Origin of the sequence: Haloplanus natans DSM 17983, assembly GCF_000427685.1 — an archaeon.
GTDB lineage: Archaea > Halobacteriota > Halobacteria > Halobacteriales > Haloferacaceae > Haloplanus > Haloplanus natans.
On record NZ_KE386573.1, the window covers coordinates 1,713,530 to 1,767,913 of the forward strand.

Annotated in this window: 64 protein-coding genes and 1 pseudogene (2 of these 65 only partly in view); 40 read left to right on the plus strand and 25 right to left on the minus strand. The window is 64.9% G+C overall.

Going from position 1 to position 54,384, the window contains the following annotated elements:
- From HALNA_RS10925 to HALNA_RS10940, 4 genes are all read left to right on the plus strand, one after another.
- A protein-coding gene (locus tag HALNA_RS10925; RefSeq protein WP_049936410.1) for an ATP-binding protein crosses the window boundary here: on the plus strand, positions 1-169 show its final stretch. 1,637 nt of this gene lie to the left of the window's left edge; the window shows 169 of its 1,806 coding nt (coding positions 1,638-1,806); its start codon lies beyond the left edge, outside the window; its stop codon occupies positions 167-169.
- 97 nt (positions 170-266) lie between these two features.
- Complete coding sequence (locus HALNA_RS10930) at positions 267-1,322, plus strand: zinc-binding metallopeptidase family protein (protein ID WP_157573642.1); 1,056 nt, start codon at positions 267-269, stop codon at positions 1,320-1,322.
- Between the two features lie 81 nt (positions 1,323-1,403).
- The gene (locus HALNA_RS10935; protein WP_049936412.1) at positions 1,404-1,892 is read left to right on the plus strand and encodes a 50S ribosomal protein L11; all 489 of its coding nucleotides are present in this window, start codon (positions 1,404-1,406) and stop codon (positions 1,890-1,892) included.
- A 54-nt stretch (positions 1,893-1,946) separates the two neighbouring features.
- Positions 1,947-3,278, plus strand: a complete 1,332-nt coding sequence (locus tag HALNA_RS10940; protein ID WP_049936413.1) for a lactate racemase domain-containing protein — start codon at positions 1,947-1,949, stop codon at positions 3,276-3,278.
- Here the strand turns inward: HALNA_RS10940 and HALNA_RS10945 are convergent.
- Positions 3,275-4,369 (minus strand): NADH:flavin oxidoreductase/NADH oxidase, encoded by a 1,095-nt coding sequence (locus HALNA_RS10945; RefSeq protein WP_049936414.1) that lies wholly within the window; start codon positions 4,367-4,369, stop codon positions 3,275-3,277. The genes HALNA_RS10940 and HALNA_RS10945 overlap by 4 nt on opposite strands.
- 110 nt (positions 4,370-4,479) lie before the next feature.
- Here HALNA_RS10945 and HALNA_RS10950 point away from each other — a divergent pair, with 110 nt between their 5' ends.
- Genes HALNA_RS10950 through HALNA_RS10960 form a run of 3 tightly spaced genes read left to right on the plus strand, consistent with a single transcriptional unit; the run spans position 4,480 to position 9,224 of the window.
- Positions 4,480-6,078 carry a COG1361 S-layer family protein gene (locus tag HALNA_RS10950; protein WP_084509988.1) on the plus strand — a complete coding sequence of 533 codons (1,599 nt, stop codon included), beginning with the start codon at positions 4,480-4,482 and terminating at the stop codon, positions 6,076-6,078.
- Positions 6,079-8,412 (plus strand): efflux RND transporter permease subunit, encoded by a 2,334-nt coding sequence (locus tag HALNA_RS10955; RefSeq protein WP_049936415.1) that lies wholly within the window; start codon positions 6,079-6,081, stop codon positions 8,410-8,412.
- Positions 8,413-8,414: 2 nt separating this feature from the next.
- Positions 8,415-9,224 (plus strand): universal stress protein, encoded by an 810-nt coding sequence (locus HALNA_RS10960; RefSeq protein WP_049936416.1) that lies wholly within the window; start codon positions 8,415-8,417, stop codon positions 9,222-9,224.
- Here HALNA_RS10960 and HALNA_RS10965 read toward each other — a convergent pair.
- Complete coding sequence (locus HALNA_RS10965; RefSeq protein WP_049936417.1) at positions 9,221-9,913, minus strand: TOBE domain-containing protein; 693 nt, start codon at positions 9,911-9,913, stop codon at positions 9,221-9,223. The two genes, HALNA_RS10960 and HALNA_RS10965, sit on opposite strands and share 4 nt — an antisense overlap.
- A 102-nt stretch (positions 9,914-10,015) precedes the next feature.
- Between HALNA_RS10965 and HALNA_RS10970 the strand changes: the two genes are divergently transcribed.
- From HALNA_RS10970 to HALNA_RS11020, 11 genes are all read left to right on the plus strand, one after another.
- Positions 10,016-11,170: an extracellular solute-binding protein gene (locus HALNA_RS10970; protein WP_084509990.1), complete on the plus strand. Its 1,155-nt coding sequence runs from the start codon at positions 10,016-10,018 to the stop codon at positions 11,168-11,170.
- Positions 11,171-11,223: 53 nt separating this feature from the next.
- Positions 11,224-12,204, plus strand: a complete 981-nt coding sequence (locus tag HALNA_RS10975) for an ABC transporter permease (protein WP_049936418.1) — start codon at positions 11,224-11,226, stop codon at positions 12,202-12,204.
- Entirely contained in the window at positions 12,204-13,187 is a 984-nt protein-coding gene (locus tag HALNA_RS10980; RefSeq protein WP_049936419.1) for an ABC transporter ATP-binding protein, read from the plus strand. Before HALNA_RS10975 ends, HALNA_RS10980 begins: the two co-directional genes overlap by 1 nt.
- A gap of 117 nt (positions 13,188-13,304) precedes the next feature.
- A complete protein-coding gene (locus HALNA_RS10985) occupies positions 13,305-13,943 on the plus strand; it encodes a 50S ribosomal protein L1 (RefSeq protein WP_049936420.1) in 639 nt (212 codons plus the stop codon).
- Positions 13,940-14,986 carry a 50S ribosomal protein L10 gene (locus HALNA_RS10990; RefSeq protein WP_049936421.1) on the plus strand — a complete coding sequence of 349 codons (1,047 nt, stop codon included), beginning with the start codon at positions 13,940-13,942 and terminating at the stop codon, positions 14,984-14,986. The genes HALNA_RS10985 and HALNA_RS10990 overlap by 4 nt, the downstream gene beginning before the upstream one ends.
- Positions 14,987-15,001: 15 nt before the next feature.
- The gene (gene rpl12p / locus HALNA_RS10995) at positions 15,002-15,340 is read left to right on the plus strand and encodes a 50S ribosomal protein P1 (protein WP_049936422.1); all 339 of its coding nucleotides are present in this window, start codon (positions 15,002-15,004) and stop codon (positions 15,338-15,340) included.
- Between the two features lie 100 nt (positions 15,341-15,440).
- The gene (locus HALNA_RS11000) at positions 15,441-16,670 is read left to right on the plus strand and encodes a tripartite tricarboxylate transporter permease (protein ID WP_049936423.1); all 1,230 of its coding nucleotides are present in this window, start codon (positions 15,441-15,443) and stop codon (positions 16,668-16,670) included.
- A gap of 116 nt (positions 16,671-16,786) precedes the next feature.
- A complete protein-coding gene (locus tag HALNA_RS11005; RefSeq protein ID WP_049936424.1) occupies positions 16,787-16,966 on the plus strand; it encodes an HVO_2753 family zinc finger protein in 180 nt (59 codons plus the stop codon).
- A gap of 2 nt (positions 16,967-16,968) precedes the next feature.
- Positions 16,969-17,235, plus strand: a complete 267-nt coding sequence (locus HALNA_RS11010) for an elongation factor 1-beta (protein ID WP_049936425.1) — start codon at positions 16,969-16,971, stop codon at positions 17,233-17,235.
- Between the two features lie 43 nt (positions 17,236-17,278).
- A complete protein-coding gene (locus HALNA_RS11015; RefSeq protein ID WP_049936426.1) occupies positions 17,279-17,569 on the plus strand; it encodes a 50S ribosomal protein L21e in 291 nt (96 codons plus the stop codon).
- Between the two features lie 6 nt (positions 17,570-17,575).
- Positions 17,576-17,932, plus strand: a complete 357-nt coding sequence (locus tag HALNA_RS11020) for an RNA polymerase Rpb4 family protein (protein ID WP_049936427.1) — start codon at positions 17,576-17,578, stop codon at positions 17,930-17,932.
- 27 nt (positions 17,933-17,959) lie between these two features.
- On the opposite strand, the gene HALNA_RS19980 is transcribed toward HALNA_RS11020, so the two are convergent.
- The 3 genes from HALNA_RS19980 to HALNA_RS11030 form a co-directional block, all read right to left on the minus strand.
- Entirely contained in the window at positions 17,960-18,115 is a 156-nt protein-coding gene (locus HALNA_RS19980; protein ID WP_157573510.1) for a hypothetical protein, read from the minus strand.
- 368 nt (positions 18,116-18,483) lie between these two features.
- Positions 18,484-19,056: a response regulator gene (locus HALNA_RS11025; RefSeq protein ID WP_049936428.1), complete on the minus strand. Its 573-nt coding sequence runs from the start codon at positions 19,054-19,056 to the stop codon at positions 18,484-18,486.
- Positions 19,057-19,276: 220 nt separating this feature from the next.
- Positions 19,277-19,666, minus strand: coding sequence for a winged helix-turn-helix domain-containing protein (locus tag HALNA_RS11030; RefSeq protein ID WP_049936429.1), 390 nt, complete (start codon positions 19,664-19,666; stop codon positions 19,277-19,279).
- Positions 19,667-19,779: 113 nt separating this feature from the next.
- Here HALNA_RS11030 and HALNA_RS11035 point away from each other — a divergent pair, with 113 nt between their 5' ends.
- Positions 19,780-20,433, plus strand: coding sequence for a helix-turn-helix domain-containing protein (locus HALNA_RS11035; RefSeq protein WP_049936430.1), 654 nt, complete (start codon positions 19,780-19,782; stop codon positions 20,431-20,433).
- Here HALNA_RS11035 and HALNA_RS11040 read toward each other — a convergent pair.
- From HALNA_RS11040 to HALNA_RS11055, 5 genes are all read right to left on the minus strand, one after another.
- The gene (locus tag HALNA_RS11040; protein ID WP_049936431.1) at positions 20,430-20,873 is read right to left on the minus strand and encodes a pyridoxamine 5'-phosphate oxidase family protein; all 444 of its coding nucleotides are present in this window, start codon (positions 20,871-20,873) and stop codon (positions 20,430-20,432) included. The genes HALNA_RS11035 and HALNA_RS11040 overlap by 4 nt on opposite strands.
- 124 nt (positions 20,874-20,997) lie before the next feature.
- Entirely contained in the window at positions 20,998-21,150 is a 153-nt protein-coding gene (locus HALNA_RS20600) for a DUF7560 family zinc ribbon protein (protein WP_169719036.1), read from the minus strand.
- A gap of 73 nt (positions 21,151-21,223) precedes the next feature.
- Positions 21,224-22,051, minus strand: a complete 828-nt coding sequence (locus HALNA_RS11045) for a ZIP family metal transporter (protein WP_049938038.1) — start codon at positions 22,049-22,051, stop codon at positions 21,224-21,226.
- Between the two features lie 123 nt (positions 22,052-22,174).
- On the minus strand, positions 22,175-23,698 hold the full coding sequence (locus HALNA_RS11050; RefSeq protein WP_049936432.1) for a globin-coupled sensor protein: 1,524 nt from the start codon (positions 23,696-23,698) through the stop codon (positions 22,175-22,177).
- 72 nt (positions 23,699-23,770) lie between these two features.
- Positions 23,771-24,646 (minus strand): universal stress protein, encoded by an 876-nt coding sequence (locus tag HALNA_RS11055; RefSeq protein WP_049936433.1) that lies wholly within the window; start codon positions 24,644-24,646, stop codon positions 23,771-23,773.
- A gap of 130 nt (positions 24,647-24,776) precedes the next feature.
- Between HALNA_RS11055 and HALNA_RS19985 the strand changes: the two genes are divergently transcribed.
- The 8 genes from HALNA_RS19985 (at position 24,777) to HALNA_RS11090 (ending at position 32,520) form a co-directional block, all read left to right on the plus strand.
- Positions 24,777-24,932: a rubrerythrin-like domain-containing protein gene (locus tag HALNA_RS19985; RefSeq protein WP_157573511.1), complete on the plus strand. Its 156-nt coding sequence runs from the start codon at positions 24,777-24,779 to the stop codon at positions 24,930-24,932.
- A gap of 90 nt (positions 24,933-25,022) precedes the next feature.
- On the plus strand, positions 25,023-26,171 hold the full coding sequence (locus tag HALNA_RS11060) for an enolase C-terminal domain-like protein (RefSeq protein ID WP_049936434.1): 1,149 nt from the start codon (positions 25,023-25,025) through the stop codon (positions 26,169-26,171).
- 478 nt (positions 26,172-26,649) lie between these two features.
- The gene (locus HALNA_RS11065; RefSeq protein WP_049936435.1) at positions 26,650-27,354 is read left to right on the plus strand and encodes a bacterio-opsin activator domain-containing protein; all 705 of its coding nucleotides are present in this window, start codon (positions 26,650-26,652) and stop codon (positions 27,352-27,354) included.
- A 109-nt stretch (positions 27,355-27,463) separates the two neighbouring features.
- The gene (locus HALNA_RS11070; protein ID WP_049936436.1) at positions 27,464-28,300 is read left to right on the plus strand and encodes an alpha/beta fold hydrolase; all 837 of its coding nucleotides are present in this window, start codon (positions 27,464-27,466) and stop codon (positions 28,298-28,300) included.
- Positions 28,301-28,667: 367 nt separating this feature from the next.
- Complete coding sequence (locus HALNA_RS11075; protein ID WP_084509992.1) at positions 28,668-29,036, plus strand: winged helix-turn-helix transcriptional regulator; 369 nt, start codon at positions 28,668-28,670, stop codon at positions 29,034-29,036.
- 247 nt (positions 29,037-29,283) lie between these two features.
- On the plus strand, positions 29,284-29,676 hold the full coding sequence (locus HALNA_RS11080) for a winged helix-turn-helix transcriptional regulator (RefSeq protein WP_049936437.1): 393 nt from the start codon (positions 29,284-29,286) through the stop codon (positions 29,674-29,676).
- Between the two features lie 190 nt (positions 29,677-29,866).
- Positions 29,867-32,008 (plus strand): cupredoxin domain-containing protein, encoded by a 2,142-nt coding sequence (locus HALNA_RS11085; RefSeq protein ID WP_049936438.1) that lies wholly within the window; start codon positions 29,867-29,869, stop codon positions 32,006-32,008.
- Positions 32,009-32,013: 5 nt separating this feature from the next.
- The gene (locus HALNA_RS11090) at positions 32,014-32,520 is read left to right on the plus strand and encodes a redoxin domain-containing protein (RefSeq protein WP_049936439.1); all 507 of its coding nucleotides are present in this window, start codon (positions 32,014-32,016) and stop codon (positions 32,518-32,520) included.
- A 46-nt stretch (positions 32,521-32,566) separates the two neighbouring features.
- Here HALNA_RS11090 and HALNA_RS11095 read toward each other — a convergent pair whose 3' ends face one another.
- Complete coding sequence (locus HALNA_RS11095; protein ID WP_049936440.1) at positions 32,567-33,292, minus strand: NAD(P)H-hydrate epimerase; 726 nt, start codon at positions 33,290-33,292, stop codon at positions 32,567-32,569.
- A 118-nt stretch (positions 33,293-33,410) separates the two neighbouring features.
- Between HALNA_RS11095 and HALNA_RS11100 the strand changes: the two genes are divergently transcribed.
- From HALNA_RS11100 to HALNA_RS11120, 5 genes are all read left to right on the plus strand, one after another.
- On the plus strand, positions 33,411-34,622 hold the full coding sequence (locus tag HALNA_RS11100) for an MFS transporter (protein WP_049936441.1): 1,212 nt from the start codon (positions 33,411-33,413) through the stop codon (positions 34,620-34,622).
- Between the two features lie 418 nt (positions 34,623-35,040).
- On the plus strand, positions 35,041-35,307 hold the full coding sequence (locus HALNA_RS11105; protein WP_157573512.1) for a hypothetical protein: 267 nt from the start codon (positions 35,041-35,043) through the stop codon (positions 35,305-35,307).
- A 69-nt stretch (positions 35,308-35,376) separates the two neighbouring features.
- On the plus strand, positions 35,377-35,973 hold the full coding sequence (locus HALNA_RS11110) for a helix-turn-helix domain-containing protein (RefSeq protein WP_049936443.1): 597 nt from the start codon (positions 35,377-35,379) through the stop codon (positions 35,971-35,973).
- Positions 35,974-36,060: 87 nt separating this feature from the next.
- A complete protein-coding gene (locus HALNA_RS11115) occupies positions 36,061-37,416 on the plus strand; it encodes a dihydrolipoyl dehydrogenase family protein (protein WP_049936444.1) in 1,356 nt (451 codons plus the stop codon).
- A gap of 70 nt (positions 37,417-37,486) precedes the next feature.
- On the plus strand, positions 37,487-38,362 hold the full coding sequence (locus HALNA_RS11120; protein ID WP_049936445.1) for a cupredoxin domain-containing protein: 876 nt from the start codon (positions 37,487-37,489) through the stop codon (positions 38,360-38,362).
- A gap of 11 nt (positions 38,363-38,373) precedes the next feature.
- On the opposite strand, the gene HALNA_RS11125 is transcribed toward HALNA_RS11120, so the two are convergent.
- From HALNA_RS11125 to HALNA_RS11150, 6 genes are all read right to left on the minus strand, one after another.
- Positions 38,374-38,838, minus strand: coding sequence for a L,D-transpeptidase (locus HALNA_RS11125; RefSeq protein WP_049936446.1), 465 nt, complete (start codon positions 38,836-38,838; stop codon positions 38,374-38,376).
- A gap of 6 nt (positions 38,839-38,844) precedes the next feature.
- Positions 38,845-39,804 (minus strand): patatin-like phospholipase family protein, encoded by a 960-nt coding sequence (locus HALNA_RS11130; protein ID WP_049936447.1) that lies wholly within the window; start codon positions 39,802-39,804, stop codon positions 38,845-38,847.
- Positions 39,797-40,660 carry an SDR family oxidoreductase gene (locus tag HALNA_RS11135; RefSeq protein WP_049936448.1) on the minus strand — a complete coding sequence of 288 codons (864 nt, stop codon included), beginning with the start codon at positions 40,658-40,660 and terminating at the stop codon, positions 39,797-39,799. Before HALNA_RS11135 ends, HALNA_RS11130 begins: the two co-directional genes overlap by 8 nt.
- A gap of 107 nt (positions 40,661-40,767) precedes the next feature.
- Entirely contained in the window at positions 40,768-42,000 is a 1,233-nt protein-coding gene (locus HALNA_RS11140; RefSeq protein ID WP_049936449.1) for a methyl-accepting chemotaxis protein, read from the minus strand.
- Position 42,001: 1 nt separating this feature from the next.
- The gene (locus HALNA_RS11145; RefSeq protein ID WP_049936450.1) at positions 42,002-42,247 is read right to left on the minus strand and encodes a glutaredoxin family protein; all 246 of its coding nucleotides are present in this window, start codon (positions 42,245-42,247) and stop codon (positions 42,002-42,004) included.
- Between the two features lie 141 nt (positions 42,248-42,388).
- Positions 42,389-42,778, minus strand: coding sequence for a cupin domain-containing protein (locus tag HALNA_RS11150; RefSeq protein WP_049936451.1), 390 nt, complete (start codon positions 42,776-42,778; stop codon positions 42,389-42,391).
- Between the two features lie 251 nt (positions 42,779-43,029).
- On the opposite strand from HALNA_RS11150, the gene HALNA_RS19990 reads away from it, so the two are divergent.
- Together HALNA_RS19990 and HALNA_RS11155 are read left to right on the plus strand one after the other, a co-directional pair.
- Complete coding sequence (locus tag HALNA_RS19990; RefSeq protein WP_394324589.1) at positions 43,030-43,176, plus strand: DUF2080 family transposase-associated protein; 147 nt, start codon at positions 43,030-43,032, stop codon at positions 43,174-43,176.
- Positions 43,177-43,179: 3 nt separating this feature from the next.
- Positions 43,180-44,465, plus strand: a pseudogene (locus HALNA_RS11155) (RNA-guided endonuclease InsQ/TnpB family protein).
- 76 nt (positions 44,466-44,541) lie between these two features.
- Here the strand turns inward: HALNA_RS11155 and HALNA_RS11160 are convergent.
- The 3 genes from HALNA_RS11160 to HALNA_RS11170 form a co-directional block, all read right to left on the minus strand.
- Positions 44,542-45,438, minus strand: a complete 897-nt coding sequence (locus tag HALNA_RS11160; protein WP_049938040.1) for a sulfite exporter TauE/SafE family protein — start codon at positions 45,436-45,438, stop codon at positions 44,542-44,544.
- 120 nt (positions 45,439-45,558) lie between these two features.
- Positions 45,559-46,122: a carboxymuconolactone decarboxylase family protein gene (locus HALNA_RS11165; protein ID WP_049936453.1), complete on the minus strand. Its 564-nt coding sequence runs from the start codon at positions 46,120-46,122 to the stop codon at positions 45,559-45,561.
- Positions 46,123-46,170: 48 nt separating this feature from the next.
- On the minus strand, positions 46,171-46,596 hold the full coding sequence (locus HALNA_RS11170) for a hypothetical protein (RefSeq protein ID WP_049936454.1): 426 nt from the start codon (positions 46,594-46,596) through the stop codon (positions 46,171-46,173).
- A gap of 107 nt (positions 46,597-46,703) precedes the next feature.
- Here HALNA_RS11170 and HALNA_RS11175 point away from each other — a divergent pair, with 107 nt between their 5' ends.
- The 5 genes from HALNA_RS11175 to HALNA_RS11190 all read left to right on the plus strand — a co-directional run bounded on the left by HALNA_RS11175 (position 46,704) and on the right by HALNA_RS11190 (position 50,319).
- The gene (locus tag HALNA_RS11175; protein WP_049936455.1) at positions 46,704-47,720 is read left to right on the plus strand and encodes an NAD(P)/FAD-dependent oxidoreductase; all 1,017 of its coding nucleotides are present in this window, start codon (positions 46,704-46,706) and stop codon (positions 47,718-47,720) included.
- A gap of 254 nt (positions 47,721-47,974) precedes the next feature.
- On the plus strand, positions 47,975-48,151 hold the full coding sequence (locus HALNA_RS21770) for a DUF7837 family putative zinc-binding protein (protein ID WP_449404867.1): 177 nt from the start codon (positions 47,975-47,977) through the stop codon (positions 48,149-48,151).
- Between the two features lie 148 nt (positions 48,152-48,299).
- On the plus strand, positions 48,300-48,605 hold the full coding sequence (locus HALNA_RS11180; RefSeq protein ID WP_049936456.1) for a putative quinol monooxygenase: 306 nt from the start codon (positions 48,300-48,302) through the stop codon (positions 48,603-48,605).
- 198 nt (positions 48,606-48,803) lie between these two features.
- The gene (locus tag HALNA_RS11185) at positions 48,804-49,160 is read left to right on the plus strand and encodes a DsrE family protein (RefSeq protein WP_049936457.1); all 357 of its coding nucleotides are present in this window, start codon (positions 48,804-48,806) and stop codon (positions 49,158-49,160) included.
- Between the two features lie 379 nt (positions 49,161-49,539).
- Positions 49,540-50,319, plus strand: coding sequence for a class I SAM-dependent methyltransferase (locus HALNA_RS11190; protein WP_049936458.1), 780 nt, complete (start codon positions 49,540-49,542; stop codon positions 50,317-50,319).
- A gap of 84 nt (positions 50,320-50,403) precedes the next feature.
- On the opposite strand, the gene HALNA_RS11195 is transcribed toward HALNA_RS11190, so the two are convergent.
- From HALNA_RS11195 to HALNA_RS11210, 4 genes are all read right to left on the minus strand, one after another.
- Positions 50,404-50,679 carry a hypothetical protein gene (locus HALNA_RS11195; protein ID WP_049936459.1) on the minus strand — a complete coding sequence of 92 codons (276 nt, stop codon included), beginning with the start codon at positions 50,677-50,679 and terminating at the stop codon, positions 50,404-50,406.
- Entirely contained in the window at positions 50,676-51,050 is a 375-nt protein-coding gene (locus HALNA_RS11200) for a hypothetical protein (RefSeq protein ID WP_049936460.1), read from the minus strand. Before HALNA_RS11200 ends, HALNA_RS11195 begins: the two co-directional genes overlap by 4 nt.
- 61 nt (positions 51,051-51,111) lie before the next feature.
- The gene (locus HALNA_RS11205; protein ID WP_049936461.1) at positions 51,112-52,092 is read right to left on the minus strand and encodes an alpha/beta fold hydrolase; all 981 of its coding nucleotides are present in this window, start codon (positions 52,090-52,092) and stop codon (positions 51,112-51,114) included.
- A gap of 86 nt (positions 52,093-52,178) precedes the next feature.
- Positions 52,179-52,631: a hypothetical protein gene (locus tag HALNA_RS11210; RefSeq protein ID WP_342665024.1), complete on the minus strand. Its 453-nt coding sequence runs from the start codon at positions 52,629-52,631 to the stop codon at positions 52,179-52,181.
- 169 nt (positions 52,632-52,800) lie between these two features.
- Here HALNA_RS11210 and HALNA_RS11215 point away from each other — a divergent pair, with 169 nt between their 5' ends.
- On the plus strand, positions 52,801-54,225 hold the full coding sequence (locus HALNA_RS11215) for a dihydrolipoyl dehydrogenase (protein ID WP_049936463.1): 1,425 nt from the start codon (positions 52,801-52,803) through the stop codon (positions 54,223-54,225).
- 40 nt (positions 54,226-54,265) lie between these two features.
- On the opposite strand, the gene HALNA_RS11220 is transcribed toward HALNA_RS11215, so the two are convergent.
- On the minus strand, positions 54,266-54,384 hold the 3' end of the coding sequence (locus tag HALNA_RS11220) for a winged helix-turn-helix domain-containing protein (protein ID WP_049936464.1). The gene runs 142 nt beyond the window's last position; only the last 119 of its 261 coding nucleotides appear in the window; its start codon lies beyond the right edge, outside the window; it ends in the stop codon at positions 54,266-54,268.

The following is a 54,384-nucleotide window of genomic DNA, read 5'->3' on the forward strand; positions in this document are numbered from 1 at the left end:
CCTCAATCTTGGCGACGAGGATGCCATCAGCAGCGTCAACATCCCGCCGAAACTGGAGGACAAGGTGCCGTACATGTCGAAAGGGCAGATGGTAGTCTACTCGCCCGATAACTCCGAGCCGGTGGAAGTGACGGGGCTGTCGACGTGTGTGACGCGGCACGGCGACTGATCACGTTTATCGTGACTGTCGCCACGACGGTCCGGCGGCCCGCTACCGTCGCGACCGCTGGCTTCTTGCCCGCGCTCGCGTACGCCAGAGTATGGTACTGAAACCGGAGCGCCGAGCGTTTCTGGACCGTCTGCTGGGGACGCCGAGTCCGTCGGGGTTCGAGACGCGCGGTCAACGCGTCTGGCTCGACTACGTGAGCGAGTTCGCCGACGACGTATGGACCGACGACTACGGCAACGCCGTCGCGGTCCACGAGGGCAACGGGATGGAACTCGCCCTCGCCGGCCACGCCGACGAGGTGGGCTACATCGTCCGCCGCATCGACGACGACGGCTTCGTCCGCATCGGGTCCATCGGCGGCGCAGACCGCACCGTCTCGAAAGGACAGCACGTGACGATTCACGCCGACGACCCCGTCCCCGGCGTCGTCGGACAGACCGCGATCCACCTGCGCGAGAGCGGCGAAGAGACCTACGACGACATCGGGGAGCAGTACGTCGACGTGGGGGCCACGGACGGCGAGGCGGCCGAGTCGCTGGTGTCGGTCGGTGACCCGGTGACCGTCTCGGCGACGGTCCAGGACCTCCACGGATCGCGAATCGCGGCCCGCGGCATGGACAACCGGATCGGCGTCTGGGCGGCCGCGGAGGGCCTCCGCCGTGCGGTCGAGGCCGACGCCGACGCGACGGTGTACGCCGTCTCGACGATCCAAGAGGAGGTTGGCCTGCAGGGCGCGCGGATGATCGGGGCCGACCTCGCCCCCGACGCCGTCGTCGCGGTGGACGTGACCCACGCGACGGATTCGCCGGGGGTGCCCGACAAGAAGCGCGGTCCGGTCGAACTCGGGGCCGGGCCGGTGCTCACACGGGGCAGCGCCAACCACCCGGTGCTGGTCGAGATGGCGCGTGCGGCCGCCGGGGACGCGGGGGTCGACGTGCAGTTGCAGGCGGCCGGGAGCCGAACGGGGACGGACGCGGACGCCTTCTTCGTCGCCGCGGGCGGGATTCCGGCGCTGAACGTCAGCCTGCCGAACCGCTATATGCACACGCCGGTCGAGGTGATCGATGCGACCGACCTGGACCGCCTGGCGACGCTGCTCGGCGCGATAGCGGTGCGGGCAGGATCGGTCGATTCGTTCGCAGTCGATATCTGATCAGCAGCGCCCCTGTGACCGGGGGACACACCCGTGAACCGAAAGAAAACCGTTAAAAGTCGGCCCCGGGTTTGATTCGGTATGGCTGGAACTATCGAAGTGCTCGTTCCCGGCGGCGAGGCCACCCCTGGCCCGCCGCTCGGGCCTGAACTCGGCCCGACGCCGGTCGACGTGCAGGCCGTCGTACAGCAGATCAACGACGAGACGGCGGCGTTCGACGGCATGGAAGTCCCGATCACCGTCGAGTACGAGGACGACGGCTCCTTTACCATCGAGGTGGGCGTCCCGCCGACGGCCGAGTTGATCAAGGACGAAGCCGGCTTCGAGACGGGCAGCGGCGAACCCCAGGAGACCTTCGTCGCCGACCTCACCGTCGAACAGGTCACGAAAATCGCCGAGCAAAAGCAGTCCGACCTGCTCGCGTACGACCTGAAAAACGCCGCGAAGGAAGTCGTCGGCACCTGTGTCACGCTGGGTGTCACCATCGAGGGCAACGACCCCCGGCAGTTCAAAGAGCGCATCGACGACGGCGAGTACGACGACCGGTTCGCGGACGAAGCGGCGGCGTAGAGCGGGCCGGCCGATCCGCGGGTTTCTTTTCTACGTCCGCGCTATCGCCTCGGTATGACCGACTCGCTCGTCGTTCCCGAGGACACCATCCGGACGACTGTCGGCGACCTCGAACTCCCCCGCATGGGCGTCGTCGAACAGGTCTGGGAGACCGACTCGATTCCGATCGACGCGATCGAATCCCGGGCCGCAGACGCGGTCGGGGCTCTCGATTTCGCGTCCGTTCCGGACGGGGGCGAGGTTGCCATCGGCGCCGGTAGTCGCGGCATCGCCAACCTCCCCGCCATCGTCCGCGGCGTCGTCGCGGGCGTCCGCGACCGGGGGTACGACCCGTTCGTCTTCCCGGCGATGGGGAGTCACGGCGGCGCGACCGCCGAGGGCCAGCGGGAGAAACTGAACACGCTCGGCGTCAGCGAGGCGTCCGTCGGCTGTGAGATTCGTGCGACGATGGCGGTGGAGACGGTGGGCGAGACGCCCGAACGCGGCGTGCCGGTGTACGCCGACGAAAACGCCGTCGCCGCCGACGGCATCGTGATGGTCAATCGGATCAAACCCCACACCGACTTCGGGGGCGAGGTGGAGAGTGGCCTCTCGAAGATGCTCGTCATCGGGATGGGGAAACAGAAGGGGGCGAAGATGGCCCACGACTGGGCGGTCGACTGGAGCCTGCGGAACATGCTGCCCGAAATCACCAGCCAGTTGCTCGACGCCCTGCCCGTCGCCGGCGGCGTCGCCGTCGTCGAGGACGAACACGACGACACGACGCTGATCGAGGGCGTCCCCGCCTCGGGCTTTCTGGAGCGCGAACGGGAGTTGCTGGAAGTCGCCTACGAACGTATGCCCATGCTCCCGTTCGACGAGGTGGACGTACTCGTCGTGGACCGGATCGGCAAGGACGTGAGCGGGCAGGGGATGGACACCAACGTCACCGGGCGCCGACACTTCACGATCAACGAACCCGAACCCGAGTCGCCCGAGGTGAAACGCATCTACCTCCGCGGCTTCACCGCGAAGACGAAGGGGAACGCGATGGGGATGGGGCAGGCGGACTTCGCCCACCGGGACGTAAAGGAGAACCTCGACTGGCCGAAGGCGCTGATCAACGCCATCACCGCGAGCACCGTCCGGAGCGTTCGCCTGCCGCCGGTCGTCGAGAACGACCGTGCCGGCCTGCTCGGCGCCCTGGGCACCATCGGACCCGTCGCCGGCGACGAGGCGCGCGTCCTGCGTGTGACGGATACGATGCGACTGGAGCGGTGTTACGCCTCCGCACCCCTGATCGAGGCGGCGCGGAAGCGCGACGACCTGCGGGTCGTCGCCGAACCGGGCGATATCGCGTTCGACGACCGCGGGGACTTCGTCGCGCCGTCGCCCGGTGAGGATTAGAACGCGCGGCGGTACTGCACCGGCACCTCGACGGCGTCGAGGCGGTCGAGTCGCTGGGCCGCGTGCAGCGCGAAGTACGGGTCACGGAGGTGTTCGCGGCCGACGATGGCGAGGTCCCCCCGATCGTTTCTGACCAGCGCGTCGGCCTGCTCCGGGGTCGTGATACCGCCGACGGCGCCGACGGCGACCGATCCCTCGGACTCCTCTTTGACGCGCCGTGCGTACCGTTCCTGATACCCCGCACCGGTCGAGGGAATCCGCTGGTCCGGGTGGATGCCGCCCGCACTCACGTCGATCAGGTCGACGCCGAGAGGAGCGAGGTCGCCGGCGAGGTGGACGGAGTCCTCGACCGTCCAGGACTCGCGGTCGGGGAGCCAGTCGGTCGCCGAGATGCGGACGAACAGCGGCCGGTCGTCGGGCCACACCTCGCGGACGGCGCTCGAAATCTCGCGGAGGAGTCGGGTCCGACCCTCGAAGTCGCCGCCGTAGTCGTCGTCGCGGGTGTTGGTGACCGGCGACAGGAACTCGTGGAGGAGGTAGCCGTGGGCAGCATGAATCTCGGCCACCTCGAAGCCGGCGTCGTGGGCGCGTTCGGCCGCCGCGACGAACGCGTCGATCACGTCGTCGATATCGGTCGCGGTCATCGCCCGCGTCGGCACCTCGCTTCCCTCGTCGGGCCACGGCGCGTCGATGGGGGCGACAGTCTCCCAGCCGTCCGATCCCGTGAGGGGTTCGCTCCCCTCCCACGGCCGGGTCTTGGAGGCCTTGCGGCCGGCGTGGGCGAGTTGGATGCCGGGGACGCTCCCCCGATCCCTGATCGCGGCCGTGACCTCCGCGAGGGCGTCGGCGTGGTCGTCGCTCCAGATGCCGAGGTCGTGGGGCGTGATCCGACCCCGAGCCTCGACGGCCGTCGCCTCGGTCATGACGAGGCCGGCGCCGCCGACGGCCCGACTGACGAGGTGGGTGTGATGCCAGTCGGTCGGGAGGCCGTCTCGCCCCTCACAGGAGTACTGGCACATCGGCGACACCATCACGCGGTTCGGAATCTCGGTGCCACGCAGTTCGAGCGGCGTGAATAGATCGGCAGACACGGACCACGATTACGGTCCGTCTGGCATACGACTGTCGAAGCCGGCACGACGTGTGCCACCGCCTCTCCCGACGGCTTTTTAAGATAGTATTGCATAGATTGTCCACAAGTATGAACGACAACGGCGGAAACGGAGCGGTTCGGATCGGCGTCGCCGCGTTGCTGGCGGTCGCACTGGTGGGTTCGGCCGTGGCGATGCCCGTCAGCGCCGAAGCACGATACAGCGAGTACCAAGAGCCCAAACTGACGACATCGGTACAGGGGTCGAACGTCGTCGTTCCGGGCGAAACGACGACACTACGGATCGGCATCCAGAACCGCGGAACCGCCGTGACCAACTCCGAGGGGGAGGTGTCGGAGCTCGCCTCGGCGTTCCGGACGGCCGGAGTGACCCCGGGGGCGGCGATGTCGACGACGGCATCGTTCGGGTCGGGCGACACGCCCGTCACCCTCCGGAGCGGTGAGCAGCCTATCGGAACTATCTCTCCGGACGGCCAGCAGACGACGACGCTCTCGCTGGAGGTCGCCGAGAACGCCACGCCTGGCATCTACCGGCTTCCGGTCACCCTCGACTACCAGTACGTCAGGGCTCTCAGTGTCGACGACCAGGAGACGTTCGTCACCCGCCGGACCGTCTCCACGCGAACGTACGTGACCGTCAGGATCGAACCGACGGTTCGGCTGAGCATCGAGTCCATCGACGGTGAGAACCTCCGTGCCAAGGAGGACGGCCGTATCGTCGTGACCGCCCGCAACGACGGCACGGAGACGGCCACCGACGCGGAACTGCTGATGCGGGGAAGCGACCAGTTAACCCCGCGAACCAACGGCCTGTCTCTCGGGACGCTCGACCCCGGCGAGACGGCGACGGCCGCCTTCCGCGTCGGCGTGGCCGAGACGGAGTCGACGGACACCTACGCCGTTCCCTTCCGGCTGCGCTACGAGGACAGTAACGGCGTCGTTCGTGAATCAGCGGTTCGAACCGGACGGGTAACGATTCGGGACGCACCCACGTTCGACCTCTCGACCACGACGACCGACCTGTACGTCGACTCGACGGGCGCTGTCACCCTCTCGGTGACGAACACGGGCGATCAGCCCGTCCGCAACGCCCGCGCTGTGTTGCACCCGATGGAGCCGTTCTCGCCACTTTCGACGAGCGCGAACCTCGGCACGCTCGACCCTGGTGAGACGGCGACCGCGAAGTTCAAACTCGAGGTTGCGGACCGCGCCATCGCGCAGGACTACCCGCTCGAGTTCACCGTCGTCTACGAGGACGCGTACCGCGAGACGGTCGAGAGCGACCGGCTGACCGTCCCCGTCACGGTCGGCCCCGAGATGACCGTCGACACCTCGGGAACGCCGACGGTGGCCGCCGGCTCGACCGAGACCATCGAAGTGACCGTCACCAACACCGGCGAGGGGCGGATGCGTGACGCCGTCGCCCGGATCAACGTCAACACTCCCTTCGAGACGGACGACGACACGGCCTACGTCGGCGACTTGGGTCCCGGCGAGTCGGCGACGGTGTCTTTCACCGTGAGCGTCGACGGCGCGGCCACGCCGAAGGCATACTCCGTCGATACGACCGTCAAGTACGACAACGCGTTCGGGCGCACGGTCGTCACCGACGTGGAACCGACCGCCGTCGAGGTGACCGAACCGCGTGGAGGACTGATCGCTTCCATCCTGCAGTTCCTGGGCCTGTAAATGTCTCCCATCGGCACTCGCGTCAGGGACGGCCTCGAACGGGCGGGCAGGAAGAGCGCCCGCGACCCCAAGCCGGTCGTCGCCGTCGTCCTCCTCCTGGTGCTCGTCTCGGGTGGCATCGCCGCCACCTCGCTCCAGATGAGCATGGGGATGACCCTCTACATCGACGACGACTCCGAGACGGCCGAGGAGTGGGCCGCCCTGAAAGACGACTTCGAGACCGGTAACAACGTGTTCATCGTCGTCAAATCCGACCAGCTCTACGATCCCGAGACGATCCGGGCGATCGACCGGCTGGACCGGGGATACACCGGACTCGACGAGACGACGCGCGTGATCAGCCTCGCGGACATCGTGCGCGCCGGAGCGGACGGCGAGATTCCGGCGACCGAGACGGGCGTGCGCCGGGCGCTCGACCGCGCGACGGCCCGGAACCCCGAGATGGCGACGCTCCGCTCGCAGGTCGTCCCCGAATCGGGGACGACGATCATCCTCGCCGACTACGGCGAGGTGGGGACCTTCGACCGCGGGCGGCTCCTCCCACAGCGCGGCGCCGACATCGTCTACGGGCAGATTCGGGAGGAGACCGACCAGGCCGCCCTCCCGCCGGGGCTGTCGGTCACCGTCACCGGTCAGCCCGTCTTCGAGAACGCCGCCTTCGGGCTCATGTTACCGGAGATGATCACGCTGTTCGCGGGCGCGTTCGCGCTCATCTTCGGCGTCGTCTACCTCGTCATGCGCTCGAAAGTGGAGCGGGGCTGGCACGTCTTTCTGCCGCTCGGGACGGCCATGACCGCCCTGATCTACATGATGGGGGCGATGGGCGTCTTGGGCTACAACTTCAACGCGATCATGCTGGGCGTGATGCCCATCGCACTGGGGCTGGGCATCGACTACGGCCTCCAGACCCAGACGCGCTACCTCGAAGAGCGGTCGAACGGGCGATCACCCGTCGACGCCGCGGGGTTGGCGACCCGGACCACGGGCCGGGCGCTCCTCATCGCGATGGGGACGACCGTCGTGGGCCTCGGCTCCTTGCTCGTCTCCGAAGTCCCGCCGGTTCAGCAGTTCGGCGTCACGAGCGCCGTGAGCGTCTTCGCTAGCATGGTGCTCGCTGTGACGCTGCTGCCCGCGCTCCTGGTCCGGTTCGACGCCGGCACCGCCGACGTTGGTGACGACGACGACGATTACGACCGCCTCGAAGCCGCGATGGGGGCGCTGACCCGGCGGCTGACCGCCGGGAAGCCGCTGCTCACGATCTTTCTGGCCGTCCTGCTGGTCTCCGGGGGTGCCTACGCCTACCCGCAGGTCGAGCCCCGCCAGCAGATGATGGACTTCTGGCCCCAGAATCTCGACGCCAAGGAGGATCTGGAGCGCCTAGAAGACACCGTCGAGGGGTCGAAAGTGATCTACGTCGTCGTCGAGACGGACCGGGCGTACACCCCCGAGACGTTCCGGGAGGTGTCGACGTACCAGCGGCTCATGCTGGAACATTCGAACGTGAACGCGGTGGTGAGCCCGGTGTCGACGGTGCGGGCGGCGAACGGGGGACGACTCCCCGAGACGCAGTCACAACTCGACGCCGCGCTTCGGGCGGCGAGCGAGGACGGGCCGATAGCGGTCCGTGATCCGTCGGCCACTCCGAACAAACTCCTCCTGACGTTCTACGTCGACGACGTGGAAGGCGAACCGGTGCGGACGCTGATCGACGAGTTCGAGGGCAACGCCGACTACACCCTGACGACCGCCGAGGACGTGCAGGTGACGGGCAAGCCCGTGCTCAACCGGAACGTCATCGAGAACGTCACCGCCGGGTTGACGCCGATGACTCTACTGAGCTTCGCGCTTGGCTTCGCCTTCCTGGCTCTTGCCTTCCGCTCGGTGAAGATTTCGGCGGTACTGATCGCCGCCGTCGCCGGAAGTGCGGCACTGTTGGTCACGGGGGCGATGTATCTGGTCGGCATCCCGTGGAACCCCCTGACGATCACGATGTCGTCTCTGACGCTCGGCATCGGTATCGACTACGGGGTCCACGTCTTCGAGCGGTTCGAGTACGAGGTGGCCGAGCGCGGCCGGACTCGGATCGACGCCGCGACGACGGCGGTGGCGAAGCTCTCCCGGCCGGTGATCGGGTCGAGTTTCACCACCATCTTCGGATTCGGCGTCCTCACCGTCTCGCAGTTCCCGGTGCTCGCGAACTTCGGGCTGACCACCGTCTTCGCCATCGCGCTGTCGCTGATCGCCGCCTTCGGCATCCTGCCGGCGGCGCTGGTGACGGTGCGGCTGATCGAACGCCACGATTCGACCCCGGCCGCCGAGCCGGCGGGGAGCTAATCATGTACGACACCATCCTGATCCCGACCGACGGCAGCGACGCCGCGACGACCGCCGCCCGCTACGGGCTGACCCTGGCCGAGCGCTTCGACGCGACGGTGCACGTCCTCTCGGTCGTCGATCCGGACCGCTTCGTGACCGACAGCGTGGGCGACGTGGACGACCTGATTCGTCGCCAGCACGAGCGCTTCGAACGACGGGCACGGGACGCGGTCGACCGGGTCGCCGGGGCGAGTGCCGTCCCCGTCGAGACCCACGTCGTCGAGGGGCGGCCGGTGACGGTCCTCGCGGCCGCCATCGACGACTACGACGCCGACCTCGTGGCGATGGGGACCCACGGTCGCTCCGGCGTCGACCGCTACCTGCTTGGGAGCCTCGCCGAGCGAACCCTCCGCACCGCACACGTCCCCGTCCTCGCCGTGCGCGAGGACGACGCTCACGGGGCGGCGCCGACTATCGCGACCGTCCTGCTCGCCACCGACGGGAGCGAAGGGACGGAGCGCGCGGCCGACCACGCCGTCACCGTCGCGGCGGCGACCGGGGCACACCTCCACGCTCTGACCGTCGGTGACGACGACGGGCCGGCGGAACGCGTCGTGGCCCGCGCCCGCGAGGCCGGCGTCGACGCCACCGCCGCGGTCCGTTCCGGCCGCCCCCACGAAACCATCCTGGGGTACGCCAGGAATCACGGCGCCGACCTCGTGGTCGTCGGGACTCACGGCCGCTCCGGCGTCGAACGGGTCCTCCTCGGGAGCGTCGCCGAACGCGTCCTCCGGACGGCGACGCGGCCGGTCCTCGTGGTCGGGCCTTAATTCGGGACGCCGCGGGTGGCGGTGGCCTTGAACGAGGCGACCACGGGCGTCCCACGGTGGAGGTTCAGTTTCTCGACGCTCGCCGTGGTGACGAGCGCCGACAGTTCCACGTCCCCACCCACGTCGACGGTGACGAGGGCGACGGACTCGCCTGCGTCGATGCCGAGGACCGTCCCTTCGAGTCGGTTGCGGGCGCTGGTTCGATCCGGGTCGGGCGACCGTGACGGGTTCTGTAACGTCACCGCGTCGGCCCGGAGGGTGAGGCGAACGTCCGCGTCCGCGTCGCCGCTCGGAACCAGCGCCCGGACGGCGCCCGCCGCGGTGTCGACGGTCGCCAGTTCACCGTCGCGGTCGACGACTCGGCCGGCGAGGACCGTCTCGTCCGCCTCGGCGACGCCGCTGAACTCGGCGCGGAGCCGTTCGTACCGACCCAGCAGGTCGTCGGCGCGGTCGGTGAGTTGGCTCCCCCCACCGCCCGACCCGCCGCGCGTGCGCACGACGAGTTCGCCGAAGGCGTCTTCGAGTTCGACGATCCGCTGTTGAGACCGCGAGTAGGACCGGCCGAGCGCCGTCGCGGCGGCGTTGATCGAGCCGTGGTCCTCGATCGCCCGCAGGAGCGCCACGTCCCGCGCCTCGAGTGTCACGTCGCCCTGGCCGATGCGGGCGTCGAACTCCGTCGAGAATTCCATGCGTCCTGTACGGCCGCCGTTCAAAAAGGCGTTGTCGTCGAAGCACGCGGAACGGGACCAAAGACGTTATGTCCCATAAATAATAACGCCGTTATGCTATCTATGACACAACGGAAGGAGGCCCCAGACTGGCTGCAGGAACAGAAAGAACACTGGACGCGGGTCGCTCGGGGACGGTCCCGGCGTGACGTGCTGAAGGGTCTCGGCGCGGCCGGGATGGCGGGGCTCGCCGGCTGTTCCGGCGGCAGCGGTGGCGGGGCCACGGCAACCGCGACGGCGACGGAGGGGTCGATGGACTCCGGCGGCGAGGCGACGACAACGGATACGGCGACCAGCACGCCCGCCGAGGTCAGTGGGTCCATGACCATCTTCCACGCTGGCAGTCTCGCCCCGCCGTTCAGCGAGGCCGAACCCCAGTTCGAAGACGAGTACGGGGTCGATGTGAACCGAGAGCCGAAGGGGTCGGTCGCGTCGACCCAGAAGATCACCCAGCAGGGGCGTCGGGCGTCCGTGCTGGGCGTCTCCGACTTTCGGCTCATCCGCAATCGGATCGTCCCCGACTACGGCGACTGGTACGCCATCTTCACGACGAACTCGATGTCGCTCCAGTACCGCGAGGACTCGCCGGGTGCCGACGAAATCTCGAAGGACAACTGGTGGGAAATCCTCTCGCGGGACGACGTGACCATCGGTCACGCCGATCCGGCGGTCGACCCCGGTGGTTACCGGGCCGTGATGACTCAGCAACTCGGCAAGGAGGAGTTCGAGGGAAGCGCCCTCTACGACGATTCGACGTTCCAGACGATCCGCGAGAACTCGACGGTGCCGACGGGGACGGAGACGAAGCTCGAGGGCCAACTCCAGTCCGGGGCCTTGGACTACGCCTTCTACTACCAGTCCATCGCCAGCACGTCGGGTCTGCCCTACATCGACCTCCAGCCCCAGGTCGACCTCTCGCGGGCGACGAGTAAGTACGCGGAACATTACGCGAAGGCGGAAGTCGAGACCAGCAGCGGGACGTTCACCGGTGCACCCATCGCGTACGGGATGACGGTCCCGAATGTCGCGCCCAATCCCGCGGCGGGCGCGGCTTGGGTCGAGTACTTCGCCACCGACGCCGGGCGGTCGATCCTCGAAAACCAGGGGCTCGTTCCGGTCGACCCCATCGTCGTCCCACAGAGCAGTCGGGACGCCGTTCCGGACCGCGTCATGAACGTCGCAACCGCGAAGTCCAGCCTCGGCCCGCTCGAACTGTAACGAGGCTCACGCCTCCGATACAGCTATGTTCCTCAATCGGAATAACGATAGCAATGGCAACAAGTACTGAGACACGGTTTTCACTCGATGGATTCGGACGGGGGTCGCTAGCGGTGGCGTTCGTCGCGATACAGGCGCTGGCGTTCGTAGGCGCGTACACGGCCGGTCGGCCGACACTGTACGCGTTCTTCATGATCGCAAGTACGGCAGTCGCCGCCTACGTACTCCACGGCGACACATTCGTCGTCGCTGCGGCGACGTTGGGGAGCATTCTGATGGTTGCGCTCGGGCTCCCGCTATTTTTGTTCGTCGCTCGACAGCAACCGTCGATAATCGTCGAGAAAGCACTCAGTCCCGACGTCCATCGAATGCTCTATCTGGGAATCTACGGTCCACTGCTGGCGGCAATCGTTAGCTTGCTGTTCGGCGTTCCCCTTGCACACCTGTTCGCCGAGGGCTTTGCCGGCCAGCAGTTGGTCGAGAGCCTGGTCGATCTGCCGCTGGTCGTCCCGCACAGCGTTGCGGGGATTATCATCCTCTTCGGCTTCGGTGCGGGCGGCGCGTTCCCGAACGTCTCCGTTCTTGGGAGCATGATCGGGATGGTGCTCGCGATGACGTTCGTGAGCGCGCCCTATGCGGTCAACGCCACGCGCGAGGCGTTCGAGTCTATCGACGACCGCCTCGCGTATGCCTCGCGCATCCACGGTGCGAGTCGCTGGGACACGTTCCGCCGGGTGACTGCTCCACTCGCGGTTCGGGGGATGGTCACCGGGGGCGTCCTCGCGTGGGCGCGGGCCGTCTCGGAGTTCGGCGCCGTCGCCGTCGTCGCCTACTCCGTCTCCTTTTTTTACCCACCGGCCGGCGGCGAGGTGACCGCCCAGCACGCACCCGTGTTCGTCTACGGGACGTACCTGCAGGGTGGACTCGCACAGAGCGGGGCGGTGGCGTTCATCCTGCTTGCCGTGTCGGCGCTCATCTTTCTGGTGGTCCGTTATCTCACCAGCGGCAGCACGCGGACCGGAGGTGTAGTCTGATGAGTCTACAGGCGGATGTTTCGGCGACGTTTACCGCCGACGGCGCGGAGTCGTTCCACGTCGACGCCGCCTTTGAGGTCGAACGCGGCGAGAGCCTGGTCATCCTCGGACCGAGCGGGAGCGGCAAGACGCTCCTGCTCGAAACGGTGGCGGGCTTTCACCCCCACGACGGCCCTGTCACCCTCGACGGCCGGCAGGTGAGCGGGACACCCCCCGAGAAGCGGGACTTCGGCTTCGTCTTCCAAGACTACGCGTTGTTTCCGCATATGACCGTTACCGAGAACGTCGACTTCGGAAGTCGGTACCACGACGACACGCGCGACTCCGCCGACTTGCTCGCGGAACTCGGCGTGGGCGACCTAGCGGAGCGCCACCCGCCAACACTCTCGGGCGGCGAGCAACAGCGGGTCGCGCTGGCCCGTGCGCTGGCGATACGACCCGAAGTAATGCTGCTGGACGAGCCGCTGGCGGCACTCGACGTGCCGACCCGGCAGTCGCTCCGCGACGACTTAGCCGACGTGCTCGCCGATGTGACCGCCGTCTACGTCACACACAACCGGACGACCGCGCGGGCGCTCGCCGACCGGATCGTCATCATGAACGACGGGCAGGTGGTCCAGAGCGGTACGCCCGAGGAGATATTCGAGCGGCCGTCGTCGGCGATGGTCGCGGACTTCACCGGGTCGAACAGCATCGACCTCGCTGACGCGCCGTCGATCAGGGCTGCGCTCGACCTGGCGAGCGATGGGGTGGCTGCGATCCGTCCAGAGGCCATAACGGTCGGCAACGACGGCGACGTGGACGGCACCGTCGAACGCGTCGTCCGCGAGGACGCGACCAACCGCGTCACTCTGGCCATCGACGACGTGACCGTCGAGGTGTTTACCGACCGGACGCCCGACGTAGGGGACGACCTGTGGCTCACACTCCCGTCCGACCGTGTCCACCTCTGTAGCGGCCGGGCCGAGTCGATCCCCGCCTGACCGCCCCTGTCGACGCTTCGACGGGTTTAAGTCCGACTTCCTCCACCATCCGATGAGACAGGCCACCGCCTGTTTCACTGACCCGTAGGAGCGTTTAGCGTACTACGGAGGTGAAAGATGGCAGATACAATAGAGGAAGCAGTCACTCGCGCACTCGACGAGGCCCCGCCGCGGAACTTCCGCGAGACGGTCGACCTCGCCGTGAATCTGCGCGATCTAGATCTCAACGACCCGTCGAATCGCGTCGACGAGAGCGTCGTCCTGCCGGCCGGTACCGGCCAGGAGACGCAGATCGTCGTCTTTGCAACCGGTGAGACCGCACTCCGTGCCGAGGAGGTGGCGGACGACGTCCTCAGCCCCGACCAACTCGAAGATCTCGGGGACGACGACGACGCCGCCAAGGACCTCGCCGACGAGACCGACTTCTTCGTCGCCGAGGCGTCGATGATGCAGGACATCGGCCGTTACTTGGGGACCGTCCTCGGGCCGCGCGGCAAGATGCCGACGCCGCTCCAGCCCGACGACGACGTCGTCGAGACGGTCAACCGAATGAAAAACACGGTCCAGCTTCGGAGCCGCGACCGACGCACGTTCCACACGCGCGTCGGCGCACAGGACATGTCCGCCGAGGACATCGCGGACAACATCGACGTGATCGTCCGCCGTCTCGAGGCCGCTCTGGAGAAGGGCCCGCTCAACATCGACTCCATCTACGTCAAGACGACGATGGGGCCGTCCGTGGAGGTAGAGGCATGAGCGAAAGCGAGAGCGTCCGCAAGACCGAGACGATTCCGCAGTGGAAACAGGAGGAGGTCGACGAACTCGTCGACTTCATCGAGTCCTACGCGAGCGTCGGCATCGTCGGCGTCACCGGCATTCCGAGCCGACAGCTCCAGAACATGCGCCGTGATCTCCACGGCAGCGCCGAGGTGCGGATGAGCCGCAACACGCTCCTCCGCCGGGCGCTGGAGGAGGTCGACGAGGGTTACGAGGACCTCGCCGGCTTCGTCTCGGGACAGGTCGCGCTCATCGGGACCAACGACAACCCGTTCGGCCTGTATCAGCAACTCGAAGCGTCGAAGACGCCCGCCCCGATCAACGCGGGCGAGATCGCCCCCAACGACATCGTGATCCCGGAGGGCGACACCGGCATCGACCCCGGCCCGTTCGTGGGTGAACTCCAGCAGGTGGGGGCGGAAGCCCGCATCATGGAGGGATCGATCAGAGTGACCGCCGATTCGACGGTGCTCGAAACCGGCGAGGAGGTTAGCGACGAACTCGCGAACGTCCTCGGCGAACTCGGCATCGAGCCGAAGGAAGTCGGCCTGGACCTGCGCTCGGTCTACTCCGAGGGCATCCTGTTCGAACCCGACGAACTCGCCATCGACATCGAGGAGTACCGCGCCGACGTGCAGTCGGCCGCGGCGGCCGCGCGCAACCTCTCGGTCAACGCGGCCTACCCGACGGCTCGCACCGCAGGGACGCTGCTGGCCACGGCGGCCGGCGAGGCAAAATCGGTCGGCCTCTTTGCCGCCATCGAGGACCCAGAGCTCGTGCCGGATCTCGTGGCCAAGGCCGACGGCCAGGTCCGCGCGCTCGCGGCCCTGATCGACGACGACGAAGCGCTTCCGGAGGAACTGCGCGGCGTGGAAGCGCCCGCGGCGACCGAGGAAGCGGCGGACGAATCGAGCGACGAAGACGACGAGGCGGACACCGCCGACGAGGACGCGGACGCCGACACCGACGACGACGACGACGGTGGCGACGGCGCCGAGGGCCTCGGAGCGATGTTCGGCTAACTACGGAGCATACCAATGGAATACGTTTACGCAGCACTCATCCTGAACGAGACCGGCGAAGAGATCAACGAAGACAACGTAACCGCGGTCCTCGAAGCCGCCGGCGTCGACGTGGAGCAGTCCCGCGTCAAAGCGCTGGTCGCCGCCCTCGAGGACGTCGACATCGAGGAGGCCATCGACACGGCCGCCGCCGCGCCCGCCGCGGGCGGCGCCGCTGGCGGTGCCGCCGGTAGCGACGACGACGACGAGGGTGACGAGGCCGCCGACGAGGCCGATGAAGAGGAAGCCGCCGACGAGGAAGAAGACGAGGACGAGGAGGCCAGCGGCGAGGGCCTCGGCGAACTCTTCGGCTAACTGCGGCGACCCCTCTGTGCGATCCACGTTTTTTGCGACGCCGAGCGCGTAGCGGCGCGTGGGCGTAGCTTCAAACCCGATCCCGCGCCACCTCCGCGGGATGCTCCCCGTGCCGGCCGCGCCACAGCCCATTGGCCTGACGACGCTCGGCTACGCCCTCGTCGGCGTCGGCCTCGGCACCTGCAGCGGGTTGACGCCCGGTCTCCACGCCAACAACTTCGCGCTCCTCCTGGCGTCGGTCGTCCCGTCGTTGCCGGGGCCGACCGTCGCCCTCGGCGCCGCGATGCTCGCCGCGGGCGTCGTCCACACCTTCCTCGACGTGGTTCCGGCGCTCGCGCTCGGGGTCCCCGATCCGGCGACGGCCGCGGTCACCCTACCTGGACATCGACTCGTCCTCGACGGGCGTGGTCGGGAGGCCCTCCGACTGTCGGCGCTCGGGAGCGGCCTCGCCGTCGTCGTCGCCCTCGTCGCCGCGGTGCCGCTCACCCGCGCCGTCGAGGCCGTCTATCCGACGCTTCGGCGCCACCTCCCGCTCCTTTTAGCCGCCGTAGCAGTCGTCCTCGTCGCCACCGAACCGACGTGGCGACGGCGGGTGGGCGCCGTGACGACTCTCGGTGTCGCCGCAGGCGTCGGATGGCTCGTCCTCGACCTCGATCCGACGGGACCGATCGCCGCGGGGGGCGTCCTCGCGCCGCTCTTTGCCGGCCTGTTCGGCGCGCCGGTGTTGATCGAGGCGCTGTCGGGCGAGGGCGTCCCCCCGCAGGCCGCACCGACGGTGACGCTCGACCGTCGGACGATTCTGGGGACGGCCGGTGCCGGCGCGGGAGCGGGCGCGCTCGTCGGCTATCTCCCGGGTGTCTCCGCGGCCGTCGGCACCGTGCTCGTACTGCCCGCGGTCCCCGGGGAGTCGGGCGCCCGTGGGTTCCTCGTCGCCTCCAGCGGTGCCAACACGGCGAACACGATTTTCGCGCTCTTTGCCCTCCTCGCGCTCGGCACGCCCCGGACCGGCGTCATGGTCGCGATGGACCGCGTGGGCGCCGTCGCGTCCGCGGGCGTCCTGCTCGGAACGGCCTGTCTCGCGGCGGCGGTGGGGTTCGCGCTCGTCGTCTCCGTGGGAGACGCGTATCTCCGGACGGTCGGCCGCCTCAACTATACGCGCGTCTCGCTGGCGACGGGCGGACTCCTCGTCGTCGTCGCGTACCTGTTTGCCGGCGGGGTCGGACTGGCAATCTTCGCCCTCGCGGCCGTCGTGGGCCTCCTGCCGCCCGCTCTCGGCGTCCGCCGCGTCCACCTCATGGCGGTGCTCGCGCCGGCAATCGTCCTGTCGTAGCCGTCGGAGCCGTCGTCACCCGCGCGTATCGATGGGGAGACGCGCTACGACACCGTGAGCACCCGTCGGAAACCCGAAAGACAACGATTAAAACCCGCCGGCGGGTTCGTACGGGTATGAGCCAGACGGAAGGAAAACAGGAGCGCCAGTGTGTCTCCTGTGGGATCAACATCTCCGGGATGAGCGCCGCCGCGTTCAAATGTCCGGACTGCGGGCAGCAGATTTACCGCTGTGCGAAGTGCCGCAAGCAGAGCAACCTCTACGAGTGTCCCGACTGCGGGTTCCGGGGGCCGTAACGATGGGGAAAGTCGCCGCCAAGATGAAGGTCATGCCGGGGAGCCCCGAAGTCGACCTCGACGACCTGCAGGACCGACTGGAGGCGTCGCTCCCCGAGGGCGCGAAGATCAACGGCTTCGAACGCGACGAAGTGGCGTTCGGCCTGGTCGCACTCCTGCCGACGGTGATCGTCCCCGACGACGCGGGCGGCACCGAAGCGGTCGAGGAGTCCTTTGCCGGCGTCGACGGCGTCGAGAGCGTCGCCGTCGAGAACGTCGGCCGCATCTAACAACGCACCATTTATAATCACCACCGGAGTAATCACGCACATAATGCCGAGTTCCAACGGACCGCTGAAGGGGACGCGCGGTAAGCTCTCGAATGACCCCCGAGAGCGCGGCGCCTCCCCGCCCCAGCGCGCGATTCAGGAGTACGACATCGGTCAGAAAGTCCACCTCACGCTCGACCCGAGCGTCTCCGAAGGTCGGTTCCACCCCCGATTCAACGGGCACACCGGCACCGTCGTCGGGACGCAGGGCCGCGCGTTCAAAATCGAGATCAACGACGGCGGCAAGGACAAGACGCTCATCGCGCGCCCGGCACACCTCAAGGCCCAGCAGTAACGCGCGATGACGATATTCAAAGAAAAGCTCGACGAGGAGTTCGTCACCATCTCCGAGGTCAAGGAGCTCCTCGCCGAGGTCGAAGCCGAGCGGGCCGCCGACGTGGACCGCGAGATGCGTTACGAACTCGCCCGCGCCATCGAACACGCCAACACGTTCGCGGTGCTCGACGCCGAGGAGTCGCGCGAACTCGCCGAGGAACTGCTCGAACTCGAGCAGGTTGACGAGGCGGCGGCGTTCAAAATCGCCGACCTGCTCCCGCAGGATCGGGACGAACTCCGTTCGGTGTTCGCTCACGGCCGCTACTCGCTCGACGGCGACGAACTCGACGAAGTTCTGAACGTCGTCGCGAAGTACGCCTGATCGTCGCGAGACAACACAGTCGAGTCGTCACGACTGCTCGTCGTCCGGATGCTTCGACCGATCCACGAGGAAGACGCCGAGCGCGAGCACAGCACCGCCGGCGACGGGGCTGATCCCGGTTCGCTCCCCCAGAACCACGGCACCGAGTGTGATGCCCACGACGGGCCGGGCGAAGAAGTACACCGTTGGTCACAACTCGGTGGCAACCTTCGACGGGTCACGCGAAAGCGTACTTGAACCCCGCAACCTGAATATCCCCTTCGTGGAATCCTCGCCCTGTAGGGCGGGGAGGATGTCAAGTCGTGATCGGCGGACGCACGAGCGAGCGGACAGCCGTCCTGCCAGAGGTCGAGCGTAACACGATGCATACTCGACCGTGGCGCGACTGGCACAAACGTTTTCGTAAGGATCATGCCAAATCGCTATCCACGCTCGCCGTGACGGTTCGGCGGGAATCTATCGAAGGCAGTCGCTCGGGGTCGGCGGACGGCGAGGGAGTCCCGAACCGGCGTCCACCGATCTCGTGACCGGGCAACCGGACGGGGACCGATCTACGGGTCGTCTTCGATATCGGACAACACCTTCTCGAACGTCTCGGTCGCCATCGTCCCGAACGTCTCCGCGGACTGCGCGTCCAGTTCCGCCGCCTGCTCCTGTAACGTCGCGTACTCCTCGCTCTCGGCGAGTTCACGCTCGGTTTTCTCGGCTTCGAGCACCGCGAGTTTCTCCGCAATCGCGAACCGTTCGCGCACCTGTTCGTCGTACTCCGCGAGGGCGAGCAGTTCGTCGACGGTGTCGCGGAGTTCCTCGTCGCTCACCGGCTTGGTCAGGTAGGTGTCGAACGCCATCTGGGCGATGTCGAAATCGGGATCGACGGCCGTCACCATCGCTACCCGCACGTCGAGTCCACGACCCCTGATTTCGTCGAGAACGTCCTGTCCGGACAGTCCCGGCATCCGACGGTCGAGCAGGACGACATCGGCACCGGCGACTTGTTCCAGTGCCTCCTCGCCGCTGTACGCCTTCCGCACGGAGTACTCGTCGCCGGTGAACGCGAGCGCGTAGACGTCGACGACGTCCCGTTCGTCGTCGACGAGAAGGACGGTCGGCTGCGGTGTTGCCATCGTCACGTCGTCGGGCGCGTGCGATGTTAAACCGTGCGGCTCCGGTACTGCATCGGAGGGCGAGGCGAGTCCCCGCCGTATCGCGCCGAAGCGGTTGCCGTGGCTGGACGGGGCGTATCGAGCGGCGCTACAGTAGCCGTCGTAAGTCGTTGCACACCCACAGCACGCGATCGGATGTGTCGACAGTGACGGACGCCACGACAGCGATTCGTGGCCGGTCCTACCGCGAATCGTCGTCCAGTCGCGTGGCGCGTTCGGGTGGCTCACGCCGGGTGACGGTGAGTTCGAAGCCGGCGGTGGCGTCGACGAGTATCTCGTCGACCACGCAGACGTACTCGCTGGTGTGTTTCCCGTCGGGGCAGAGACGGGTCCGCTCGGCGAGCAGTCCCACGTCGGTAAGCGTGTCGAGTTTGCGGTACGTCGTCGAGAGCGGGAGATCACAGGTCTCGGCGAGTTCGCTGGCGGACAGTGACGTCTCACCGGTCGCGTCCAGCACTGCACGGCAGCCGTCGTCCTGGAGCGCGTGGAGTATGGTCTGCACTTCGTCGTCGTCGTCGACGGTCGTTTCCGCTGGCGAGCGTTCGACGCGCGGGGGAGTAGCGATGGCCATCGTTCGACCGTACAGACGAACCGGCCCCCAACCAATCTACACCCACGATACTGCGGGGGGTTTATAAGAAAGCCAGGTATACTTAGAAGTCCCGACCACGTACGGGGCATACCATGAGCTCTGGGATTCGGGCCGAACTACGGGTCGACGCGGCCGGGACGTGTCCCGTCGTCGAGGCTGCGTCGGCGGCCGGGTCGCCGACGTTCTCCGTCTCCAGGGCGGTCGATCCGGGGGGGCCGGGACGGGTGACCGAGGAGTTCATGTTGGACGGCGTGGCCGACGGGGAGTTGGCCGACGACGAGGACGTGGATACGGTGTTTTCGTACGGGTCGAAAACCGTCTATCGGCTCACCCGCAGCCGCGACGCGGGCTGTCCATGTGAGTGTATCGAACGATTCGACTGTCCCGTGGTCGACGTCCACACCCGTGACGGACTGTTGTATCTGGTCTTTCACGCGGCGGACATGGAGCAGCTACAGAACATCATCACGACCCTCCGAACGGAGTATCCACAGGTCGACATCTGTCGGCTCCTCCGGTCGGAGGGTGAAGATGGGGGGGACGACCTCGTCTTCGTCGACCGCGGCCGACTCACCGCGCGACAGCGCGAGGTGCTCGAAACCGCGCATCGCTTGGGGTATTTCGAGCGACCAAAAGGAGCGAACGCGGGCGAAGTCGCCGACGCCCTCGACATCTCGCGGTCGACGTTTACCGAACATCTCGCGGCGGCACAGACGAAGCTCCTCGACGCGATCTTGGACGGCTAATCGACGTCGATCCGTCGACCGCTCAGTTCGTCGGGGTCGAGTTCGTACAGTTGAACGTCGAGTTCGTCCCTCCCTCGATCCCACATCTCGAACAGCGGGCGCTTCGCCGCCCCGAACCGTGCCACGTGGTCGGGTGTGAGCGCCGACCGCGGGACGAGTTCGAGTCGGCCGTTCGCCACCGCACTCCGGTACGTGGAGCCGCGTTCCTCGTAGACGACGAAGCGAACCCGTTGGGAGTCGTCGAGAAAGCGGGCCTTCTCGCCGCCCGGCGTCGACACCAGTCGCATACAGAATCGCCGATCCGAGGCGTCGTAGCCGTAGGAGATCGGGACCGCGTACGGTTCGTCGCCACGAGCAAGCGCCAGGACGCCGGTTTCGTTCCGGCCGAGGAGCGCGTCAGTTTCGTCGGCCGTCATCGCGGTCTGTTGCTCGACGGTCATGCGTCTCGTTGGCTGGGAATAGCCGGGTGGCGATTTATACTTGTTCACATCGCCGGCGACCCAGCAGTCGCTACTGTCGGAATGACGGCCGGCGCAGGACGACCGCGACCCGGTGTGAGGTGGACTAACGGTCGTCGTGGGAGAAGGCACTCGACGAGAGCGTCGTTCCACAGACGACACAGCCGTGATCGAGTAAGGCGTCCCGCATCGGCTCGTTCACTGTCATGGCCTCGCCACAGTCCGGACAGTGAAAGGTGAGGTTGGCGCCGGCACCCATCGTACGCCGGTATAGGCGGACCGGAAATATATCAACCCCCCTTCTTCCAACCAGCTGAGAACACGAACACGGATCAGCCAAGCGAGATATCCAGATAGAGCATCACGATCACGCCCAGCATCGTCCCCAGCGTCGCGACGCGTTCGTGGCCCCCGGTGTGTGTCTCCGGGACGATCTCGTCGCTGATGACGAACAGCATCGCGCCCGCGGCGAAGCCCATGGCGTAGGGGAGAAGCGTCGAGACGACGCCGACGGCGTACGCCCCGAGCACCGCGAGCGGAATCTCGACGACGCCGGATCGGACGCCGGCGAACACGGCGTAGGTACGGCGATCCAGCCCGGCGTTGATCGCCGCCACGGAGACGGCAAACCCCTCCGGAACGTTCTGGATGCCGATAGCGAGCATCAGCGGGATGGCCGTCCCGAGGTCACCGCTCCCGAAGCCCACCCCGACGGCGAGGCCCTCCGGCATGTTGTGCAAGGTAATCGCGAGGACGAAGAGGAGAACGCCCGCGAGTCGCTCGTCGTCGATTGGCAGGCTCTCGCTCGACGCCGCGGCGTCGGACCGCCGTCGCCCGGTGACGAGGTAGTGTGCGTGGGGGATCAGGATGTCGGAGCGATCCAGAAAGAGGGCGCCGAGCGCCACGCCAAACAGGACGGGGATCGGATTGCCGTTCGAGTACGTCTCGATACCGGGGATAATAAGACTAGTGAAGGCGGCGGCGAGCATGACGCCGGCGGCGAAGCCGAGCGCCCCGTCGAGCGCGCGTTCCGAGGGGTCCCGCCAGACGAAGACGAGGGATGCCCCCAACAGGTTGAGCGTCGCGATGACGACGCCGCCGACGAGGCCGTGGACCACGGGATCGCTGCCGAACAACCCCGTGAAGCCGTCGACTACCACGTCGCCTCCGCCCGTTCGGTCATGGACACGGTTCCGATTCAGGGCCACCGGTATTGAACTTTGATACGTTCCGGTGGCCGGCCTGTCGGCGACGGGCGGAAGACGCCGTGTCGGTAGCCGTCGCTAGTCGGTTCCGAGCCGTTGTACCGTCTCGTCGATGTCGCGGATCTTGGCCGTCTGTGTCTCGTTGATCGACGCGACCCGCTCGACCTCGTCCGAGACGCGTTCGGCCTGGTCGACGAGGCCGTCGATCATGCTCGCGACCTCCTCGGTCGACGCCGCCTGGTCGTCCGTCGCCTCCGAGACCTCCCGAATGCCGCGGGAGGCGTCCTGCACCGCGTCGACGATCTCCTCCAGTTTCGCCATCGCCGACTCGATCCGTGCCATCCCGCGGTCGATCTCCTCGGTCGTCGCTTCCAGACTCTCGACCGTCTTTGCCGTCTCGTCTTTGATCGCTCCGACCATCTCCTCGATGTCGCTCGCGTGACGCTGTGACTCGCCGGCTAGCCCCTTTACTTCGTCGGCGACGACGGCGAATCCGTCGCCGGCCTCGCCCGCCCGCGCCGCCTCGATGGAGGCGTTCAGCGCCAGCAAGTTGGTCTGGTCCGCGATGTCGTTGATCACCTCGACGATCTCGTCGATCTCGTCGATCCGACGCTCCAGGTCGTCCACGTCGCCCGCCACGTCGCGCGAGGCCTCGCTCACCCGCTCCATCACCTCGATCGACTCGGCCGCCGCGTCCTGTCCCTCCGTCGCTAGGGCCGCCGCGCGCTCGCTCGTCGCCGCCACCTCGTCCGCCGTCGACGCGATCTCCTCGACCGTGGCGCTCATGTTCGACACCTCACCCGCCACGTCGGCCATCGCGTCCACCTGCTCGTCGGTGCGGTCGTCGATGGACGTGGTGCGTTCGGCCACCTGCTCGGCCGAGTCGCGCAACTCGCCCATCGGCTCGGCCAGATCCGCCTCGACATCGCTCATCAGGCGCTCCCGATCGTCGATGACATCCTCCAGTTTCTGGCTGTAGGAGTGGATGTAGGTGTCCGCGACCACCTGCATATCGAGGTTGATGATCCGAAGGATCGCGAGCAGTTCTTCCTGAGTCACGTCGCGCGCGCCGCCGACGGCCGCCTCGACCGCCGCCGCGTCCGTCGCGTCCGTCTCGTCGAGCACCCGGTCGACCAGCCGATCCTCCATCCGGTCGAACAGGAGGGGGACGAGGAGGTCGTAGTAGACGCCGTACTGGCCGATGTACTGTTTCATCGGCATCTCCAGCAAGTCGTGGAGTTTCCCGATCCGAGCGCGGTTCCCGAAGTAGTTGAGTCCGTAGTCGCCGTCGGCCAGCGAGATCAAATAAGCCGACTGCGTCCGTTTCAACTGCTCGATATCCTTCTCGGAGCGCCCGATGACGTCGACCGTCTGCTCGTAGCTCGTGAGGTTGTCGTAGAAGTCGTCGGCGACATCGTCGGCGTGGGCTCGGAACACGTCCTCGAGGTCCGCGAGGCGGCGGGCGTCCGTCTCGTCGAACCCGACGAACTCCTTTCGCCACTCGATTTCCGCCGCGTCCAGACCGCACTCTTCCATGAGGTCGCTGACCGATACGTGGTCGTTCAAGCCGCCGCGACCGAACGCCGCCTCGAAATCTTGCATGCGCGCCCTCGTCCGTTCGGTGAAATAAATTTACGCACCAATCTCCAGTGGGTGATAATCGGAGCCGACGCGTTAGGAGGTGGTCGGTCCCCGGACCGTCAGCACCGGCACCGGCGCCGTTCGGACGAGGGCCTCGGCGACACTGCCGAGGACGTAGCGGTCGAACCCTGTCCGACCGTGGGTGCCGACGACCACGAGGTCGACATCGTTGTCCGTAATGTACGACCGGACGACGGCCGGGACCGAACCGCCGAACTCGACGGCGGTCGTGGAGTCGATCCCGGCCGCGTTCGCCCGCTCCGCGGCGGCGTCGACCACGTCGTGGGCGCCGTCTTCGAGTGCGGCCGCCTGGATGTCGGCGCGAACGTCGACGCCGAGACTCGTCACGTCGACGACCGAGAGGAGGTGGACGGCGGCGGCGGCGGCCGTCGCCACATCGATGCCCACGTCGAGGGCGGTAGCCGCCGTGTCACTCCCGTCGGTCGGGACCAGGACCGTCCGGTACGGATACCGGACGGACACGTCGTCATCCGGGCGGATCGTCAGTACGGGAGTCTCGGCGCGCCTGACGACGCGTTCGGTCGTGCTCCCGAGGAGGAAGCGTTCGAGGCCGCGCCGCCCGTGTGTGGGCATGACCACGAGGTCGATGTCGTAGGTGTCGGCGTAGTCGACGATGGTGCGGTACGGCTCACCCTGTAACACCTCGGTGACGGTGGGAACACCCCGCTCGCTCGCCCGCGTCGCCGCCCGCTGGACCGTCTCGGCGCCGGCCCGTTCGAGGGCGTCGACGACCCGTCCCCGGATCGTCGTGACGCTCTCGCGTGTCGTATCCGCTACGTTGACGACGTGGACGGTCGCGTCGTGGGCGTTCGCCAGGGCGAGGACGTGGTCGAAGACGGCGGCCGCCCCGTCGCTCCCGTCGGTCGGAAAGAGCAGCTTGTCGAACATACGACAGCTTTCGCGGGCACGGGACAAAAAACGGGGCGGCGGTCCGGTCGTGTGCTGGACTCCACGAACGTCGAGTTAGAGCCGAATACTGACAAGAGTTAACACGAATCGCCTACAAAGTTGTGACGATATGCCGACCGCCCCCGATCCCGCCCCGTGTAATCAGGACGAACAGCTCTACGAGTGTCCGGAGTGTGGGAAACGGCTCTGTAGCGCGGAGACGATCACTGCCTGTCCCGGCTGTGACGGTCCCGTGCAGAATCTGAGTCGGCCGCGGCCGGAGTAGCGCCGTCGGACGTTGGGGGCGCCCCCGGAGCGTGACCGGCGGCTTGCGGTGGGCCAAACTGTTTTGCGTCTCGCCCACGACGCCTCTCGAATGCGTATCACCGAGGTCGAGATTCACGAGTTCGACTACGAGGTAGCGCGGACGGGCACCGTCGGCGGCAACTGGGTGTACGATCCCGACTCGACGCTCGAACCGCCCGGGTTCGTGCTCACGATTCGGACCGCCGACGGGACCGAAGGCCACTACCGCGGCTTCGCGTTCACGCCGCCCATGATCGCACAGGTGACGATGGTCGCCGAGGAGCACCTGCTGGGTCGCGACCCACTGGAGCGACGTGGCATCTGGCAGGACTGCTGGCGGGCACTCAGACACACCGACCACTTCGGCCTCGGCGCCATCGACGTGGCGCTCTGGGACCTCGCCGGGCGCCACTACGGTGAGAGCGTCTCCGGCCTCCTCGGCGGCTATCGCGATACCCTCCCGACCTACGCGTCGACGATGTTCGTGGACGATTCGGGGGGCCTCGACGGTCCCGACGCGTTCGCCGACTACGCCGAAACGTGTCTGGACCGCGGCTACGACGGCTTCAAGTTCCACGGACATCCCGACGTGCGCCCCGACGTCGACATCGCCATCTGCGAGGCGCTCGCCGAGCGCGTCGGCGACGAGATGGCGCTCATGATTGACAGTTCCAGCCTCTATCGCACCTACGCCGACGCCCTCCGGGTCGGCCGCGCGCTCGACGACCTCGAGTTCTTCTGGTACGAGGACCCCATGCACGACGGGGGCGTGAGCGAGCGAACGACGAAGCAACTCGCCACCACGCTCGACACGCCGATGCTCGGACTGGAACACGTCCGCACCGGCCCGTACGGCACCGTCGATAGCCTCGCGGGCGAGTCGACCGACCTCGTCCGGGCCAGCGCCCACATGGACGGCGGGATCACCGGCGCACTCAAGACCGCCGACGCCGCCGAGGCGTTCGGCACCGACGTGGAACTCCTGCTCGGCGGCCCGGCACATATGCATCTGATGAGCGCGCTCCGCAACTCCAGTTTCTTCGAACACGGCCTGCTCAACCCCGAGAGTACGTGGATCCTGAATCAGGGGTTCGAAGGCGAACCGGAGTCCATCGACGACGACGGCCGGATGGCCGTCCCTGACGGGGCGGGCTTGGGCGTCGAGATCGACTGGGCGTTCGTCGAGCGTCGCCGCACCGGCCACACGCTGATCGACTAACCGGTCCTCGTTGTCGTCGTCTACGGCGCGAATTGCCTCGCAAATCGCGACCCACCGACTCCCCAAGACGCCAGTCTGCCACCTGAAGCCGGATCAACGAGCGTGGACGCGAGTGCGTCGACGAGGAATCGGCGTAGACACGACGAATGAAACTGGTCGTCGACGTCAACGTCGTCATCTCCGCACTCATTGTCGATTCGAAGACGGGGGAGAGCACTCATCCGCGGACCGACTTTCGAGCCAATCCCAGCAGGTTCCGCGTTAGAACAGTCCCCGTTCGACGAGGAGAACACCGTCACCGAAGTGACGATATACGTGTATCGGTCTCATTTTCACCACGTCGTTCGGTAGTGCAGTGAGCAAGGGGACCCACGACGGTTCCATCCGTTCCTGTCGGGTCCGTATGGACGGCGAGTGAGTGTTCGAAACGGACACACGACGGACGAATGCCTATGAACGCGGTCATTGAAGCCCGAGTATGACCGTTCGGGACCCCATCGAGACTTCAACAACGGAGATCGAATTGAAGGTGCGGGACAGAAACTGCTTTTTCGTTCGTCTCTCGGCCGAAACGGACTGTCTCATTCGCCTCGAAGAGTTGATCCACCGAGCTGACGGGAACCTGCTTCAGTACTTCAGTATCCGTGAAACGTCTCCGAAGGACATCATCGAACTGGCCGCGAGCGAATCTGCAATCGCAGAGGCGCGTCTCGTCAGGAACGGGTCCGACGCAAATCTCTTCCAGTTCGTCGTCTCAGGACCGTGTGTCACTGCGACGCTCGCCGATACCGGTGCGATTACTCGTGACGTTTCGGCCGCGGGCGGCGTCGGCCGTGTCGTCGCAACTGTTCCATCTCACGTCGCCGTCCGGACCGTCGTCGAAACGTTTCGGACACGCCATCCGGACTCGGAATTTCTCGCCAGGAGAGAACGCGATCAGTCTCCACCCGTTCGAACGAAATCGGGCGTCCACACCATCCTCACCGACCGACTTACCGAGAAACAGTACGAGGTGCTTCGGACGGCGTATCTTAGCGGCTACTTCACGTGGCCGCGTGACAGTACGGCCGAAGAGTGTGCCGACGCGTTGGGGATCGCTCAGCCGACGTTTAGCCAGCACCTTCGGACGGGCCAGTGCAAGGTGTTTACCGCTCTCTTCGACTCCGCGGTCGACAGCGGGTGATCGAGACGTCGAGACCGATCACGACAGAACGGATCGGTCTGTCATACCTATTCCTATAGGCAAGAAGCGTTTGCCGGGGGGACTGGAATGTACCGATGGGTGATTCAGGATGCCAAGCTACGCGGAGTGGACTGCAGCGCAAGAGACGACGGCCGTCACGGTCGATGGACACGAACTCGATGTCGCCTACTACGACGAGGGATCGGGCGATCCCGTCGTTTTTCTCCACGGGATTCCGACGAACTCCTACCTGTGGCGGGACGTGATCGGACCGATCGCAGCGGAACGCCGCGTCATCGTGCCGGACATGATCGGATACGGCAACTCGTCGATTTTCGACGGATTCGATAGATCGATCCGCGCACAGGAGGAGATGGTAACGGAACTGCTGTCGGCGCTTGATGTCGAAAACCCCTCGCTGGTCGGTCACGACCTCGGTGGCGGCGTGTTCCTCCGCTACGCGGCCCATCATCCGGATGCTGTCGACGAGCTCGTGCTATCGAATTCCATCGCGTACGACTCCTGGCCGATCCAGTTGATCACCGACTTGGGACTTCCCGAGACGGCCCGAGAAACCGGCGTCGAGGAGTTACAAGCGATGCTCGACGACCTCTTTCGAGACACGCTCCACGGGTCGGAGCACAGCGACGCGTTCCTCGACGGGATGACCACGCCGTGGAACTCCGAAGCGGGTGTAACCTCTCTCGTTCGAAACGCGACCTCGACGAACACGAATCACACGACTGAGGTCGATCCGGAAACGATCGAAGCCCGGACGCTCCTCCTGTGGGGGGCGGACGATCAGTTCCAGTCCATCGAGTGGGCCGAGCGCCTGCAAGCGGATATCGAGACGGCCGAACTGATCGGGCTGGACGACGCAAACCACTGGGTGATGGAAGATCGGCCGGACACCTATCGCGACGAACTGGCCGACTTCCTGCGCTAATCAGGTCGAACGTTCGGGCTGATACTGCCGGCTGTAAGTCGATCAAAATATTCGCCACCCCGAGGTGGCGAATATCGTGAAACAGTTACAGTCGGTAGTATGAGTCGCGGGCGACAGTCACGACTCGAAACGTCCGACCGCAGAGGCACCCCCTAACGCCGGGTCGTCCGTCGTGCCTTCCCCCGATTTCTCCCGACGCACGCTACCAAGATAAATAGGTTACTCGTATTGGAAGTCCCTTTTCACACTCACAGAATAGTAAGGAGTTCCCGGTCGAGTTGTACAAGCGTGTCCGACAGTTCGTGTATAAGTCGGCAGATTCACCCACAGAACCCAGATCCCCGATAACGGGTCCTCACAGATACTCATGAGTACACACTCAGAATCGAGTGATACGAAATCGACGTCGGTCGTCACACCGAGCCAGTCACAGGAGACGCTCATCTCCATGGCAAACCTCCTCGGACGCAAGTGGCACTTGGTCATCCTCCACCAGTTGCTGACGGAGGGCGCGATGGGATTCGGCGAACTGAAAGGAGAGATCGAACACATATCGTCGAAGGTCCTGTCGGACAGCCTCGACCGACTCGAGACGGAACACGAACTTGTCGAACGCCGCATCGTGAGCGAGAAGCCGGTGCGCGTCGAGTACGCGGTGACGGACCGCGGTCGTGACTTCGCCCCTGTCGTCGACCGCATCCACGAGTGGGGCGTCGAACACGTCCTGAGGGAGTAGATGCGGTGAGGTCGGGGTGAAGGGCAGGTTCGCAGGGCCACCGGTACGTCGGACGGTAGTATTCGCAACGTACTCACGTTCCCCCCGTCGCTGTAGTCGGGTGCCGGACTCATTTTTTGAAGAGTATCGCTGGATCGGCTGGCAACGGTTCTTGCGTACCGCTTCGATCGTCCCGATACTGAATCACATCAAGTTACTTGATTTCTACAGGTAACTATTATAGCGTCCCCGTCCGTATGGGACGGACATGAGCGACGACGATACTGAAGCGGACGCTGCCACCCAACTCGAAGTGTGGTGCGCCGGCGAGGACTGGTGCCCGGTCACGACGACGGCGTCACTCATCGGCAAGAAGTGGCATCCCGTGATCATTCATCGACTCCTCGAACACGGACCGAGCGGATTCAACGAACTCAAAGCCGATGTCGACGGCATTTCGAGCAAAGTCCTCTCGAGTAGTCTCGATGACCTCGAGGAGAAGCAGATCGTCGACCGCGAAATCATCAGCGAAAAACCGGTGCGGGTGCAGTACTCGCTCACGAAACACGGTCGGTCGCTCGAGCCGGTGATCTTTTCGATGCGTGACTGGGGGCTCGAACATCTCACGGAACCCGACGAAGACGAGTCGTCGGTCGCGTAGGGATCTCCGGAATTACGCAAGCAGGCATGGTCGAGTCGTGCCCGACACGGTCGGTTGTTTTCCTGCCGCATTCTCACCACGAGTCGGCCACTCACGGTGATCGGCGACTCACTGGGTTACACGTGCGTTACTTGTTGAGCCCGCGGTTGTCCGAGATTCATTACGGGTAGAAACTAAGTTTCGGGTAGATATGGCAATCGATGACATTGACAGGCGCACGCTCCTCCGTCTCGGTGGGGTCGCAGCCATCGGCGCACTAGCGGGTTGTAACAGTCAGCAAGGCTCCGAGGCAACCTCGACGGCGACGACGACTCCCACGTCGACCGCAACGGCGACGGAAGCATCTGGAACCAACCCCCCCGGTGCGGATCAACTCGGAGGACCCGACGACCTCCAGTCGTCGGCGACGGTGGAAGCGACGATGCTTTCGTCCGACCAGGGCGCCGGCCAGCACGTGAACACGCCGGCCGTCGTCTGGGTCGAACAGGGCGCGACCGTGACGTGGAACATCGCCGAGGGCTCGCACTCGATTACGGCGTACCATCCGGACTTCGACCGGTCACTCCGGATTCCAGAGGGGGCGACGGCCTTCGATTCCGGGATTCTTTCCGCAGGAGAATCCTTCGAACACACCTTCGACACGCCGGGCGTCTACAATTACTTCTGTCGCCCGCACGAAGGACTCGGAATGGTCGGTCTCGTCGTCGTCGGGCAACCGCAGGAAGGCCCGGGAACGACGACCACTGCCGACATCGAACTGAGCGCTGCCGCCCAGTCGCTCACCCGCCTCCTCGACGTGGCGGGCATCGTCGCTAGTGAGGGTGGAACGACGAACGCCTACGCGTGGCAGGACGCCACGTGGGACTCATACTGGTACTCGCTGTACAACATGAGTACCAACATCGCCATGAGCGGCAACGGCGTCCAGTTCCCGCACAACGACGCCCAGCGGCAACAGTTCGAACAGCGAGTGCCGGCGATGCTCCAGCATGCGGATGTCGACAAACCCCCGATCAAGAATCCCAACCTGAACATGGCTGCGTTCACGGAGGGTGATCCCCACTTCACTCAAAAGCCTGTCTTCGACTCGGGCGACGGCCGCCCCGACGCGTCGACCCTGCAGTGGGACATGTCGAAGTCCTCGAAGGTCGTGAGCCCCTCCTCGGTCGCGTGGACGCATCTCAAAGGTGTGACGTGGGCGAAGAACTTCCAGAAACACTTCGAGACGCTTCCACCGGGAATTGCGGCGAAGTTCCGCGCGCAGATGCTCACCACCCTCGCCCAGATCGGGACGAACGCGACGCTCATCGCCGGCGGTCCGGACGGCAATGGAGCGCTCACGAAAGGCGACTCGCTCGAACTCGTCTCCGAGTTCCGACCGAGTGACGGCACGGTCGTCGACGACACGGCCCGGCCCAACCACCACTCGGCGATGCTCTGGTTCCTGTCGGATCTCACGAGTCTCGCCCAAAACGGGTGGTTCGGCTACGTGAACCCGGAACCGCTGATTCCGAACGGAAAGATCCAGCAACTGGCCGACGGGATGGCGCAGACGACGATGAACCTCTTCGATCCCTCGGATGTCGCCGACATGGGGTCGACCCGGGACCTCGGCCAGATGCTCGGTGCCGTCGGCTGGTACGGAACGCACGCCGGAAGCGACGAGCTGCGTGCTGCCGCCGCGAGCTACGCCGACGATCTGGCGGCTGAGGTCGACGCCCACCTCGAGGGCAACGGACACGTGGCCGACGGCGTGGCCAATGGGGCGGCGACGCAGGGCGCGGTCGGACAGGGGCTCCTCTGGGCCTCCCAGATCGACGGCGTCGATCACCGCGACACCGCGGAGGCCGTCCTCGGCTACCTGCTCGACGAACTCTGGGACGAGGACGCAGGCACCTTCGCCACCGGAACCGACGCGTCCACCTACCGAATCACGTCGCGTGACGCGGGCGACGTGACTGGCGGCCTCAACGCCGCCGACGCACTTCTCGATCTCGACGTGCAGGAGGTGTACGCCCGCTACTTCAACGGGACGTTCAACCGCGGGCGACTGCAACGGGCCGAACGTCCGAACAGCCGCGACGAGGGTGCCGAGTTCACGCTCCCCCTCCCGCCGGCTGCCGGCGGCGAGTACGGACAGGCCGCCGTGTACAACGACGCCGTCGAGTACGATACCGGCGCCGACGAGTGGTCGGTCGTCGACGACACGTTCACTACGTCGTGGGCACTGTACACCGCGAATCAGGACATCTGGATCGGCAACTGGGCAGGCGACTTCTTCCAGGGTCGCGGCGTGCCCGGCCGGAGCGACCAGCCGCCCGAGGGGGCCTGATCGCGATGCTCCCCGAAGGCACCGCCGCACCGGAGTTCACGTTGCCCGGAACCGCGATGGACCGAGACGCGATCGAGATGTCGACGTACTCGCTTGCCGACGCGCTCCAGCGAGGGCCGGTGATCATCAACTTCTATCTCTTCGATTTCCACCCGGAGTGCACCGAACACATGTGCTCGCTCCACGATCTGCTGTGGTTCGACCTCGACGACCGAGTGACGGTGTTCGGTATCTCCACGGATCGGTCGTTCAGCCATCGAGCGTTCGCGGAGACGGAGGAACTGGCCTTCGCCCTCCTCTCGGATAGCGACGGGAGCGTCGCCGAATCCTACGACGTGTTCTACGAGGAGTTCGACGGCCACAAACGGATCGCGAAGCGTTCGGTCTTCGTCGTCGACACCGACGGGACGATTCGGTACGCGTGGAGCACCGACGATCCCACCGCGCAACCGGACTTCTCGGCGGTCAAGGACACACTCGAAAGATTGCAGATCGCCCGCGCCGACGACTGATCAGGGGTCGGTGTTGACCCTTTCGAACCTGTAACTCAGCGAATAATCAGTCCCCAGTCGCCAGTTCGATCCACCACTCTCGGCCGAACGGGTCGTCGTATGCGATGTCGAGGCGGTCGTACACGACCCGCGGAATGCCGATGTCGGCGAGAACGAGCTGTCCCGGACAGGTTCGTAGTCCCGTCTTCGGTACGGCGAGCGTGACCGTCGTCTCCGGGTGGACGGCTGCCCCGAGTGTCTCGCCGGTCGTGGCGTCGATACCGGAGGGCACGTCGAGGGAGACGACTCTCGATCCGCGTCGGTTCGTTTCCTCGACGAGGCCCCGTGCCGGATCGCGGATCGGGCCGTCGAGGCCGTAACCGATGAGCGCGTCGACGACCACGCCGATTCGATCGAACGCAGCCAGTTCTTCGACGCCGCTCGTGACCGACACGTCCGTCGCGTCGAGAATCCCATACTGCTGTGCCGCGGCCCCGGACAACGCGTCGGGGTCGCGGTCGATGACGACAGCCACTCGAACGTCGTGGTTATGGAGATGTCGAGCACACGCCAACCCGCCACCGCCGTTGCCGCCGTTTCCGGCCACGACCACTACCGGTTCCTCACCTGTCGCAGCGACCCGATGGGCCAACGTTCGGCCCGCGTTCTCCATCATCTGGAGCAACTGTAGTCCCACGTCCTCGACGGCAACCCGGTCGACATCGCGCATCGTCTCCGCCGTCACGGCCGGCACATGCGTCCCCGACGCCGTCACGAACGCGTCGGTAGTCATATCGATTCTTGGACTCTCAACCACCATTACTGTGTGCCGTTGCGATCGCCGACTAGGGGTTACCTACGGGTTAGCTGACGCTTTTGGTAGCTCAGGTAGTTACCATTCGATACCTACGATGGTATCCCGAAAACATCGAGTGCTGTTGGTGATCGCGCTGGCCGAACTCCTCGCCATGTCGCTGTGGTTCAGCGCGACCGCCGCGGCGCCGGAGTTGGCGGCCGAATGGGGGCTCACCGACGGCGAGACGGCGTGGTTGACCATCGCGGTGCAGTTGGGCTTCGTCGCCGGTGCGCTCCTCTCCTCGGCGCTCACGCTCGCGGACGTAATTCGGCCCCGGTATCTGTTCGCCGGTTCGGCCGTCGCTGGCGCAGTGTTCACGGCCGCCATTGCTGGATTCGTCACGTCGGCCGCGCCAGCCATCGCGCTCCGATTTTTGACCGGCATCGCCTTGGCCGGGGTGTATCCCACCGGGATGAAGATTCTCGCCGGCTGGTTCGAGGAGGGCCGCGGATTCGCAATCGGCATGTTGGTCGGCGCACTGACCGTCGGATCGGCGCTTCCGCACCTGCTCCGAGCCGTCGGCGGCGTCGGACAACCTCGGGTCGTGCTGTACGGGGCCGCAGGCCTGTCGGTTCTCGGTGGGCTGTTGGTCCTCCTCGTCGAACCGGGGCCCCATCAGGCACCGGCGGCACCGTTCGATCCGAGCGCGATCGGTCGCATCCTCCGGGACCGGGGAACGATGCTGGCCAACGGTGGCTACTTCGGGCACATGTGGGAGCTCTACGCCGTCTGGACGTGGATCCCTGCCTACCTGATCGCGAGCATCGCGGCGAACGGCGGGAGCGGCGAGTCGTCGAGTCTCGCCTCGCTCCTGGCGTTCGGCACTATCGCCGTCGGTGGCGTCGGCGCCGTCGTCGCCGGCTCCGCGGCCGACCGGTTCGGTCGGACGCAGACCACGAGCGCGAGCATGGCCATCAGCGGCGTCGCCTGTATCGCCGCGGGATTCGTCTTCGGGTCGTCGTTGCTCGTTCTCGTACCCTTCGTTCTCGTGTGGGGACTCGTCATCGTCGCCGATTCGGCCCAGTTTTCCGCGGCCGTCTCCGAACTCGCCGAAGGGTCCTACGTCGGGACGGCGCTGACGCTCCAGACGGCCATCGGATTCCTCCTGACGACCGTATCGATCCAGCTGATCCCGATGGTCGTGGATCTGGTCGGCTGGCGCTGGGCGTTCGCACCGCTGGCTCTCGGCCCGATTCTCGGGACCTTGTCGATGCAGCGACTTCGGAACCTCCCCGAGGCGACGAAGCTCGCCGGTGGTCGCGGATAGAACGTTCGCCTTCGCGATATCCGTCGGAGTGCTCGTTCACCAGCCGTTCACGAACCTTCGAGCCTGGCTGCCAGAATACTAACTGGCGATGGCTGCCACGCCACGGAGCAGTTGTAATCCGATTGCACGGTCGCCGAAGTCGTATGTGACGACAGCACCGACATCGTTCGGAAGCCACCCGTGACACACTCCCCTCGACGAGCAGCGTTCGAACGCGAGCCGACCGGACGGTACCGACCGTGGCCAGAGGCGGATGCGCCTCAATGTGGATGACCACCCCTGCGTGATGTCGAGAGGAGCGCCATGACGCCGAACGACACCCTCACTAACGACGAAATTATAGCTCGCTTCCGATGAGAACGAGACGCGACCCACGCGCGACGCCACGTCGTCAAGCGCCGAACGAGCAGAACGAAAAATGTCAGTAACTCGTAGAGACGTGTTGGAGGAACTCGATGGACAGAGCGACGCCAGCGCCGGGGAGCGAACGTCGGTCGAGTCGCTCACGGACGCGCTCGCCGTCGACGAACGAACGGTCCGCGAACAACTCGGCGGACTGGAATCGTGCGAGCTAGCTGATATCGACGCTGACGGGCAGGTCAGAATAACCGTAACCGGCGAAGAACTCCTCGCGCTCGATCTCGACGAGATAATCGTCGTCGATCCGGAGAGCGGCCGATCGTGAGCGAGCGCACGGGGCAGACTTATTGATTCCGCCGTCGTCTATGGGTACGAATGCTGGGAGTGGCCACCGATGTCTGAACACGACACGAACCGATCCGCCGAGGACGGCGAGGCAGTTCAGTACGATCCGGCGTCCAGCAGGTACGACGTCTTCGAGTGTCCCGACTGTGACAACGTCGTCCTGGCGCTCGGCCGCGACGACCCACCGATGTCCTGTCACGGGGAGTCGATGCAACGCGTTACCGACTGCGATATCACCGTCAAACCGCCCGACGTCAGACAGGTCCTCCTCGACGCGTTCGGCCTCCCCAAAGCCGGCCTCGACATCTGTCTCTGTGTCATCGGTGAAGGGCCACTCTCGGCGAACGAAGTCGCCGAATCGCTGGGCTACGACCGGAGTACCGTGACGCGGTATCTGAACAAACTCGTCGACATCGGTCTGCTTCGCCGATCCGAACTGAACCGCGAGGCGGGGGGCGTCGTCAACGTCTATCATTCGGTCGACCTGGAGCGGATGCGCCGCGAGACGCTGATCGGCTTTTACATCTGGGCCGGTGAAGCGGCCGCACTCATCGAGGAAGCTAACGTGACGAAACAGGATTACATGGCCGAGAATCCGGACCGCGAACTCCCGGACGTGTTCTGGGAATCGTTCCCCGACAACTGAACGAGACACGTCACCTTCGGTGGCCGTGCAACACCGTTGCGGAGTCGCTACCCCTTATTTGATTCTGCCCGGCGTATCCCGAATCACATGAGCGATTTCGACGTACTCGTCATCGGCGGAGGAACCGGAAACAACGTCGCCTCGGCAGCGGCGGACGCCGGACTCGACACGGCGCTCGTCGAACCGGGACCGCTGGGCGGCACCTGTCTCAACCGTGGATGCAACCCCTCCAAAATGTTGATTCAGGCCGCGAACGCCGTCAACCACGTCCACGATGCCGAGCGCTTCCACGTCGAAGCCACGCTCGACGGCGTGGATCACGCGGCCGTCGTCGACGAGATGGACGACCTGCTGGGGGGCATCGCTACAGACATGGAGACGCGGTACCGCGAGCGGCCCAACCTGACGCTGTTCGACGAGTACACCGAGTTCGTCGACGAACGGACGGTAACGCTCGGCGGCGAATCCGTCACCGCCGACAAGGTCGTCGTCGCGACGGGGAGTCGCCCGGTCGTCCCACCCATCGACGGCCTCAACGAGATCGACTACCTCACGAGCCAAGACGCGCTCTACCGGCGCGAACTCCCGGACAGTCTCGTCATCATGGGAGGTGGCTACATCGCCGTCGAATTAGGGTACGTGTTCGAGACGATGGGCACCGACGTGACCATCGTCGAAATGAACGACCGGCTGGTCCACCGGGAGGATAGCGACGTGGCGGAACTGTTCACGGAACTCGCAGCCGCTCGTCACGACGTGTACACCGGGCACCGCGTCACGGCCGTCGAGGAGACGGCCGACGGCTACGCCGTCCACGCCGAAACCGAGGCCGGTGACGAACTGACCGTCGACGGGAGCGAGGTGCTGGTCGCACTCGGCCGCCGCCCGAACTCCGACTCCCTGAACCTCGACGCTGCTGGCATCGAGGTCGACGACCGCGGATTCGTCGAGACGAACGAATACCTCGAGACGAGTGCGGACAACGTCTGGGCACAGGGCGACGTGGCGGGGAACGCGCTGTTCAAACACTCCGGTGATTACGAAACCCGACACACGGTGGCGAACGTCGTCCACGAGGAACGGCGGACGCTCGACCTCTCCGCGATGCCACACACCATCTTTACCGAGCCACAGATCGCCGGCGTCGGGAAGACCGAGGCGGAACTCGACGACCGTGAGTACGTCGTCGGACGAGCGGACTACGCCGACTCGGCGATGGGTCGCGCGAAGAAACTCGAAGACGGCTTCGTGAAAGTGCTCGCGGCGACCGACGGGACCATTCTGGGCGCGCACGCCATCGGTTACGAGGCGTCGACCCTGCTGCACGAGGCCGTCGTCGCGATGCGGCACGGCCTCACCGTCAAGGACGTTGGCGAGACCATCCACGCCCACCCGACGCTGAGCAAGGTCGTCGAAGCGGCGTTCAGAGACGCGACGAAGTGATCGTCGCCTCTCGACCCGAATCGATGCGCGGTTCCGCATCCGGTGGTGGGCGAAGGAGGTCCATCTCGCTGTGATCCGCGAACGGCTCGGATCGACGATCAGTCACGGGACGAACATCCGAGGGGCGCTCGGAGAGTTGTTCACTCAGGAGTTCTCCTACTCGACGGGCTATCTCGCGACGATACTGAACGGGTGTCTGTTCGCCCCGTCGCTGCTCACGTTCTGGTTCGTCAACGGTGTGATCGACTTCTCTACCGCTATCGCTATCGGGGCCGTCACCACACCCGCCGGCCTGCAACTCCGGCTACTCGCGTACGTCCTCCTCGTTCCGACATTCCTCCTCGTTCGAATGAGTCTCCACCTCCTCCATCCGGACCACCGAACCCAAGTCCTCAACGGATCGTGCCCGAGTTTCCAGCCGCTGAGTCTGGACTGGTTCAGTCTGGGCGTCCTCGCGACGGGACTCCCGCTCGCCCTCCAGAACCTCGGGCCGTGGATCGGGATGAACACCGTCTTTCTCGTGGGCATCTTCGTCGTCCCGCGTTCGCTTCCAGATCACCGAGCGAAGGATGCGAAACTTCTCGCACTCGTCCTCGGCAGTGCGTTGTTTCTCTACGCGAATTATGGGGCTGTGGCCGCACCTCCGTTGCCGTCGCCGGCGACGATACTCGGTCCGGTCGCGACGTTCGCGCTCGACGCGGAGACCACGGAGCGGCTGTTTCGGCTGGTAAACAGCCTTTCGTTCGGCCCCTTCGCCGTGGCCGTCTTCGGCGTGAGTGCGAATCATGTGTTAACCCGCCCCGAATTCACCGACATCCCGATCGTCAGTCACGCGCTTCCACGCCGTGACCCCGACGTCGTCATCGCGACGAGTGCGGCGCTCGGAACCGCGTTCTACCTGGCCGTCGTCGGTCTCATAACGGGTCGCGTTATCCTCGTGCCCTAGACCCGGCTCGATCAGTCCACATCCTGAGCGTCGACCACGTCTCCCGCTTCGAGACGTCCGACACAATCCGCCACCGTTTCCGTCCCGTTCCCCGTCGAACACGGGAACACGCCGACGAGTCGGTCGCCGGCGTAAACCGCCAGACACTGGAGCGGGAGGCGGATCACCTCGCGTCGGTCCGTCGAGACCATCGTCGACCGTTCACACCGCCCGAAGGCCGGTTCGAGGGAGTGATCTTCGCGGTCGGCCCACGCCTCGAACTCGGCAATTCGCGTCTGGATCGACCCCTCTTCGCCTGCAGGAGCGTCGGAAGGCGGATCGACGTACTGCCCCCACACGCGAACCGACACGTCGTCGACGGCGCCGTCGGCTTCCAGTTCACGAAGCCGGTCGAGAACCCTCGAACGGGGATCCTCCGGCGGCGGTGGCGCATCTCGCATCCAGACCACGACGCGGACGGGGTCGGACCGTTCCATCGTCGCTCACCGCCGCCCCCTGAGCTCGGCCGCCCGCTGTTCACCCAGTTCCATCAGTTCCCGGATGAACGACGGCCGTCGGTCGACTTTGGTCGAACAGTGGTACGCCTCACCCATCTCGATCCGACGAACGGTCGTCTTCGAGAACTCGCTCTCGGGCAGGTATCCCTGATCGATCCAGTCGTTCACGCGCTCGATCACCCGAAGCTCCTGGTTCAGCGAGATGTTGCCCGAGAGTTCGTTGCGGCGGTCGGCGATCTCCTCGAGCGAGGACGGTTCGCCCTCGCGCACCTGTGGGTTGATCTGGATCACCCACAACTCGTCCGGCTTCCGGGATGCCTCGACGGTCATCAGGTCGTCGATCGGTGGGTTCTGCGAGAACAGTCCGTCCCAGTGGTAGTGGCCGTTGATTTTCACGGCCTCGAACAGGTTCGGCACGGCCGCGGAGGCGAGGACGGCCTCCGGCGTCACGTCCTCGTTGGTGAACGTCTCGAAGGTACCGGCGTTGACGTTGACCGTCCCGACGACGAGTTCGGGAACGTCACGCCGACAGAGGACGGGAATGTCGTCGAAATCGATGTGTGCCCGAAGGACGCGCTCGATCCGTCGTTTCCCGAGATTCGAGCCCGGGTTCTGGTAGGGACTGATCTGCGGGAAGGGGAGGCCGCTACTCTCGATCCGCGAGAGGCCGACCACCCACTCGTTCGTGACCCGGTCCGACGGGGAGTTCGCCGCGAGGTCCTCCCAGATCTCGTCGAGGAGTTCGATCGACCGCTCGGCGTCGGCGGTGACGAGTCCGTACCACGTCGCTAGAGCGTTGAACGCGCCACCGGAGGTGCCGCTGATCCCGACCAGTTCGTACTCGTCGTCCCACTCGCGGAGCAGTTCCTTCAGCACGCCGGCGGTGAAGGCCGTGTGACTCCCGCCGCCCTGACAGGCGATGGCGACCTTCGTGGAGTCACTCATAGGTGGTAGTGTAGCCGCCATCGTGGAGCATGTCGCCGCCGTTGAGGTGTTTGCCGTGTTTGGAGAAGCCGAAGACGAAGAGATTCGCCACCTCGGCGGGCGTCATCATCTCCTTCGTCCGTGCCTGGCCGAGCATCACGTCCTCGACGACTTCCTGCTCGGAGATGCCACGTTCCTCGGCCGTGTCCTCGATCTGGTTCACCATCAGTGGCGTCAACACGTAGCCGACGCTGACCGAGAAGCCCCGCAAGGTGCCCTCACCCTCGGCGGCGATAGCGCGTGTCAGACCGGTCAGCCCGTGTTTCGCCGTGATGTATGCGGGTTTGTCCTGCGTCGCGTAGTGACCGTGGACGGAGGACATGTTGCCGATGGCGCCCACGCCATCCTCGGTCGCCCGGATGTGCGGCATCGCGAGCTTCGCAGTGAGGAAGGGCGCGCGAAGCATGATGTCGAGCAGGAGGTCGTACTTCTCCATCGGGAAGTCGGGGATGGAGGCGATGTGTTGCATCCCGGCCACGTTGGCGACGTACCGGAGGTCGCCCGCTTCGGCTGCGGCGTCGACCATCGCCTCCACCGCATCGTCGTCGGTGAGGTCGGTCGGGACGGGATGGACGGTTCCGGAGGCATCCAAGTCAGCGGCAAGGTCGACGGTACCGTCGAGGCCGTCCTCGTCGATGTCGGCCCCGACGACCGTGAGACCGTTCGCCGCGAGCGCGACCGCCGTTGCACGACCGATTCCCGACGCCGCACCCGTGACGATGGCGACCGTCTCGGGGGCGAAATGCTCGTCGTCTAAGACGAGCAGGTCAGCAGCCGTTAACTCCGGTTCACTGAGGTCGAATTCGTCGGTGGACATGTATTCACCCGTACCGACTCAACGAAGCCGTATAACCACACCTCGCCTGTGCAACGAACGGACAACGAAGGACGCTCGTTCGAGACTGAGTTACGATATCGGCAGTGTCAGTCGTCGGCCGGTCCGTCGGCCGATGATTCGAGCAGGTCCAGTAGCTCGCGATTGCTGTCGTCGATCCCCTCGACCTCGTCGAGTATCATCTTCGTCTTCCGATTGGCCTCGTCGGCCATCATGGCGAGTTCCTCGGTGCTTCTGGCCTGCTGATCCGTCGCCGTCGCCACGTCCGCCATACTCTCCGACAGTTGGCCGTTGATCTCGTCGATCGCCTCGAACGTCTCGACGGCTCGGGCCGCCTCCTCGCGCCCGGCTTCGGTCTGTTCGTGGACGCTCTCGATGTCGTCGACGACCTGCTCGACGGCATCGTCGATCGTCTCGACCAACGATCGGATGCGTGCAGCTTCATCCTGACTCTCCTCGGCGAGTGACTTCACCTCGTCAGCGACGACAGCGAATCCCTCACCCTCGTCGACGCGTGCCGCTTCGATCGAGGCGTTGAGCGCCAGCAGATTCGTCTGATCCGCAATCTCGTCGATCGTCTCCACGAACTCGCCGATGTCCTCGGTGTGATCGGCGAGCGTCCCGACGGCCTGGCGAACGCCCGTCGCCCGCGTATGAATCTCTTCGATCCGTTCGCTGAGTTCGCTCGCTCTGGCACAGCCCTCCTCGGCGAGGGTGGCCGCGTCGTCGCTCTGGGTGTCGATTTCGTCCACGGAGGCGGCGATCTCCTCGACGGCCGCGCTGATGTCTCCGACCTCTCCACTCAGGTCGTCCACGTTCGACGCCTGCTGTTCCGTGAGGGACGCGATTTCCGCGGAGCGGTCGGTTACGTCCGCCACCTGCGAGTGAACCTCGTCGATCACTGCGGCCCCTCCGCGATCCGACCCGGCTTTGCTCGCCTCGGCACACGCCGCACTGATCGAAGCGATGTCGCGGCTCGTTAGTCGCCGGAGCTCGACCGTGTCGACCGACGGGAGTCGTTCCGCGCGTTCGATCAGCTGAGACTGTATCGCTATCAGTAGCTTCGTGAGCGTCTCGGATCGGACGTCGTGTTCGACACAGTACTGGGCGAACTCCCGTCGTGTTCGGTCGGTCTCGTCGGCAAGCACCGACGTGAGATACTGGGTCACGGCGGAGTCGAGGAGAGCTTCGGATACGCGATTCTCGTCCTGTAGTTCCCCGGACAGTACTTCGGTGACGAACGCCTGCCGTTGCTCCGGATCGTCAGGGACGAGCGTCGACAGGCCCGAGCGATCGAGTTCGGAACGAGTCGTGGAACTCATGTCAGCCGTAGGTACGTTCGAGGTGAGTCACGATGGCATCGCTATCGGCGAGCCAGCCGTCGTCGAGGGACGGATCGAACAGTACCGGAACGCCCCGCTGTCCGGTGCGTTCGTGAACCTCGTCGCGGTCGGTGTGCTTGTCCGGCACTACCGTCTCGTCGTAGTCGACGCCCAGTTCCTCGAGTTTGTCCCGCACCTTCTGCGAATACGGACAGTCCTGCCTGTCGTACAGTTCCAGACGGCTCATCACGGCTCGAACTGTGCTGGGAGTTTCATTAACGATACCGTGGGTGTGTGAATTAATTACACGAGCCGTCGCTCAAACTGATCCGCAATAAATTGTTCACCCTTGGTTCGCTAGGACGGCCCGGCGAGAGGGATGTCCGTATCAGTCGTCGTCGGGGTGGTAGCGGTGGTGATCCTCGACCGACGGGGCACCGATAGCGAGAACCTGGACGGGAGCGTCGGCGTCCGAAGGGTTGAACGCGCGGTGGGGATTCCCCGGCTCGACGAGAAAGACCTGCTCTTCCGGAACAGTGAACTCTCCCTCCGGCGTCTCGACGTGGAGCGTCCCGTCGACGACGAAAAACGCCTCGACCTGCTCGTCGTGGTAGTGGTACATCGCCGGGAGTTGCTCACCCGGAGCGGCGGTGTACGTCCGGAGACCGAGTTTGGCATCGCGTTTTGGCAGACCAGCCGCTTGGCTGATCGATCGGGGTTCGGCCTCACGGTCGGGAAACGGTTCGATCGCCGACGGGTCGACGACGTGATAGCCCATAGCTGACGTGGTTTCGGCGCCCAATTAACTGGAATTAGGCGCTAAGTCCCCTTCCTCAAGGAGCAACGCAGGGAGCGAAGCGACCAAGTAGCGCAGTAGGGAGGGGATACAGCGTTCACGAGAGCTTTGCTCTCGTGCGCGAGCGAGACGCGAAGCGTCTCGTCAACGCCGCACGATTCTCATACACGTTCACCGCTCGGCCCACAGGCCCACCGCCACCTTTATGTCTATCCATAGTCTATACTCGGGTGATGGATAGGTTTGAAATCGAAGGCGAAGAAGTCCTCGACGGAACCGCAAAACCGTCGGGGAATAGCGCCCACGTTATCGTTCCCAAACGCTGGCGCGGAGCCGACGTGAAAGTCGTCCGCGTCTCCGAACCAAGTTCAGACGAGTAGACTATGCAGTACAACTACAAGTATCGACTCGACCCGCCAGACACCCTCACCGAGACGCTTCTGCACCACGTCGATATTTGTAGGCAACTGTACAATCACGTCCTCTACCTGCTCAACGAGACAGACGACATTCCCGCCCGCTACGAGGTCAGGGGCGACTTCCCGACCTCAAATCGTGGTGGGACGACCTCGGAAATGTTCACTCGAAAGTTCTCCAGATGGTCGTCAAGCGCGTCTACGACAACCTCTCCACGCTCAAAGCGCAGAAGGAGAACGGACGCGCCGTGGGAAGCCTCAAGTGGAAACCGCCTCGGGAGTATCGGTCGCTCACCTACAACCAGTCCGGCTTCGAACTCAAGAATACGAGTGGTCGGCCTGTCTTGTGGTTGAGCAAAATCGGTGAGATTCCGATTCACCTCCATCGAGATATTCCCGAGAACGCGATCATCAAACAGGTCACGGTCAAACGAGAACCTACGGGCGAGTGGTATGCCACGTTCGGCATCGACATGGACGAAACCACACCTGAAAAACCGGGGAACCCCGAGAATGTCGTTGGTATCGACGTGGGAATTCTCAAGTACGCCCACGACACCGACGGATACGCCATCGAAAGCCCCGACTTCTCCGAGGAACGCGAACGATTCGAACGCGCACAACGCCACCTCTCGCGGAAGGAACACGGTTCTGCAAATTGGGAGAAACAGCGGCAAGTAGTGGCCGAACGCCACGCCGACCTGAAGCGGAAGCGACGAGACTTCCTCCACAAGTTATCGAACTACTACGCCACCGAGTACGACTTGGTGGCCGTTGAGGATTTGGATGCGAAGGAACTGGTCGAACTCCCCGGTAACTCACGCAACCGGGCAGGGGCGGCGTGGGGGACGTTCCTCCGAATGCTCCAATACAAGTGCGAGCGCGAAGGAACGCACTTCGTCGCAGTTGACCCGAAAGATACGACGAAGGAGTGTGCGTCTTGCGGTGTCAAGACGGACAAACCTCTGTGGGTTCGTGAACACTCGTGTCCGGCATGTGGGTTCGAAGCGGACAGGGACGCGAATGCGGCGTGGAATATTCTTTCTCGCGGCCTTGAAAAAGTAGGAGTGGGATACTCCGAATCAACGTCACCAGAAATCAAAGATTTCTGGTTGGCGAACGAATCGCAGAGCGATTCGTCAACGCCTGTGGAGACTGCGCTCCCTGCGGATACACCCGTATCTGCAAAGCGCGTCGTTGAAACAGGAAGCCCCACCCTCAAGGAGCGAACCGCGCAAGCGGTGAGCGAGTAGGGTGGGGTAGTTCACCCGTTTGGGACCGAGAGCGGACCGTTCTCACACGCAAGAATCGACGACGGGCGACCGTCGATCAGACCAACAATTCGCTCCCGAGGACGATCAGGCCGACGCCGACGAACACGACCCCGAGCGCCCGCTCCATGAGGTCACTGGGGAGGTACTTGCCGATTCGGGTCCCGATGGTGCCACCGACGAGGACGCCGGGGATCGACCACGCCACGACGTACCAGACGGGTGTCGCCGCGAGTGCGTGGACGATGGCGCCGGCCAACGCAGCGATAGCGAGGACGAACACGCTCGTCGCGATTGCCACGCGAGGTGGGAGGCGACATCTAACGATGAGTTGCGTCGTCGTGATTTCGGGGAGGCCGGCGCTGATGAGTCCCGTGACGAACCCGCCGACTGTGGCCAACCCGACGCCGGGCACTCGCCAGCACGTATCGTAGCTGAACCGTTCACCGTCAGTCGTCTCGATGACCGTCTTCCCCCGTCCCGTGTTCTTTCGTTCGAGGAACTCGTTTTCTTCCTCGCCGGGAACGCACTCCTCCGGCGGCTTATAGTAGACGAGGAAGGCGCCGAGTCCGAGGAGACCGACGCCGAAAGCGAGCGTCAGGAGCGTCGTCGGGACGTAGTGCGCCGCGAGCGCACCCGCGACGACGGAGGGGACGGCCCCGAGGAGCAGCCACTTCGCCGTCGCGTAGTCGACGACGTTCTGACGGACGTAGTTCAGGAGGCCGTTCCCCATGCCGAACACCTCGGTCATGAGCCCGGCCCCGATGGCCTGTGCGGGCGACAGGCCGACGACGAGAATGAAGAAGGGGCTGAAAAAGAGGGCACCCGAGACGCCCGAGGAGAGCGCAATCATCGAAAAGAGGATCGAGACGGGGAACACCCACCAGTGCGCGAGGAACTGCTCGACGGGAAACCCGCCGGGAACCGGGAGACTCGTGAGTAGCGAATCAGCCATCCCGACATCGAGTGTTCCAAGCGCGACGAGCGGAATCCCCGCTCCGAGTACGGCGACGCGGTGCAAAGCACCGACGGCGCGATCATCCATCATGTATGTCACCGGCGGTTCATCGAGCAGTCACGCGTCATCGAATAACTCCGCCACGGTGTCAGGATCGGGATGCCAGCCGACGAACTCGCCGCCTTCGAAGGGCAGATCGACGGACGCGATGTAGTTGCACAGGCCGACGTAGAAGTCGATGAGGAGGCCGATCGCGACGATCTCCGCCGACGAGTAGTGCCGTTCCAGCGCGTCGTGGATGGGGTCGGTCACGGTCCCCGATTCGACTGCGCGGGCGTACTGGAGCAGGACGAACTCCGCGTCCTCGAACGGCGAGAGGTCGTCGCCACCGATGGCCTGCATCTCCTCGATAGTAACGCCCTTGTCGCGGGCGATGTCGACGTGCTGGTGCCACTCGTATCGGGCGCCGCGTGCTCGCGCCACGGTGAGGATGACCAGTTCCTTGCGGCGCTGGCCGATCTGTTCGTACAGCGTGTTCAGATACTCGAGCGTCGCCTCGAGAACCTCCGGATTGTGTGCCCAGGCCCGGAAGATGTGGCGGTCGCCGAGGTAGTCGTCCGTGAACAGGTAGTGGAACTCCTCCGGGATTTCGTCCAGTTCGAGTAGTGGTAATCGTGTCATGTGATTCGTGGATCTGTGGTGTGGTCGATGACGATACTCTCCAGTGATTCACGCGAGGATGCCGGCTCCAGGGAGCCCCCCCAGGACGACGCCGTAGACGACGTGGACGGTCCCGAAGGTCATCATCATGTCACGGTCGGGTTCCATGCCGATGATCAACCGCATCCAGAACACCATCCCGCCGATCATCAGGACGATGCCGTAGACAAGTCCGAGGTCGGCCGCGATGGCCACGGAGTCGAGACTGAGCCCGAGAAGCGGGACGCCAAGCGCGAAGACGGCGCCCGCGACGACGCCGTAGACCGTATGAAGGATCATCCCAGGCATGGCGTGGTCGTCCGGCTCGCCACCGGCGAATTTCGCGACGAGAGCCGCCGTCGGCGGTGGGCCGCCATCGCCCAGCAGCATCATCACGGCGGTCATGACGATCGTCGCGAGCAGTCCTCCGGCCAAGCCGGCGGTGATAGAGGCCATCGTACAGGTTTCGATACGACAGACGTGTATTAAACCGAAGCGCGAGCGTTTAACGCCGGCACACACTCGGGATAATTGGTTTACATACCCCTGCCGACAGTCGTCGTATGGCTGTAGACCAGCAAGCGTACGAAGTCGTCGTCGTCGGTGGCGGACCAGCAGGGCTCTCGACGGCGCTGTACAGCGTGCGACTCGGGCACGAGACGGCGCTCGTCGACCGTGGCGGCGGCCGGGCGGCGATGATGAAAGACGTCCACAACCTCGTCGGAACGACCGAAGAGACGAGCGGAATGGAGCTCCTGGGGATCGGGAAGGAGCAACTGAAGGAGTACGGCTGTACGGTACTCTCGGATCGAATCGGATCGGCCGGCCGGACCGACGACGACCGGTTCCGTCTGTGTGGGACCGACGTGGACTACGTTGCCGACGCGGTCACGCTGGCAATGGGCATGAACGACGTGCGACCGGACCCGCCGCTCCCTCGGACCGGTCGCGGGCTCCACTACTGCCTCCACTGTGACGCACACATGTTCGCGGACGAGTCCGTGTACGTGATGGGGTACGGCGAGAGCGCGGCGCACGTCGCCGCCATTCTGCTCAACTTCACCGACGAGGTCGACCTGCTGACTCGAGGTGACGAGCCAGAGTGGAGCGACGAGACCGACGAGATGCTCGAAACACATCCGATCGACGTTGTTCACGAGGACGTGACCGGCGTCCAGAACGGGAGCGACGGCTGGTTAAAAACGCTGGAATTCGAAGATGGAGCCGTCCGCGAGTACAAGGGCGGCTTCGCGCTGTACGGCGCCGACTACAACAGCGGGCTCGCGACCGACCTCGGCTGTGAATTGAACGACGACGGGACCGTGGAGGTGGACGACCACGGGCGGACGAGCGTCGACGGCGTCTACGCGGTCGGCGACCTCACTCCCGGCCACAACCAGGTGCCGATCGCGCTGGGAGACGGCGCGAAAGCGGGGATTTCGATCCACTGGACGTTGCGGGATTTCCCGCGCGACCCCGACCTCGTCGAGGAACAGGGGCCCGTTCGAAGCGACGAGGTTCCCGGAATGCCCGATGAACTCCTCGAACAGGCTACCGAGTTCCACACGTACGACTCATAGTAGCCTTTGTAAGTCAGAGCGCGCCTGATCGCACGCAGTCCTGCAATCAGGTGTGCAAACCGTTCCAAAGGCTACTATAGGCGTCTCAACGCGCACGTCTCGTCGCCGACTGCCGGGAGCCACGTACGTATCGAACCGTGTAGTCCGTACACCACTGTGGAGCAGCGACAGACACCCGCCGAGTGTTTATTTTTACGCTCGACGCATATGTCGTCGGGAGAGACCCGTCACACGCTCTCCCCCACTACGCGACGATGGCAGGAGACCATCCATCCGGCTGCTGTCCGAACTGCGGACACGACATCCGACCCGTGGACCATCCGATTTCGTACGAACGCTCGGATCGGTCGGTCGGCGTGTTCGCTGAATGCCCCTCGTGTGGCGCCGTCGTCGAACCTGAAGAAAACTCATCACGGGGCACGGAATCGTGAGGCGGACTACTGTTGAATCCGCGGTCGATGTCCGCAACGGTCGCCACACCGCAGAATCTCGGCAGGGTCACGAACGACCCAGCCTCGTGCAACGACGCCGCACGCCTGCCGGGCCTATATACACCCTCGCCGTTCGGGTAGGAATGCAATGCTTGTCGTCCATGCGACGTTTCCGATCGATCCGAACCACCGCGACCGAGCGGTCGAACTGATGCGAGAGCTGGCCGAACACTCCCGGGCGGAGGACGGAATCATCGACTACCGGGTCAACACGGATATCGACGACCCGAACCTGTTCAGATTCGTCGAACAGTACGAGAGCGAAGCGGCGTTCGGCGCACACGTCGAGACGGATCATTTCGGCGAGTTCGAGGCGGCACTCCCCGAGTTGCTCGACGGAGAGCCGGACGTAACCCGATTCGATGTCGAGAGCGTCAGCGAGGTCGAACTCTAGCTTCCCGGCCGTATGCCGACCGAGAGAGTGCAACTCTCGAAAACCACGTTCCGTGGAGCCCAATCCCTAACCGACGGGCCTCGAAGGCACCGTCTCGATCCGGTCCCGGCAGGGACTATTTAAATCGACGGGGACAGCGTACGCGGGTTGCACAGCCACGCGTCCCCTATATTCGACGCCCACGTACCGACAACCGGAATGACGAAAGCAGCAGTTATCATCCTCGCAGGCACCGACTCGCACGCCGACCAAGGCCGTCTCGCAAACGGCCTCGAAACGGCCAAGGAGTTCGCCGAGACCGAGGGCGACGATGTCGAACTCATCTTCGACGGTGCTGGGACGCAGTGGATTCCCGAACTCGAAGACGAAGACAGCGACTACCACGAACTCTATCGGACAGTTCGCAACGACACGTCCGTCTGTGACTACTGTGCCGGTGCGTTCGGCGTCGACGACGTCGTCAACGATGCCGGACTGGTAACACTCGACGACCACGACGGGCACCCGAGCATTCGGTCGCTCGTCGCCGACGGGTACGAAGTTATTACGTTCTGAGACGGATCGGCGTAACTGTCTGTCGGTAGTTCGCCAGACCCTCCTGGCGAATACCGGTGAGGACGGACCATCATCACGGAGATCATCCGCGCGAACGGGTGGGAAATAGACATCGCGGAGTCGTAAACGGGCGAGTCCCGATTCGAGGTCGTGATCGAGGAGTCGTGAACGCCGTTTCATACGGTTTATTGTGAGTCAGTACCGGCGGTTCGCCGGACCATCTCGGCGAACCGCTCGTAAACAGTTACAATAATCCGTATCACACGGCACCCCGATCCATACGTCCGACCGAGCAGGCGGCTGTTGATTTCGTCGGACGTCGAACGTAGGATCGATTCGGCCGACAACAGTTATTATGTGAGATGTGGGACTCGGGACTATGACCGAACAGGGTGGCTCAATCGACAACGAGTGGGATACGACCGCCTACGACGACCGACATGCCTTCGTCTTCGAGCACGGCCGAGGGGTCGTCGATCTGTTGGACGTGCGACCGGGCGAGCGTGTCCTCGATCTGGGATGTGGAACGGAACACCTGACCCACGAAATCGCCGACGCCGGGGCCGAGGTCGTGGGGCTAGATAGCTCCAAGGAGATGATCGAGACCGCACGCGAGACGTATCCGGAGGTGCGATTCGTCCGGGCGGATGCCCGTGAATTCGCGTTCGAGGAGCCCTTCGACGCCGTCTTTTCGAATGCGGCATTGCATTGGATTCCCGAGCAAGACGCCGTCCTCGCTGCGATTACGGACGCCTTGAAATCGGGTGGGCGATTCGTCGCTGAACTGGGAGGGACCGGAAACCTCGACGCGATTATCAGCGCCGTTCGAACCGCGCCAGCCCAGCGGGGATACGATATCGAGAACCCCTGGTATTTTCCAAGTGTCGGGGAGTACGCGACGAAACTCGAATCCCACGGGTTCGAGGTACGGTACGCGACGCTATTCGATCGGCCGACCGAACTCGAGGAGGGGACAGACGGACTAGCCTCGTGGCTCGACATGTTCGGTCATAGTCTCTTCGAATCGATTCCGGGCGCCGACCGGGAAGGGATCGTCGCGGACGCCGAGCGTGAACTTCGAGACGAACAGTTCGAGGACGGCCAGCGGATCGCGGACTACCGGCGTCTCCAAATCGTCGCCTCCGGTCCGACGGAGTGACTCGAGCCGTAATCGAACCGGCAGACTCGGTACTCTCGTCGTGTGTCGAGGTGTGTCTCACCGTCTTCTGCTATTTTTCGACGCTTATCCACCAGCACGCATCGCCTTCTGGGCGAAGCGTTCGATAAGCGAATCGAGCACGCCGGGGTCACCCTCGAAGACCAGGTCGACCTGCGTCAGCGAAACGGACGGGCCGATCCCGACGGTCTGTGAGGAAAGTGTCGCCGTCCAGTCGTCGGCAGCGACGCGGTCGTCGTCAACCTGCTCGGCGCCCAGATTTTCGAGATAGTTGATCGCGAGACGCGCCGAAATACCGCGGAACGAACGCTCCCGTCGCACCCAGTTTTCCTTCGCACTCATGCGCTCTGTGCCCTCCAGGAAGGAAGTCGTACTCTGGAATCCATACCGTCGGATGGGTACTCTGATATAAAAAGCCACGCGGCAACGTGCAACGACGGTACACGACCGCTCCCAGCGTCGACGAGAATCCACAGAACGACGACGACACAGCCGGTCGTGAGATACGCGATGGGACTCACTGCGAAGGGCTCGATCAACGCAGGGAGTGCCACGCCCCGTTGGACGGCATAGAGAAACCCCGCAAGTCCGAACCAGGGGAGCGTCGCCGCGACCATGGCCGGGGTCACGTCGATGGGGCGCGACCGAAGGTAACGCAGGCCGACGAAGAGGACGACGGAATCGGCGGCGAACGCGGGAACGAACGCGATCATTCGAAGGCGGTACGCCGCTGTGGCGACCGAAATCGGGCGGGTACGAGCGGGGGCGTGGCGGTCACAGGATTTCGGGGAACCCCATGTACCGGTCGGCGAGGACATCTGTGCCCCGGTGTTCGGTGACGAAGTCGATGATCGCGTCGGCGCCGAGGTGGGGTTGATCCACCAGGGCGAGGTGGCCCGCCTCCTGGAGTGGCTGGATGCGAACGGGCGCGTTCGTGATGTCGTATCTGAATCGGAACCGGATCGCCGAGTCCATCATGATGTCCTGCAGTCCCCAGAGGAGCATCGTCGGTGCGATGATGTCCTCGTACGGAATGTCGAGCATCCAGTCGGGATCGAGCGACGCGCCGCGAAGCGCGAGGGCGCGAATGGCGTCGAGTTTCGGCGAGCCGTAGCCGGCGTCGCCGTCGAGCTGTGAGCCGCCGGCGGCGTAGTCGACCGTCTCGTAGGGTTCGCGAAGTTTTCGGAGGTCGTGTGTCGTTCGCGCGGTCGGCACGTCTTCCTTGATGGCTCCGCCCCGGAAGTTGCTCGGTTCGTGCACCATCGTCCGGAGCGTCTGGACGAGTTTCATCGGGAAATCCGCGACGGCCTTCCGGAACTCCTCATCGTCGTCGATGAAGGCCAGCCGGCCGATGGATTCGATCTCCGCGACCGGCCAGTTGTCGTGGGCGACCGGATCGACGGCGACACAGATGTCCGTCTTGTCCGGGTAGCGAGCGGCGAAGTCGAGGGCGATCCCACCGCCCCAGTCGTCGCCGGCGACGATCATCGAATCGTGGCCCCATTCGTCCATCAGCTCCGCGATGATGTGGGAGTCGTTCTCCCAAGAGTACTCCCAGTCGTCCAGGGGTTTGTCGCTTTTCCCCATGCCGATGAGATCGATGGCGTACGTCTCGAAATACGGCGAGAGGAGGTCCTGAATCGGTTCCCACTGGGAACTGTTGGTAGGCACACCGTGAACCATCACGATCGGTGGCCCCTCGTCGCCGTCCGTTCGGTAGTGAATCTCGTGTCCGCGCACGGTTGCCGTTGGCATTGCACACGCTCGGACCCTGCGTGGTATCTAATACCTGAAGCGACGTTGGGACGGCGTTGCACAGACGACGGCAGAGGGAAAACGCCCTACGTCGACATCGCGTACGCGACGGTGAGGGGAATCGCGTAGACGACGTGGCCGATCGTCGAGACGACCGTCGCCGGGAACGCGACGTTCGGGAACGGTGGCGCAGCGGGGAAGCCGACGGCCGCGAGCCACAGCGGCATCACGAGCGCCGCGAGGACGAGCGTCGTCAGGACGCCGTAGACGACGCCCAGACCCATCGCTCCGGTGAACTCACGGGCCGGTTCGCGTAGCGGTCCGAACTGAACGAGCGCGACGTACACGAGACCGAGGACGACACCGTGGAACTGGTGGATGGCCCAGCCTGCGAGCAACGCCGGGCCTTCGATACCGTACATGGCCGGGATTACCACCTCCAGCAGCGGGGCCGGCATGACGAACATCATCATCAGCCCGAAGAGGATACTCCCGACGAACCCGCCGGCCGCCCCGGCGATCCATTGATCCGATGTCACGGACGATACTGACGAGGCCGTTGTGGTCTCAGTAGCCATAGTTGTCTCCGTTCCGGTCCACGCACTCAACAACAATAATCAATTAGCTAACTAATTGGTGAGTAGGTTACCACGACGAAATGGCGGGATGCAACCGGACGTTCATACTCCAGGGCGTGTGAACGGGCGTATGGACGAGTTCGATTTTCTGGTGATCGGGTCCGGATCGGGCCTCAATGTCGCCAACGTCGCGGCGAATCAGGGGCACTCCGTCGCCGTGGTCGAGAAAGGGCCACTGGGAGGAACCTGCCTCAATCGCGGCTGTATCCCATCGAAGTTACTGCTCTATCACGCGGACGTCCTCGAGACGATAGAGCGCGCCGGGGAGTTTCACATCGACGCTCGCGTCGAGGATATCAGGTTCGCCGACATCGTCCGGGAAGTGAACGAGGAAGTCGAGGCGGACGCGGAATCCATCCGACAGGGTCTCCGCTCGTCTTCCCAACACAGCCTGTTCGAGGGAGAGGGGCGGTTCGTCGACGACCACACGGTCGAAGTCGTCGACGGCGAGGACGACGGGGCCCGACTCCGGGCCGAGACGGTCCTCATTGCGGCTGGGTCAGGGCCAGCGATTCCTTCTATCGACGGCATCGACGAAGTCGATTGTTTGACGAGCACGGAGGCCCTCCAACTCGAAACGCCCCCGGACAACCTCGTGATCGTCGGTGGAGGCTACATCGCGGCCGAACTCGGCCACTTCTTCGGGACGTTCGGAAGCGACGTGACGATCATCGGCCGTCGGCCGAACCTGCTTCCGGAAGCCGACGACGAAGTCGCCGAATCCTTCACCGAACGGTACGCCGAGCGATTCACCGTCCACACCGGTCACACCGCGACCGCAGTCTCCGAGCGTAACGGAACCGTGTCCGTCGAGGCACGGCCGTACGAATACGGAGACGGTGGGGGCATCGTCGACGAGGAAGCGGGCGTCACCGTGACGGGCGACGAGTTGCTGATCGCCGCCGGGCGCGTGTCGAACGCCGACACGCTGAATCTCGATGCCACGGGGGTCGAAACCGACGAGCGGGGATTCGTCGAAACCGACGAGTACCTGCGGACGGCCGCCGACGGCGTCTGGGCACTGGGCGACATCGTCGGTGAGTATCTGCTGAAACACAACGCCAACCACGAAGCACGGACCGTCGCACGAAACATCTTCGGGAGCGACCTCGAAGCGGTCGATTACAGCGCGATGCCCTTCGCCGTCTTCGCCTCGCCCGAAGTGGCGGGCGTCGGCGCGGGCGAGAGCGACCTGCGAGCCGAGGGGCGGGACTACGCGACCAACACCTACCGATACGAGGAGACCGCCCGCGGCGACGCGATGAAAGCCGAGGGATTCGTGAAGGTGCTCATCGACCTCGACGGCGAGATACTCGGCTGTCACATCATCGGGCCCGACGCCTCAACGCTCGTGCAGGAAGTCGTCGTCGCGATGACGGCTGGCTCCGGAACCGTGCAGGACATCCGCGAGAGTATTCATATCCACCCGGCCCTCCCCGAAGTCGTCCAGCGGGCGTTCTCCGGGCAGTTCACCCGCGGCGGACACGATCACTGATCGCGCGCAGTAGACGAGGGCTGGTCCCCTTCTCGCACGCCTACGACTCGGCGGTCGTGAGAGAGTAGACGCGCTGTCGGGCGTCGGCGAACGAAACCCGGGAGGTCACCAGGTCCTCGTCTTCGAGTTCGCGCAGTGCGTATCGAACGGTTCGATCCG

Excerpts from the sequence above, each read along its gene's own strand:
- HALNA_RS11000 (WP_049936423.1), top strand. The coding sequence starts at position 15,441 with ATGCTCCCCGTGCCGGCCGCGCCACAGCCCATTGGCCTGACGACGCTC.
- HALNA_RS10955 (WP_049936415.1), top strand. The coding sequence starts at position 6,079 with ATGTCTCCCATCGGCACTCGCGTCAGGGACGGCCTCGAACGGGCGGGC.
- HALNA_RS11075 (WP_084509992.1), top strand. The coding sequence starts at position 28,668 with ATGAGTACACACTCAGAATCGAGTGATACGAAATCGACGTCGGTCGTC.
- HALNA_RS11015 (WP_049936426.1), top strand. The coding sequence starts at position 17,279 with ATGCCGAGTTCCAACGGACCGCTGAAGGGGACGCGCGGTAAGCTCTCG.
- HALNA_RS11200 (WP_049936460.1), bottom strand. The coding sequence starts at position 51,050 with ATGATCGCGTTCGTTCCCGCGTTCGCCGCCGATTCCGTCGTCCTCTTC.
- HALNA_RS11105 (WP_157573512.1), top strand. The coding sequence starts at position 35,041 with ATGTCAGTAACTCGTAGAGACGTGTTGGAGGAACTCGATGGACAGAGC.
- HALNA_RS11190 (WP_049936458.1), top strand. The coding sequence starts at position 49,540 with ATGACCGAACAGGGTGGCTCAATCGACAACGAGTGGGATACGACCGCC.
- HALNA_RS11140 (WP_049936449.1), bottom strand. The coding sequence starts at position 42,000 with ATGAGTTCCACGACTCGTTCCGAACTCGATCGCTCGGGCCTGTCGACG.
- HALNA_RS11185 (WP_049936457.1), top strand. The coding sequence starts at position 48,804 with ATGACGAAAGCAGCAGTTATCATCCTCGCAGGCACCGACTCGCACGCC.
- HALNA_RS11180 (WP_049936456.1), top strand. The coding sequence starts at position 48,300 with ATGCTTGTCGTCCATGCGACGTTTCCGATCGATCCGAACCACCGCGAC.
- HALNA_RS11115 (WP_049936444.1), top strand. The coding sequence starts at position 36,061 with ATGAGCGATTTCGACGTACTCGTCATCGGCGGAGGAACCGGAAACAAC.
- HALNA_RS10965 (WP_049936417.1), bottom strand. The coding sequence starts at position 9,913 with ATGGAATTCTCGACGGAGTTCGACGCCCGCATCGGCCAGGGCGACGTG.
- HALNA_RS11085 (WP_049936438.1), top strand. The coding sequence starts at position 29,867 with ATGGCAATCGATGACATTGACAGGCGCACGCTCCTCCGTCTCGGTGGG.
- HALNA_RS19985 (WP_157573511.1), top strand. The coding sequence starts at position 24,777 with ATGCCGACCGCCCCCGATCCCGCCCCGTGTAATCAGGACGAACAGCTC.
- HALNA_RS10960 (WP_049936416.1), top strand. The coding sequence starts at position 8,415 with ATGTACGACACCATCCTGATCCCGACCGACGGCAGCGACGCCGCGACG.
- HALNA_RS11135 (WP_049936448.1), bottom strand. The coding sequence starts at position 40,660 with ATGTCCACCGACGAATTCGACCTCAGTGAACCGGAGTTAACGGCTGCT.
- HALNA_RS11060 (WP_049936434.1), top strand. The coding sequence starts at position 25,023 with ATGCGTATCACCGAGGTCGAGATTCACGAGTTCGACTACGAGGTAGCG.
- HALNA_RS10985 (WP_049936420.1), top strand. The coding sequence starts at position 13,305 with ATGGCAGATACAATAGAGGAAGCAGTCACTCGCGCACTCGACGAGGCC.
- HALNA_RS11150 (WP_049936451.1), bottom strand. The coding sequence starts at position 42,778 with ATGGGCTATCACGTCGTCGACCCGTCGGCGATCGAACCGTTTCCCGAC.
- HALNA_RS10980 (WP_049936419.1), top strand. The coding sequence starts at position 12,204 with ATGAGTCTACAGGCGGATGTTTCGGCGACGTTTACCGCCGACGGCGCG.
- HALNA_RS11050 (WP_049936432.1), bottom strand. The coding sequence starts at position 23,698 with ATGCAAGATTTCGAGGCGGCGTTCGGTCGCGGCGGCTTGAACGACCAC.
- HALNA_RS11090 (WP_049936439.1), top strand. The coding sequence starts at position 32,014 with ATGCTCCCCGAAGGCACCGCCGCACCGGAGTTCACGTTGCCCGGAACC.
- HALNA_RS11165 (WP_049936453.1), bottom strand. The coding sequence starts at position 46,122 with ATGACACGATTACCACTACTCGAACTGGACGAAATCCCGGAGGAGTTC.
- HALNA_RS11055 (WP_049936433.1), bottom strand. The coding sequence starts at position 24,646 with ATGTTCGACAAGCTGCTCTTTCCGACCGACGGGAGCGACGGGGCGGCC.
- HALNA_RS11125 (WP_049936446.1), bottom strand. The coding sequence starts at position 38,838 with ATGGAACGGTCCGACCCCGTCCGCGTCGTGGTCTGGATGCGAGATGCG.
- HALNA_RS10935 (WP_049936412.1), top strand. The coding sequence starts at position 1,404 with ATGGCTGGAACTATCGAAGTGCTCGTTCCCGGCGGCGAGGCCACCCCT.
- HALNA_RS10990 (WP_049936421.1), top strand. The coding sequence starts at position 13,940 with ATGAGCGAAAGCGAGAGCGTCCGCAAGACCGAGACGATTCCGCAGTGG.
- HALNA_RS19990 (WP_394324589.1), top strand. The coding sequence starts at position 43,030 with ATGGATAGGTTTGAAATCGAAGGCGAAGAAGTCCTCGACGGAACCGCA.
- HALNA_RS11010 (WP_049936425.1), top strand. The coding sequence starts at position 16,969 with ATGGGGAAAGTCGCCGCCAAGATGAAGGTCATGCCGGGGAGCCCCGAA.
- HALNA_RS11145 (WP_049936450.1), bottom strand. The coding sequence starts at position 42,247 with ATGAGCCGTCTGGAACTGTACGACAGGCAGGACTGTCCGTATTCGCAG.
- HALNA_RS11095 (WP_049936440.1), bottom strand. The coding sequence starts at position 33,292 with ATGACTACCGACGCGTTCGTGACGGCGTCGGGGACGCATGTGCCGGCC.
- HALNA_RS11170 (WP_049936454.1), bottom strand. The coding sequence starts at position 46,596 with ATGGCCTCTATCACCGCCGGCTTGGCCGGAGGACTGCTCGCGACGATC.
- HALNA_RS11205 (WP_049936461.1), bottom strand. The coding sequence starts at position 52,092 with ATGCCAACGGCAACCGTGCGCGGACACGAGATTCACTACCGAACGGAC.
- HALNA_RS10970 (WP_084509990.1), top strand. The coding sequence starts at position 10,016 with ATGACACAACGGAAGGAGGCCCCAGACTGGCTGCAGGAACAGAAAGAA.
- HALNA_RS11175 (WP_049936455.1), top strand. The coding sequence starts at position 46,704 with ATGGCTGTAGACCAGCAAGCGTACGAAGTCGTCGTCGTCGGTGGCGGA.
- HALNA_RS11195 (WP_049936459.1), bottom strand. The coding sequence starts at position 50,679 with ATGAGTGCGAAGGAAAACTGGGTGCGACGGGAGCGTTCGTTCCGCGGT.
- HALNA_RS11030 (WP_049936429.1), bottom strand. The coding sequence starts at position 19,666 with ATGGCCATCGCTACTCCCCCGCGCGTCGAACGCTCGCCAGCGGAAACG.
- HALNA_RS11215 (WP_049936463.1), top strand. The coding sequence starts at position 52,801 with ATGGACGAGTTCGATTTTCTGGTGATCGGGTCCGGATCGGGCCTCAAT.
- HALNA_RS11130 (WP_049936447.1), bottom strand. The coding sequence starts at position 39,804 with ATGAGTGACTCCACGAAGGTCGCCATCGCCTGTCAGGGCGGCGGGAGT.
- HALNA_RS11070 (WP_049936436.1), top strand. The coding sequence starts at position 27,464 with ATGCCAAGCTACGCGGAGTGGACTGCAGCGCAAGAGACGACGGCCGTC.
- HALNA_RS11080 (WP_049936437.1), top strand. The coding sequence starts at position 29,284 with ATGAGCGACGACGATACTGAAGCGGACGCTGCCACCCAACTCGAAGTG.
- HALNA_RS11065 (WP_049936435.1), top strand. The coding sequence starts at position 26,650 with ATGACCGTTCGGGACCCCATCGAGACTTCAACAACGGAGATCGAATTG.
- HALNA_RS21770 (WP_449404867.1), top strand. The coding sequence starts at position 47,975 with ATGGCAGGAGACCATCCATCCGGCTGCTGTCCGAACTGCGGACACGAC.
- HALNA_RS11005 (WP_049936424.1), top strand. The coding sequence starts at position 16,787 with ATGAGCCAGACGGAAGGAAAACAGGAGCGCCAGTGTGTCTCCTGTGGG.
- rpl12p (WP_049936422.1), top strand. The coding sequence starts at position 15,002 with ATGGAATACGTTTACGCAGCACTCATCCTGAACGAGACCGGCGAAGAG.
- HALNA_RS11040 (WP_049936431.1), bottom strand. The coding sequence starts at position 20,873 with ATGACCGTCGAGCAACAGACCGCGATGACGGCCGACGAAACTGACGCG.
- HALNA_RS10950 (WP_084509988.1), top strand. The coding sequence starts at position 4,480 with ATGAACGACAACGGCGGAAACGGAGCGGTTCGGATCGGCGTCGCCGCG.
- HALNA_RS20600 (WP_169719036.1), bottom strand. The coding sequence starts at position 21,150 with ATGGGTGCCGGCGCCAACCTCACCTTTCACTGTCCGGACTGTGGCGAG.
- HALNA_RS11160 (WP_049938040.1), bottom strand. The coding sequence starts at position 45,438 with ATGGCTGATTCGCTACTCACGAGTCTCCCGGTTCCCGGCGGGTTTCCC.
- HALNA_RS10940 (WP_049936413.1), top strand. The coding sequence starts at position 1,947 with ATGACCGACTCGCTCGTCGTTCCCGAGGACACCATCCGGACGACTGTC.
- HALNA_RS11100 (WP_049936441.1), top strand. The coding sequence starts at position 33,411 with ATGGTATCCCGAAAACATCGAGTGCTGTTGGTGATCGCGCTGGCCGAA.
- HALNA_RS11020 (WP_049936427.1), top strand. The coding sequence starts at position 17,576 with ATGACGATATTCAAAGAAAAGCTCGACGAGGAGTTCGTCACCATCTCC.
- HALNA_RS11025 (WP_049936428.1), bottom strand. The coding sequence starts at position 19,056 with ATGGCAACACCGCAGCCGACCGTCCTTCTCGTCGACGACGAACGGGAC.
- HALNA_RS11110 (WP_049936443.1), top strand. The coding sequence starts at position 35,377 with ATGTCTGAACACGACACGAACCGATCCGCCGAGGACGGCGAGGCAGTT.
- HALNA_RS10975 (WP_049936418.1), top strand. The coding sequence starts at position 11,224 with ATGGCAACAAGTACTGAGACACGGTTTTCACTCGATGGATTCGGACGG.
- HALNA_RS11035 (WP_049936430.1), top strand. The coding sequence starts at position 19,780 with ATGAGCTCTGGGATTCGGGCCGAACTACGGGTCGACGCGGCCGGGACG.